Annotated in this window: 62 protein-coding genes (2 of these 62 only partly in view); 39 read left to right on the top strand and 23 right to left on the bottom strand. The window is 58.3% G+C overall.

What is annotated here, in order from left to right; all coding sequences use genetic code 11:
• Positions 1-699: the 5' portion of a tyrosine-type recombinase/integrase gene (locus ACR0AZ_RS16930; RefSeq protein ID WP_480667921.1), read on the bottom strand. It extends 357 nt beyond the left edge of the window; the window shows 699 of its 1,056 coding nt (coding positions 1-699); the start codon lies at positions 697-699; its stop codon lies off the left edge, out of view.
• A 206-nt stretch (positions 700-905) separates the two neighbouring features.
• Between ACR0AZ_RS16930 and ACR0AZ_RS16925 the strand changes: the two genes are divergently transcribed.
• The 13 genes from ACR0AZ_RS16925 to ACR0AZ_RS16865 all read left to right on the top strand — a co-directional run bounded on the left by ACR0AZ_RS16925 (position 906) and on the right by ACR0AZ_RS16865 (position 13,171).
• Positions 906-1,832 (top strand): hypothetical protein, encoded by a 927-nt coding sequence (locus ACR0AZ_RS16925; RefSeq protein ID WP_480667920.1) that lies wholly within the window; start codon positions 906-908, stop codon positions 1,830-1,832.
• 84 nt (positions 1,833-1,916) lie between these two features.
• Positions 1,917-2,873, top strand: a complete 957-nt coding sequence (locus tag ACR0AZ_RS16920; RefSeq protein WP_480472963.1) for an AAA family ATPase — start codon at positions 1,917-1,919, stop codon at positions 2,871-2,873.
• Entirely contained in the window at positions 2,870-3,775 is a 906-nt protein-coding gene (locus ACR0AZ_RS16915) for a DUF58 domain-containing protein (RefSeq protein ID WP_480667919.1), read from the top strand. Before ACR0AZ_RS16920 ends, ACR0AZ_RS16915 begins: the two co-directional genes overlap by 4 nt.
• Positions 3,772-4,134 carry a hypothetical protein gene (locus ACR0AZ_RS16910; protein WP_480472967.1) on the top strand — a complete coding sequence of 121 codons (363 nt, stop codon included), beginning with the start codon at positions 3,772-3,774 and terminating at the stop codon, positions 4,132-4,134. Before ACR0AZ_RS16915 ends, ACR0AZ_RS16910 begins: the two co-directional genes overlap by 4 nt.
• Positions 4,127-5,089: a VWA domain-containing protein gene (locus ACR0AZ_RS16905; protein WP_480472969.1), complete on the top strand. Its 963-nt coding sequence runs from the start codon at positions 4,127-4,129 to the stop codon at positions 5,087-5,089. The genes ACR0AZ_RS16910 and ACR0AZ_RS16905 overlap by 8 nt, the downstream gene beginning before the upstream one ends.
• Positions 5,086-5,985, top strand: a complete 900-nt coding sequence (locus ACR0AZ_RS16900; protein ID WP_480667918.1) for a VWA domain-containing protein — start codon at positions 5,086-5,088, stop codon at positions 5,983-5,985. Before ACR0AZ_RS16905 ends, ACR0AZ_RS16900 begins: the two co-directional genes overlap by 4 nt.
• The gene (locus ACR0AZ_RS16895; RefSeq protein ID WP_480472973.1) at positions 5,982-6,656 is read left to right on the top strand and encodes a hypothetical protein; all 675 of its coding nucleotides are present in this window, start codon (positions 5,982-5,984) and stop codon (positions 6,654-6,656) included. The genes ACR0AZ_RS16900 and ACR0AZ_RS16895 overlap by 4 nt, the downstream gene beginning before the upstream one ends.
• Complete coding sequence (locus ACR0AZ_RS16890; protein WP_480667917.1) at positions 6,653-7,834, top strand: hypothetical protein; 1,182 nt, start codon at positions 6,653-6,655, stop codon at positions 7,832-7,834. Before ACR0AZ_RS16895 ends, ACR0AZ_RS16890 begins: the two co-directional genes overlap by 4 nt.
• Positions 7,835-7,942: 108 nt before the next feature.
• Entirely contained in the window at positions 7,943-8,662 is a 720-nt protein-coding gene (locus ACR0AZ_RS16885; RefSeq protein WP_480667916.1) for a response regulator, read from the top strand.
• 18 nt (positions 8,663-8,680) lie between these two features.
• Positions 8,681-9,829, top strand: a complete 1,149-nt coding sequence (locus tag ACR0AZ_RS16880) for an FIST N-terminal domain-containing protein (protein WP_480473324.1) — start codon at positions 8,681-8,683, stop codon at positions 9,827-9,829.
• Between the two features lie 2 nt (positions 9,830-9,831).
• The gene (locus ACR0AZ_RS16875; RefSeq protein WP_480667915.1) at positions 9,832-12,087 is read left to right on the top strand and encodes an ATP-binding response regulator; all 2,256 of its coding nucleotides are present in this window, start codon (positions 9,832-9,834) and stop codon (positions 12,085-12,087) included.
• A gap of 47 nt (positions 12,088-12,134) precedes the next feature.
• Complete coding sequence (locus ACR0AZ_RS16870; RefSeq protein ID WP_480472985.1) at positions 12,135-12,809, top strand: hypothetical protein; 675 nt, start codon at positions 12,135-12,137, stop codon at positions 12,807-12,809.
• Positions 12,806-13,171, top strand: coding sequence for a hypothetical protein (locus tag ACR0AZ_RS16865; protein ID WP_480472987.1), 366 nt, complete (start codon positions 12,806-12,808; stop codon positions 13,169-13,171). The genes ACR0AZ_RS16870 and ACR0AZ_RS16865 overlap by 4 nt, the downstream gene beginning before the upstream one ends.
• Positions 13,172-13,189: 18 nt before the next feature.
• Here ACR0AZ_RS16865 and ACR0AZ_RS16860 read toward each other — a convergent pair whose 3' ends face one another.
• On the bottom strand, positions 13,190-14,002 hold the full coding sequence (locus ACR0AZ_RS16860; RefSeq protein WP_480472989.1) for a quinoprotein dehydrogenase-associated SoxYZ-like carrier: 813 nt from the start codon (positions 14,000-14,002) through the stop codon (positions 13,190-13,192).
• 122 nt (positions 14,003-14,124) lie between these two features.
• On the opposite strand from ACR0AZ_RS16860, the gene ACR0AZ_RS16855 reads away from it, so the two are divergent.
• Positions 14,125-15,156 (top strand): quinoprotein relay system zinc metallohydrolase 2, encoded by a 1,032-nt coding sequence (locus ACR0AZ_RS16855; protein WP_480667914.1) that lies wholly within the window; start codon positions 14,125-14,127, stop codon positions 15,154-15,156.
• A 6-nt stretch (positions 15,157-15,162) separates the two neighbouring features.
• On the opposite strand, the gene ACR0AZ_RS16850 is transcribed toward ACR0AZ_RS16855, so the two are convergent.
• A complete protein-coding gene (locus ACR0AZ_RS16850; protein WP_480472993.1) occupies positions 15,163-15,771 on the bottom strand; it encodes a hypothetical protein in 609 nt (202 codons plus the stop codon).
• Positions 15,772-15,935: 164 nt separating this feature from the next.
• Between ACR0AZ_RS16850 and ACR0AZ_RS16845 the strand changes: the two genes are divergently transcribed.
• The 7 genes from ACR0AZ_RS16845 (at position 15,936) to ACR0AZ_RS16815 (ending at position 22,181) form a co-directional block, all read left to right on the top strand.
• Positions 15,936-17,048 (top strand): S-(hydroxymethyl)glutathione dehydrogenase/class III alcohol dehydrogenase, encoded by a 1,113-nt coding sequence (locus ACR0AZ_RS16845; protein ID WP_480472995.1) that lies wholly within the window; start codon positions 15,936-15,938, stop codon positions 17,046-17,048.
• A 1-nt stretch (position 17,049) separates the two neighbouring features.
• Entirely contained in the window at positions 17,050-17,883 is an 834-nt protein-coding gene (fghA, locus tag ACR0AZ_RS16840) for an S-formylglutathione hydrolase (RefSeq protein ID WP_480472997.1), read from the top strand.
• A 55-nt stretch (positions 17,884-17,938) separates the two neighbouring features.
• Positions 17,939-18,295: a c-type cytochrome gene (locus ACR0AZ_RS16835; RefSeq protein ID WP_480472999.1), complete on the top strand. Its 357-nt coding sequence runs from the start codon at positions 17,939-17,941 to the stop codon at positions 18,293-18,295.
• Between the two features lie 133 nt (positions 18,296-18,428).
• Complete coding sequence (gene xoxF5 / locus ACR0AZ_RS16830; RefSeq protein WP_480473001.1) at positions 18,429-20,231, top strand: lanthanide-dependent methanol dehydrogenase XoxF5; 1,803 nt, start codon at positions 18,429-18,431, stop codon at positions 20,229-20,231.
• Positions 20,232-20,300: 69 nt separating this feature from the next.
• A complete protein-coding gene (locus ACR0AZ_RS16825) occupies positions 20,301-20,804 on the top strand; it encodes a c-type cytochrome, methanol metabolism-related (protein ID WP_480473003.1) in 504 nt (167 codons plus the stop codon).
• Positions 20,788-21,630 (top strand): substrate-binding domain-containing protein, encoded by an 843-nt coding sequence (locus ACR0AZ_RS16820; RefSeq protein ID WP_480473005.1) that lies wholly within the window; start codon positions 20,788-20,790, stop codon positions 21,628-21,630. Before ACR0AZ_RS16825 ends, ACR0AZ_RS16820 begins: the two co-directional genes overlap by 17 nt.
• A complete protein-coding gene (locus ACR0AZ_RS16815) occupies positions 21,627-22,181 on the top strand; it encodes a PQQ-dependent catabolism-associated CXXCW motif protein (protein ID WP_480473007.1) in 555 nt (184 codons plus the stop codon). The genes ACR0AZ_RS16820 and ACR0AZ_RS16815 overlap by 4 nt, the downstream gene beginning before the upstream one ends.
• A gap of 1 nt (position 22,182) precedes the next feature.
• Here the strand turns inward: ACR0AZ_RS16815 and ACR0AZ_RS16810 are convergent, their stop codons facing one another.
• Genes ACR0AZ_RS16810 through ACR0AZ_RS16800 form a run of 3 tightly spaced genes read right to left on the bottom strand, consistent with a single transcriptional unit; the run spans position 22,183 to position 24,468 of the window.
• Positions 22,183-23,001 carry a quinoprotein dehydrogenase-associated SoxYZ-like carrier gene (locus ACR0AZ_RS16810; protein ID WP_480473009.1) on the bottom strand — a complete coding sequence of 273 codons (819 nt, stop codon included), beginning with the start codon at positions 22,999-23,001 and terminating at the stop codon, positions 22,183-22,185.
• Complete coding sequence (locus tag ACR0AZ_RS16805; protein WP_480473011.1) at positions 22,998-23,963, bottom strand: YncE family protein; 966 nt, start codon at positions 23,961-23,963, stop codon at positions 22,998-23,000. The genes ACR0AZ_RS16810 and ACR0AZ_RS16805 overlap by 4 nt, the downstream gene beginning before the upstream one ends.
• Entirely contained in the window at positions 23,929-24,468 is a 540-nt protein-coding gene (locus ACR0AZ_RS16800; protein WP_480473013.1) for an SRPBCC family protein, read from the bottom strand. The genes ACR0AZ_RS16805 and ACR0AZ_RS16800 overlap by 35 nt, the downstream gene beginning before the upstream one ends.
• A gap of 307 nt (positions 24,469-24,775) precedes the next feature.
• On the opposite strand from ACR0AZ_RS16800, the gene ACR0AZ_RS16795 reads away from it, so the two are divergent.
• From ACR0AZ_RS16795 to ACR0AZ_RS16765, 7 genes are read left to right on the top strand one after another with little or no spacing between them, the layout of a single operon-like run.
• Positions 24,776-25,957: an ABC transporter substrate-binding protein gene (locus tag ACR0AZ_RS16795; protein ID WP_480667945.1), complete on the top strand. Its 1,182-nt coding sequence runs from the start codon at positions 24,776-24,778 to the stop codon at positions 25,955-25,957.
• Positions 25,958-25,969: 12 nt separating this feature from the next.
• Complete coding sequence (locus ACR0AZ_RS16790) at positions 25,970-26,941, top strand: YVTN family beta-propeller repeat protein (protein ID WP_480667913.1); 972 nt, start codon at positions 25,970-25,972, stop codon at positions 26,939-26,941.
• A 19-nt stretch (positions 26,942-26,960) separates the two neighbouring features.
• Positions 26,961-27,398 carry a cupredoxin domain-containing protein gene (locus ACR0AZ_RS16785; RefSeq protein WP_480667912.1) on the top strand — a complete coding sequence of 146 codons (438 nt, stop codon included), beginning with the start codon at positions 26,961-26,963 and terminating at the stop codon, positions 27,396-27,398.
• A 14-nt stretch (positions 27,399-27,412) separates the two neighbouring features.
• The gene (locus ACR0AZ_RS16780) at positions 27,413-27,661 is read left to right on the top strand and encodes a PepSY domain-containing protein (RefSeq protein ID WP_480473021.1); all 249 of its coding nucleotides are present in this window, start codon (positions 27,413-27,415) and stop codon (positions 27,659-27,661) included.
• Positions 27,662-27,673: 12 nt separating this feature from the next.
• Positions 27,674-28,639, top strand: coding sequence for an ABC transporter substrate-binding protein (locus ACR0AZ_RS16775; RefSeq protein WP_480667911.1), 966 nt, complete (start codon positions 27,674-27,676; stop codon positions 28,637-28,639).
• Between the two features lie 6 nt (positions 28,640-28,645).
• Entirely contained in the window at positions 28,646-29,395 is a 750-nt protein-coding gene (locus tag ACR0AZ_RS16770) for an ABC transporter permease (RefSeq protein ID WP_480667910.1), read from the top strand.
• Positions 29,392-29,988 carry an ABC transporter ATP-binding protein gene (locus ACR0AZ_RS16765; protein ID WP_480473027.1) on the top strand — a complete coding sequence of 199 codons (597 nt, stop codon included), beginning with the start codon at positions 29,392-29,394 and terminating at the stop codon, positions 29,986-29,988. Before ACR0AZ_RS16770 ends, ACR0AZ_RS16765 begins: the two co-directional genes overlap by 4 nt.
• Positions 29,989-29,992: 4 nt before the next feature.
• On the opposite strand, the gene pqqE is transcribed toward ACR0AZ_RS16765, so the two are convergent.
• The 9 genes from pqqE to ACR0AZ_RS16720 all read right to left on the bottom strand — a co-directional run bounded on the left by pqqE (position 29,993) and on the right by ACR0AZ_RS16720 (position 37,070).
• On the bottom strand, positions 29,993-31,102 hold the full coding sequence (pqqE, locus tag ACR0AZ_RS16760; protein ID WP_480667909.1) for a pyrroloquinoline quinone biosynthesis protein PqqE: 1,110 nt from the start codon (positions 31,100-31,102) through the stop codon (positions 29,993-29,995).
• Complete coding sequence (gene pqqD / locus ACR0AZ_RS16755; protein ID WP_480473031.1) at positions 31,102-31,374, bottom strand: pyrroloquinoline quinone biosynthesis peptide chaperone PqqD; 273 nt, start codon at positions 31,372-31,374, stop codon at positions 31,102-31,104. Before pqqD ends, pqqE begins: the two co-directional genes overlap by 1 nt.
• A complete protein-coding gene (gene pqqC / locus ACR0AZ_RS16750) occupies positions 31,374-32,123 on the bottom strand; it encodes a pyrroloquinoline-quinone synthase PqqC (protein ID WP_480473033.1) in 750 nt (249 codons plus the stop codon). Before pqqC ends, pqqD begins: the two co-directional genes overlap by 1 nt.
• Positions 32,120-33,016 (bottom strand): pyrroloquinoline quinone biosynthesis protein PqqB, encoded by an 897-nt coding sequence (gene pqqB / locus ACR0AZ_RS16745; RefSeq protein ID WP_480473035.1) that lies wholly within the window; start codon positions 33,014-33,016, stop codon positions 32,120-32,122. The genes pqqC and pqqB overlap by 4 nt, the downstream gene beginning before the upstream one ends.
• A 24-nt stretch (positions 33,017-33,040) precedes the next feature.
• Entirely contained in the window at positions 33,041-33,142 is a 102-nt protein-coding gene (gene pqqA, locus ACR0AZ_RS16740) for a pyrroloquinoline quinone precursor peptide PqqA (RefSeq protein ID WP_480473037.1), read from the bottom strand.
• Between the two features lie 102 nt (positions 33,143-33,244).
• Positions 33,245-33,928 (bottom strand): response regulator transcription factor, encoded by a 684-nt coding sequence (locus ACR0AZ_RS16735; RefSeq protein WP_480473039.1) that lies wholly within the window; start codon positions 33,926-33,928, stop codon positions 33,245-33,247.
• Between the two features lie 9 nt (positions 33,929-33,937).
• Entirely contained in the window at positions 33,938-35,539 is a 1,602-nt protein-coding gene (locus ACR0AZ_RS16730; RefSeq protein ID WP_480667908.1) for a sensor histidine kinase, read from the bottom strand.
• Positions 35,536-36,327 (bottom strand): ABC transporter permease, encoded by a 792-nt coding sequence (locus ACR0AZ_RS16725; RefSeq protein ID WP_480667907.1) that lies wholly within the window; start codon positions 36,325-36,327, stop codon positions 35,536-35,538. The genes ACR0AZ_RS16730 and ACR0AZ_RS16725 overlap by 4 nt, the downstream gene beginning before the upstream one ends.
• On the bottom strand, positions 36,324-37,070 hold the full coding sequence (locus ACR0AZ_RS16720; RefSeq protein ID WP_480473045.1) for an ABC transporter ATP-binding protein: 747 nt from the start codon (positions 37,068-37,070) through the stop codon (positions 36,324-36,326). Before ACR0AZ_RS16720 ends, ACR0AZ_RS16725 begins: the two co-directional genes overlap by 4 nt.
• Positions 37,071-37,251: 181 nt before the next feature.
• Here ACR0AZ_RS16720 and ACR0AZ_RS16715 point away from each other — a divergent pair, with 181 nt between their 5' ends.
• The 4 genes from ACR0AZ_RS16715 (at position 37,252) to ACR0AZ_RS16700 (ending at position 39,729) form a co-directional block, all read left to right on the top strand.
• A complete protein-coding gene (locus ACR0AZ_RS16715) occupies positions 37,252-37,689 on the top strand; it encodes a thiosulfate oxidation carrier protein SoxY (protein WP_480473047.1) in 438 nt (145 codons plus the stop codon).
• 15 nt (positions 37,690-37,704) lie between these two features.
• Entirely contained in the window at positions 37,705-38,034 is a 330-nt protein-coding gene (soxZ, locus tag ACR0AZ_RS16710; RefSeq protein ID WP_480473049.1) for a thiosulfate oxidation carrier complex protein SoxZ, read from the top strand.
• Between the two features lie 78 nt (positions 38,035-38,112).
• Positions 38,113-38,436, top strand: coding sequence for a c-type cytochrome (locus ACR0AZ_RS16705; protein ID WP_480473051.1), 324 nt, complete (start codon positions 38,113-38,115; stop codon positions 38,434-38,436).
• Positions 38,437-38,460: 24 nt separating this feature from the next.
• Entirely contained in the window at positions 38,461-39,729 is a 1,269-nt protein-coding gene (locus ACR0AZ_RS16700) for an FCSD flavin-binding domain-containing protein (RefSeq protein ID WP_480473053.1), read from the top strand.
• Between the two features lie 62 nt (positions 39,730-39,791).
• Here the strand turns inward: ACR0AZ_RS16700 and ACR0AZ_RS16695 are convergent, their stop codons facing one another.
• A complete protein-coding gene (locus tag ACR0AZ_RS16695) occupies positions 39,792-39,953 on the bottom strand; it encodes a hypothetical protein (RefSeq protein WP_480473349.1) in 162 nt (53 codons plus the stop codon).
• Between the two features lie 196 nt (positions 39,954-40,149).
• On the opposite strand from ACR0AZ_RS16695, the gene ACR0AZ_RS16690 reads away from it, so the two are divergent.
• Entirely contained in the window at positions 40,150-40,830 is a 681-nt protein-coding gene (locus ACR0AZ_RS16690) for an IS6 family transposase (RefSeq protein ID WP_480667906.1), read from the top strand.
• Between the two features lie 363 nt (positions 40,831-41,193).
• Here ACR0AZ_RS16690 and ACR0AZ_RS16685 read toward each other — a convergent pair whose 3' ends face one another.
• The gene (locus ACR0AZ_RS16685; RefSeq protein WP_480473055.1) at positions 41,194-42,162 is read right to left on the bottom strand and encodes a DMT family transporter; all 969 of its coding nucleotides are present in this window, start codon (positions 42,160-42,162) and stop codon (positions 41,194-41,196) included.
• A gap of 9 nt (positions 42,163-42,171) precedes the next feature.
• Positions 42,172-42,786, bottom strand: a complete 615-nt coding sequence (locus tag ACR0AZ_RS16680; RefSeq protein ID WP_480473057.1) for a nitroreductase family protein — start codon at positions 42,784-42,786, stop codon at positions 42,172-42,174.
• Positions 42,787-42,942: 156 nt separating this feature from the next.
• Here ACR0AZ_RS16680 and ACR0AZ_RS16675 point away from each other — a divergent pair, with 156 nt between their 5' ends.
• Positions 42,943-43,824, top strand: a complete 882-nt coding sequence (locus ACR0AZ_RS16675) for a LysR family transcriptional regulator (RefSeq protein ID WP_480473059.1) — start codon at positions 42,943-42,945, stop codon at positions 43,822-43,824.
• A gap of 162 nt (positions 43,825-43,986) precedes the next feature.
• On the opposite strand, the gene ACR0AZ_RS16670 is transcribed toward ACR0AZ_RS16675, so the two are convergent.
• On the bottom strand, positions 43,987-44,610 hold the full coding sequence (locus ACR0AZ_RS16670) for a LysE family translocator (protein ID WP_480473061.1): 624 nt from the start codon (positions 44,608-44,610) through the stop codon (positions 43,987-43,989).
• A gap of 106 nt (positions 44,611-44,716) precedes the next feature.
• Complete coding sequence (locus ACR0AZ_RS16665) at positions 44,717-45,295, bottom strand: TetR/AcrR family transcriptional regulator (RefSeq protein ID WP_480667944.1); 579 nt, start codon at positions 45,293-45,295, stop codon at positions 44,717-44,719.
• A gap of 173 nt (positions 45,296-45,468) precedes the next feature.
• On the opposite strand from ACR0AZ_RS16665, the gene ACR0AZ_RS16660 reads away from it, so the two are divergent.
• Together ACR0AZ_RS16660 and ACR0AZ_RS16655 are read left to right on the top strand one after the other, a co-directional pair.
• Positions 45,469-45,942, top strand: coding sequence for a hypothetical protein (locus tag ACR0AZ_RS16660; protein ID WP_480667905.1), 474 nt, complete (start codon positions 45,469-45,471; stop codon positions 45,940-45,942).
• Positions 45,943-46,098: 156 nt separating this feature from the next.
• The gene (locus ACR0AZ_RS16655) at positions 46,099-46,908 is read left to right on the top strand and encodes an SDR family oxidoreductase (protein WP_480667904.1); all 810 of its coding nucleotides are present in this window, start codon (positions 46,099-46,101) and stop codon (positions 46,906-46,908) included.
• 225 nt (positions 46,909-47,133) lie between these two features.
• On the opposite strand, the gene ACR0AZ_RS16650 is transcribed toward ACR0AZ_RS16655, so the two are convergent.
• Positions 47,134-47,748 carry a LysE family translocator gene (locus ACR0AZ_RS16650; protein ID WP_480473069.1) on the bottom strand — a complete coding sequence of 205 codons (615 nt, stop codon included), beginning with the start codon at positions 47,746-47,748 and terminating at the stop codon, positions 47,134-47,136.
• A gap of 301 nt (positions 47,749-48,049) precedes the next feature.
• On the opposite strand from ACR0AZ_RS16650, the gene ACR0AZ_RS16645 reads away from it, so the two are divergent.
• The gene (locus ACR0AZ_RS16645; protein ID WP_480473071.1) at positions 48,050-48,829 is read left to right on the top strand and encodes a VOC family protein; all 780 of its coding nucleotides are present in this window, start codon (positions 48,050-48,052) and stop codon (positions 48,827-48,829) included.
• Positions 48,830-49,560: 731 nt separating this feature from the next.
• Here the strand turns inward: ACR0AZ_RS16645 and ACR0AZ_RS16640 are convergent.
• Together ACR0AZ_RS16640 and ACR0AZ_RS16635 are read right to left on the bottom strand one after the other, a co-directional pair.
• Positions 49,561-50,652 (bottom strand): aminomethyl transferase family protein, encoded by a 1,092-nt coding sequence (locus ACR0AZ_RS16640; RefSeq protein WP_480473073.1) that lies wholly within the window; start codon positions 50,650-50,652, stop codon positions 49,561-49,563.
• 12 nt (positions 50,653-50,664) lie between these two features.
• Positions 50,665-52,185, bottom strand: a complete 1,521-nt coding sequence (locus ACR0AZ_RS16635) for a trimethylamine methyltransferase family protein (RefSeq protein ID WP_480667943.1) — start codon at positions 52,183-52,185, stop codon at positions 50,665-50,667.
• Positions 52,186-52,334: 149 nt separating this feature from the next.
• On the opposite strand from ACR0AZ_RS16635, the gene ACR0AZ_RS16630 reads away from it, so the two are divergent.
• Together ACR0AZ_RS16630 and ACR0AZ_RS16625 are read left to right on the top strand one after the other, a co-directional pair.
• Positions 52,335-53,207: a LysR substrate-binding domain-containing protein gene (locus ACR0AZ_RS16630; RefSeq protein ID WP_480473077.1), complete on the top strand. Its 873-nt coding sequence runs from the start codon at positions 52,335-52,337 to the stop codon at positions 53,205-53,207.
• A gap of 72 nt (positions 53,208-53,279) precedes the next feature.
• Positions 53,280-53,629 carry the 5' portion of a dihydrofolate reductase family protein gene (locus ACR0AZ_RS16625; protein ID WP_480667903.1) on the top strand. Its footprint extends 190 nt past the window's final position, so 350 of the gene's 540 nt are visible here — the first part of the coding sequence; the start codon lies at positions 53,280-53,282; its stop codon lies beyond the right edge, outside the window.

The following is a 53,629-nucleotide window of genomic DNA, read 5'->3' as shown; positions in this document are numbered from 1 at the left end:
CGGCGTTTCACCTTTGGCTGTGGTCTTGGTCTCCAGCAGTGAAATCCAAACCAGGCTTTTCTCGTCGAACTCCTTCAGCGAGACGTCTTCAAACATCAACCCGGTGATCTCCGAGCGCCGTCTACCACCAGAAGCCCAACCCAGCATCAAGATGGCGCGGTCACGGCAATCGCGGCGAGAACCCCGGCAGGTCGCCAGCAGCTGTTCAAGAATGTCGCGGGTGATGGGGTGTTGCGACTTCGGAGCCGGGGGGCGAGCCGCAGCGCGCCGCGCCTTGGCCCGGGCCTGTTTCACCTGCGGTGCGTCGAAAGGCGAAGCGAGGTTTTTCATCCGATGAAAAGCCAGCCAGGAGGCGATGCGCCGGTCCAGCGTCGAGGAGGCAGGGCAGGCGAGAGACTTGCGCAGCCCTTGGGCAATCAGCGCTTCTGCGGTTTCACGCGCCACATCCGTTTCTGGTGCGTCATTCAGATCGCGGGCGTGATCGAGAATGAAGGCGAGGGCGGTGGCCTCAGATTCCGGCCAGTCCAGCGTCGCTGCGAACCGCGCGGACTTCCAGGCGGTGACATAAAGCAGATCCCGTTCATATGCCCGCAGCGTGTTTTCCGGTGTGCCGCGCACATAAAGATCAGTGAGCGCCTCCTGATCTGTGTCCGACAGGGCAGGGGCGGCGGCGGGGAGGTATGGGGCAGGGAGCTTCATGTACCCATTTTGCGTCAATTTGGGTCAGATTTCAAATAACATGATAAGGGATACTTATCGGATATAATTTTCCTCCGGAAATCTCCGAAAGGTAAAATGCAAAACTAACACTTTATGCGCACTGTGGGCGCACCGGCTCGAATACCTGGCACACTTGGATATATGCAGAACTCCGGCTACGCTGAATGAAAATTCAGAGGTACAGCGTGCAGCGATTCATCCTTCAGATAGCAGCGATCCTGATTTTCGCCGGGGAGCTTCATGCCGAGAAGCAGGATTACCTTGAGCTTGCCCGGCGCGGCTGGGGATACGAGCTTCGCGCCACGATGCTGGGTCGCGACATGGCCATTCCGGTACATATCAATGGGCGGGACCTTGCCGGAGCCTCGTTGTGCGTGGTCGGGGAACGGCCGCATCCGCAGACGCTGGCGGTACTGAACACCTTTCGGGACCTGCTGAAGCACAGCTATGGCCATCCCACGCCGATGCGTTATGCGGGGCGGTCCGCCAGCAATTGCGGCACCGGGCGGACTGTGGTTCTGCGCTTGTACTCGGGATATCCTCCGGAACGGGAACTGTCTTCGGATCTGGACTGGCTGAGCGAGACCCATCAACTTGGCCTGCCTGCCGGGCGCAGATATCTGGTGACATCTCCGGCGATGGCGCAAACCTTCTTTGGCCATCGCGGTCAGGGGACACATATCGTGGTCAGGCAACCGGCGCACGGCCGGCCCGACCTGTTGGAGACCGCGTTCCACAAGTCGATCCTGCTGGAAGAGCTTTTCCAGTCTTACACGTTCGGAATGGACATTCTGCTGAGCGACAGGACAGCCGGGTTTTTGTCGAAGCTGCAGGAAACGCCGGTGAACCTGCACCGGTTTCCATGGAACTCGCACGCTTTCATGCGGGCATTGCTGAATTCCAACCCCGGCGGGCTATGCGCCTTTGATGTGTTCATGCTGCACGCGGTAGCTCAGTCGCCGGTGGATCAGACCATAGATCCGGGGTTCATCGAATATATCGACGACGAATATGATCGCCTTTGGGCGCAAACCGACAAAACGTTGACGGACCCGCAGTTTGCGTCTCTGTTCGACGAGGGCTGCACCCGCGCCGTTCAGGTTTCCAGGTAATACCATCGGGTGTATTTTGCGGGGCAGGGGACTCCGGTTAGCCTGTATTTGGGTCCAGTACCATCGGAACCCAGGGGAGGTCATATGGACACACGGCCTGAAAACCCGCCGCGCGCGATTGCGGGGGTATCGGGGTATCTGTCGCAAGGGCTTGTCGGGCACGCGCATCTGGTCGAAAGCCTGCTAATTGCGCTGCTCGAAGGGGGCCACCTGTTGGTCGAGGGCGCACCCGGTCTGGCCAAGACCCGCGCTGTCAAATGGTTGGCGAACGCTGTCGAAGGCAGCTTTGCCCGCATACAATGCACACCCGACCTGATGCCATCCGACGTGACCGGGACGCCGGTCTATCAGCCGCAGGAGGGCCGGTTCGAATTTGTTCCCGGGCCGGTTTTTCACACTCTGGTGCTGGTCGATGAGATCAACCGGGCCCCGCCCAAGGTCCAGTCCGCTTTGCTGGAGTCGATGGCAGAACATCAGGTGACCGTCGGGAATGAAACCCACGCTTTGCCCGATCCGTTTCTGGTCATAGCCACCCAGAACCCGATCGAACATGATGGGACTTTTCCCTTGCCCGAGGCGCAGTTGGACAGGTTCCTGCTGCATGTGGTCCTGTCGCTTCCGGATGTGGAGACCGAGCGGCAGATACTTGATCTGGTCATCTCCGAAACGCAGGACGGCCCGCCCGGCGTGCAGCGCATGACGCTTGAGGAATTGCGGGCCGCACGGGCCGAGGCGCGCGCGGTGCACGTGGCCCCGGAATTGCGCGACTACATCGTGCGCCTTGTATCCGCAACACGCCAGGGGCCACTGGCCGAACACATAGAACATGCGGTCTCGCCGCGCGGCTCGCTGGCGCTGGCGTCGGCGGCACGGGCGCGCGCCTATCTGCGCGGCCGTGACTTTGCCTTGCCCGAGGACGTGACGGCAGTGGCCCCTGACGCGCTGGCCCATCGGATGGTTCTGACCTGGCGCGCGGTTGCGGATGGTCGCAAGCCGCGCGGATTGGTTGCGGATATTCTGAACACGGTCGAACCGTTGTGACCGCCGTTCTGTCTCATGCCGGTGTGACTTTGACCTCGGACGCATTGATCGCATTGCGGCGCGTGGCTTTGACGACCCAGGCCGATCCGCCTGTGGTTGCCTTGCCCGGAGGGTTCCTGACGCGAAAGCGCGGGCAGGGCGTTGAGGTGGCAGATGCGCGGGAATACGTGGCCGGTGACGACATCCGCCATCTGGACCGGGGCACAACCGCGCGCACCGGGCGGCTGCATGTGCGCCAGTTTCAGGAAGAACGCGACCGGGTCTCACTGCTGGTGGCCGATTTTCGGGCGCCGATGTTCTGGGGGTTACGGCGGGCCTTTCTATCTGTTGCCGCCGCCGAGGCGCTGGTTCTGATCGGCTGGCACCTGATTGAAAGCGGCGGGCGCGTTGGTCTGTTGGCCATTACGGCCGGGGCGCCGGTCATCATTCCGCCGCGCGGCAGAACGCGCGGCATGCTGGATGTGATCGGCGGACTGGTGCAGGCCCATGGGCGCAGCCTGACATCGCTACAAAGCGCTCGGGATGACGCGCGATCACTGGAACAGGCGCTGGAAGGTGTGGAACGCCTGACCCGATCCGGGTCAGAGGTCATTATCGCCTCGGGCTTTGATACGCCGGATGCCGCTTTGGCGGATCGGCTGGACCGGATCGCCCATCGGCGCAGCCTGCGGCTTATTCTGATCACCGAAAGCAAGACCCATGACATGCCGCGCGGCTGGTATCCCATGCGCCTGCCCGACGGGCGACAGAAACGCGTCTATCTGACCGGAACCGAAACCGGGGGTGATCTGCTGTATCAGAACATCGGCACCCATCAGGCGCTTGTTCTGAACGCAAGCGATCCGGTGGAAGAGACCGGTCAACGCATTGCGCTTGCGTTTTCGGAAAGGATTGCCGCATGAGCGAAACGGTGATGTCCGACAGCACAATGCTGGCCAGCCTGCGGGACATACGTTTGCCTGCGGAAGCCGCAGGTGGCGTTTGGGCGGACTATGCGGTGGTCATGGGCCTGTCGGCCCTTACTGCCATCTGCGTCGTATTTGTGTTGCGGGTGTTAAGCACCCGGCGGCCCGCGACCCGGGTGGGCCGCGAGGTTGAAGACGTCACAGGCTGGTCGGAAGACCGGCTCAGGGTGGCGCTGCTGCACCAGCTTCGCGAGCAGAACCCCCAACGATATTCGGAACTCTCAGAGGGTCTCTATCGCCCGGACGGCGGGCCAAGTCTAGCAACCTTGAAGGATGAGGTGGCGCGCTGTGTTTGAGCTTGCCGATCCTTGGGTGTTGCTTCTACTGCCTGCCCCGTTGCTGATCGCGCGTGTTCTCAACTCGCGGCCCATGCTGGATCGCGGCTTCCCGGTTCCCGAACGTATCGGCGCGATGCTTGATGCTGCAAACGCAGGCGATGATCCCGGCAGGCACAGGTTCGCAGATCAGGCGGTATTGTGGGCCATCTGGGTCCTGCTGGTTTTTGGGCTATCCGGCCCGCGTGAACTGACACCGGTGAGCGCGCTGAAAGTCTCGGGCCGTGATCTTGCGATTGTTCTGGATCTGTCCGGATCAATGGTGCGGGACGATTTTTTTTTGGATGACCGTCAGATCACACGGCTTGAGGCGGTCACGACTGTGGGTGCCGATTTCGCCAGACGTCGGGCAGGGGACCGGGTCGCGCTGATTGTCTTTGGGTCCGAGGCGTATTTCGCCACCCCGTTCACCTTCGATACCGAAGCTGTGGCCAACCGGATCGAAGCAGCCAGCATTGGCATTTCGGGGCGGGCGACGAACATCTCGGACGGTCTTGGACTGGCGTTGAAACGGCTGGCAGACAGTCAGGCGGCATCTCGGGTCGTCATTCTGCTGTCGGACGGCGTGAACAATGCCGGTGCCACCAATCCGCGCGGTGTCGCGGAACTGGCCGCCGGGATGGGGGTGCGTGTCCACACCATTGCCTTGGGGCCGAAAGATCTGGAAAGCGCTGCAGTAGGTGAGCGGGGCGTTGTCGACGCGGCAACCTTGCGCGCCATTGCGCAGGTGTCGGGCGGAGAAAGCTTTCGCGTCAAAACCACCGATGATCTGATTGAGGTCACACAGGCGCTGGATCGACTGGAAGCCACCGACAGCGCGGGCCTGACCGCCGAGGTCTATCGAGACTACTGGACCTGGCCCGCCGCGCTGGCCGCAGCCTTGGCGCTTTTGGCAGCGTGGAGGCAGTCGGGATGACGGAAACGGATTTCAGTCTGCTCAGACCATATTGGATGCTCGCTGTTCCGGTTGTCGCGGGCCTGGCCTGGTGGGTGCTGTCAAGCGCCCGTGGATTTGGCACGTGGGACAAGGTCGCTGACGCCGCGTTGATGCAGGCGATGGCGGTTATTGGCCGGATCGAAGGGGCGTCCATGCCCCTGACGCGGATGGCGCAGCTTTCGGTTGCCGGGCTCTGCGTGATTGCCCTGACCAGCCCGGCGGTCGAACGGCGCGGCGCCGAGACCTATCGAAACCTGGACGGGGTTTTGTTTCTGGTCGATGCGTCGGCAAGTGTGTCAGGCAACGCCGGCTGGCCGCAAATGCTGACCATGGGGCGATTTGGCGTCAGTGCGCTGGAGTCACGGCCCGGCGGGATCATCGTTTTTGCCGGCGACGCCTATGTCGCGACCGACATGACAACCGATCACCGGCAATTGGGCCAGACCTTTTCTCTGATTGATGCCGATACCGTGCCGGACAAAGGCTCGCGTCCCGAACGCGCGCTGGCATTGGCTGCGCAACGGATGGATGAGGCCGGTATTCTGGCCGGTGATGTGGTTCTGTTCACCGATGGCGAAGGTCTGGGGTTGGCTTCGCTGCAGGCCGCCGCAGCGCTGGCTGATCGCGGTGTCAGAGTGTCCGTGGTTTCGCTAGAGGAGCCCTCTGCGCAGATTCAGACCCATGCCAGCGTCGGCAGCGGCGCGGTTTTCACATTGGATCAGACCGATGATCTGGGGGGGTGGTTGTCGGAAGACGCTGCGACACGGCTCGAGAACTCGGATTTCCCCGTGCTCTTCTGGCACGATCTGGGGCGGTATCTGCTGTTCCTCGCGCTGTTCCCGATGCTGCTGCTGTTCTGGAGGGAACGGGCATGAAGTGGCTCGCGGTCTTCAGTGCGGCCCTTATTGCCTTTGCGATTGCACTGGGTGGCGCGGCCCCGTTTGGCCGGGTCGCCTTGGCGCTTGGGATGAATACGGTTGCCGCCCGGCTGTTTGAAGACCCGGATTGGCAGGGTGTGGCCTTGTACCGGGCGGGCGAATTCGATGCGGCGGCGCAGGCCTTTGAGGATGCGGGGTCGTTGTATAACCTCGGGAATGCTCAGGTTCATGGCGGTCGCATTGCCGCCGCGCTGGAGGCTTATGATCAGGCGATTGTGACGGGCGATGCGGATGCGCAGGCCAATTTCGATGTTGTCGCCGCCTTTTATGCAGGTCTGCAGATCGACCCCGAAGCGCTTGGCCTGTTTCCCGAGCGAAAAACCGGGCCTCAGGCGGACAGCTTCATAGCGCGCGGTGATGCGCGTGCGGCAGGCACCGGCAGCGAGGTCACCAATTCCAACACGATGCTCGGGCTGGCGGAACTGGACAGTCGCGGGCGACTTGGGGTGCGGCGTATCTTTGACGACAAGTTCATGGTGGCGGATGAACGGTGGCTCAACCAATTGTCCGACGTCCCGGGGGAATTTATGGCCGCCCGGATCGCGCAGGAACACAAACGCCGCGGAAAACTGGGGCTTTCACCGCCGGAACCGGAGGACCCGCAATGAAGTGGTTGGTTCTTGTCTGGCTGTTTTTCCCTTTTCCGGCCCTGGCGCAATCGAAAACCGTGTTGCCATCGGAACTGTCGATTGAGGTGACGGTCGAGGACAGCAGCGTTGTGCCGTTCACACGCGAAATGATCCTGATTACCATTCGTGGAGTGTATCGGCGTCATATTACGCGGGAAAAGCTGATACAGCCGGATTTCGATGGTTTCAGCTGGGCGCAGCTTGGACCGGATCACTGGACCGAGGAACGGATCAACGGGCGAAACTTCAAGGTTTTCACCCGGCGCATGGCGGTCTACCCGGTCAGGTCCGGTGAACTGACCATTGGCCGGTTCACCCATAGTCTGACGCTGACGGATGAAAGTGACGACTGGTTCGAACATGACATCCAGTCCGAACCGCTGACCATCGAGGTCGCCGAAGCGCCGGTCGTGGCGGACTGGTGGTTTCCTGCGCGTAACCTGCAAATCTCGGACCAATGGTCGAACGCACCGGATCAGCTGTCGCCGGGTGAGGGCGTTCTGCGTGTGATCCGGATTGAGGCGCTGGGGGCGACGCCCGAGATGGTCCCCCCTATGCCCGACCTGCGCTCGCCTTCCGCCATGATCTTTGCCCATCCGGAAAAACGGCTGGTGGAACTGACACCGGAAGGTCCGGTGACCTATGCCTTCTGGCGCTGGACCATTCGGCCCGGCAACGACACGTCGGGCATCGTGGAACCCCTGCAACTCAGTTACTTTGACACCGTCGCGCGCAAGGCGCGCGAAGTCACAATCTCGGCGCAGCGTGTGGCCTATGGTGTCGTCGCAAACAGTGGAAACGCGGAGGCACCCCCTCCTGCTCCCACCGCCGCCCGGTTGCCAGGTTGGCCGGCGCTTGTTCTGGCTTTAATCGTGTTCGCAGCCGCTGTGGGGGTGGGCATGTCTGGTCACAAGCTGACCGGTTTACAGGCGTTGCAGCGCTTTGCGGCCTTTGATCCTCTGGCGCGGGATCTCAGGGCCTGTGCCAGAAACGGAAGTGCCCATGGTGTGCGTCAGGCTGCGGCTTCAATCCTGCGACGCGATGGGCCGTCACCGGCGCGGGTTGCGCAGTTGCAGGACTTTGACCATTGCTGTTTTGATCCAAAATCTCCTGCGCCCGATTTGCAGGGGTTTGCCGGGAAGTTCCTGCGCAATTGACTGTGATGAACAGCAAGGTTCTGTTTATTGGTGCATTTTTTCCAGTATCATTCTGAAACAGTTGAACTGATCCGGATTTGCTGTACCTTTCCCAGCGGAGGAGAGATAATGCATACGGTGGGGTACCCCAAAGCGGTGGACCAGGTGTCCAACGTTTTAATTGTGGATGATCATCCGCTTTTTAGTGATGCGCTGGCTGCAGCATTGCAGCTGAGTTTCGACGACTGCAGTATCAAAAAAGCAAGCACGCTGAAACAGACGTTCGAGGTGCTCGGCGGCGGCTTCAAAGCCGACCTGATCATGTTCGACCTGAAGCTGCCGGATGTGACTGGAATTTCGGGGTTCCAGCAGTTGCGCGCCCGGTGGCCCTCGGCCCCGGTTCTGGTGATCTCGGCGCTTGCGTCGGGCGAACTTGTCCGGTCTCTGCTGGACTATGGAGCCATGGGGTTTCTGCCCAAAGACACCTCGGCGCAGACGCTGAAATTCGCCATTCAGGAAGTTGCCGCGGGTCGCAGATACATTCCGGCAGAGTACAACCTTGCGGAAGAACCGAAATCGCCGGAAAGCTCGGTGTATCAGTCAAGCCCCGAACTTTCGACGCTGACGCCGCAACAGGTGCGCATTCTCAAGCTCATCTGCGTTGGCAAATCGAACAAGCAGATCGCATATGAACTGTCGCTGGCCGAAGCCACCGTCAAGGCGCATATCACGGCATTGCTGCGCCGTCTGGGTGTCCGTAACCGCACGCAGGCCGCTGTTCTGGTCGACTCTGTCATGGCCCGGCAAACACGGCATCAGCCGGAGGTAAAATCGTTTCTGCAATACTGAGGATCTCAAATGCGGGACATGAAGCTGGGACCAAACTTCATCGCGATTGGCCGGTCGCTTGCCTCGGATCCACATGCCGCCGTTGAAGAGGCATGTGCGGAAATCGACAGCCAGAAATCCTGCTTTGTGCTGGCTTTTATTCCAAACGGGTTGGACCCGTTCGAGGTGTCGCGCAGCCTGAACCGAAAACTGTCCGGCGTGCCGGTTTTTGGGTGCACCACCGCCGGGCAGATAACCGAGCTTGGGTATGAATCCAACGCCCTGCTTCTGCTGTCCTTTCCAAAATCGAACTTCCGCTGCTCGTCCATTCTGTTCGAAGAACTCAGACCGCTGAACTCCACGGAAATCGCCGCTGTTGCGCAACGCCAGGCCGAGCGTTTCCGGCACACTGCAGGCTGGAACAGGCTGGCGCTGGTGTTTTCAGACGGGCTGTCAAAACAGGAGGACCTGCTGGTCTCGACGCTTGAGGCCGTTATGGATGGCCTGCCGATTTTTGGCGGATCGGCGGGCGACGGTCTGCAATATGAAGAAACGTTTGTTCTGCACAGCGGCAGGGCTTACAGCAATGCCGCTGTCCTGCTGCTGATTGAAACCAACCTTAGTTTCCAGGGCATTGGGTTTGATCACTTTCTGCCTATAGGGTCTGAGATTATCATAACCGATGCCGACCCGGACGAACGCGTGGTTTATGAAATAAACGGCGCACCTGCGGCGCAGGAATATGCTCGGCTGGTCGGGTGTGCGGCGTCGAATCTGTCACCGCTGGTTTTCGCCGAAAACCCGCTCTTGCTGCGGCAGGACCTGAACTATTATGTCCGCGCCATACGCGAGGCGACGGATGCGCAGGCCCTGTCATTTCTGGCGGCCATTGACGATGGCCTTATCATGACACTGGGACGCGGCAAAGAGATCATCAAGACGCTGGAAGCTGGGTTGGACATTCGCGACAACGCGGGAAACGCACCGGATTTCATCCTTGGGTTCGATTGCGTCCTGCGCAAACTGGAAATCGAACAAAAACAACTGGGCAAACAGGTCTCGGACGTGTTGCAAACCCGTCGGGTGGTTGGATTCAACACCTATGGGGAGCAACAGTCCGGTGTACATATGAACCAAACCTTCGTGGGTGTGGCCTTTTTCAAACCCGAGAAACGTGAACTGAGCTGACCATGCTGAACCCCGACGATCCGCTGGAACTTCAGGTCGTCAAGCAGGCGAAAATCATCGATGCGCTGATGCGCCGCGCCAATCGCCAGAAGGATGTGGGCCCATCTGCATTCCGCGCCTTTCAGTCCGCGATCGAGCTTCAGCAACGTGTGGTCGAGCAAAGCCGGGATCTGGAACGCGCAACCACCGAACTGGAAAGCGCCCGGTACGAGCGTGAACAGACGCGAAAAACGCTGGTCAAAGCCCTGTCTTCGATGGAAGAAGGGTTTGCCCTGTTCACCGATGGTGAGTTGAACCTGTGTAACGAGCTGTTTCAGGCCGTGTTTCTGGATGTGTCCGAACTTGTCAGACCGGGACTTCGCCTAAGGCGGTTCTTTTCGCTGGTGAAGGACAGCGAGCAGTTTGTTTCCTCGGACCGGGGCGTGTCGAACATGATGGATACGCTGGAGCGAGATTCTCATTCCGGCATGGTATCCAGTGAGGTGATCGAACTGCGTGGGGACCGCTGGTACAAGCTGAGCGCGCAATATACCTCACCCGAGAATGTGGTCATTCTGCTGACCGATATCACGTCGGTTGTGCGCCGAAATCGCGACGAAAAAGAAACCCTCATCGACCGGCAGGAGGATTATCTTCAGGCGGTTTTTCAGAACATGAGTTCGGGCGTATGCACATTTTCGGCCAACGGCGACATCATGATGCACAACGCGCGTTTTCGGGACCTTCTGAATGTGCCAAGCTCGCTGCTGCAGGGCAATGTGCCGGTGCAGACACTTTTGGATTTGTTGCGCGCGCGCGGGCTGATCAGAGCCGATGATCAACTGAAGATCGCAAGGTGGCAGCTTGAGCTGAACAGCCGGGGCTGGCTGCGCAAACGCGTGCGCGACGGGGCGGACCGGGTTCTGGACATTCAGGCCAACCAGTTGCCGGATGGCGGGTTCCTGGTTGAACTCAAGGACGTGACGCTTGAGGCGCGCGCCACAGAGATGCTGGAAAACCGCGTCATGGAACGCACCGCCGAACTGACCCGCGCCAATGAAAAACTAACCCGCGAATATGAAGAAAAGGCCAATGTAGAAGAGGCGCTGCGGATCGCCAAAGAACGCGCCGAGGCTGCGGTGTCGTCCAAGACCCGTTTTCTGGCGGCCGCCAGCCATGACCTTCTGCAGCCAATCAATGCCGCCAAGCTGATGATTTCGACCCTGACCGAAATTTCACGCAACACCGAGCTTTACGAGATGGTCGAGCGTCTGGACGGTGCCTTTGGATCAGCCGAGCAGCTGCTGCATTCGCTACTCGATATCTCGCGGCTTGAAACGGCCGATCCGGACACGGTGTCGCCAACCAACGTCAGTCTGGCGTCGGTCATTGCCGGTATTCAGGGCGATCAGTCGCTGGTGGCCGAGAACAAGAACATCCGGCTGGACGTGGTGACTTGTTCGGGCTTTGTGTATTCCGACCCGGTCTATCTGTTGCGGTCGATCCAGAATCTGGTCGTAAATGCCATTCAGTACACCGAACCTGGCGGCAGGGTTTTGGTGGGGTGCCGCAACCGCGGTGACAAAATCGTGCTGCAGGTGTGGGACACCGGGATAGGCATCGCGCGAAAGGATCAGGCGCGCGTGTTCGAGGAATTCGCCCGGGCGGACAACGTGCCTTTGGGCTCGGGCATGGGTCTGGGTCTGTCCGTGGTCGACCGGGCCTGCCGCCTGTTGGGGCACAAATTATCCCTGCGGTCCAAGCCGGGCGTCGGTTCGGTGTTCAGCATCGAAATGGACCGGGTCGAGGCGGAGCGCGGTGCAAGCGAGCCCCTTGATTTGCTGCCAAACTCCGGGGACGTGCCGCTGGATTACATCGCGCTTGTCATCGAGAATGATCGCGATGTTCTTTTTGGCACAACCCAGTGGCTGGAACAGAATGGTGCCAGCGTCCTGCCCGCCGGATCTCCGCAAGAAGCCATTCAGTTTGTCACCGATATCGGGATGCCGCCCGACATCATACTGGCGGATTATCAGCTTGATGACGGCGAAACCGGCGTGGACGCGATCCGTCAGATCCGCGAAATGAGCCAAACGCGCGTTCCCGCCATTCTGATCACCGCAGATCGCAGCGAAGCCGTGCGCAAAGCCGGTCTGCGGCATGAGATCTCGGTGATGACGAAACCGGTGAAACTGTCGCGATTGCGGCCATTGATTATATGGAAAATCCAGCGCAGCGCGGTGACCCAGGCGCTGGACACCGACAAAAGTCGGCAATGACACGACAGCTGAAGGCCATACTCTCAACTGTGGGAGGAGATTGACTCATGAGGATGATTTTATTCGGGCTGGCGATGGTCGGCCTAAGTTTCAATCCGGCCCATGCGGCACCTGTTGAGGCGGAGCAGGCCTATGATCTTCTGTTTCAGGGGGGTGTTCTGGATACGATCGGCCGGGACAAAGAGCTTGTTTACCAGCGCACTGTGACAAACCGGCTGAAACCCGAAGCCGCCGAGCGCGATACCGGGGACATCGCGCTTAGTTTCACCGAGGACGGAACAGAGATGGCTCAGCTGGAGTTCCGTCAGGACGAAAAGCACCGTGCGATGGGGGTTTTTCCGGCCAGTGTCGGCAACCCAATGATCATGGTGTTCTATGAAAGCACCATCCGGGACATGGCGGAATCCGCCGGTGGCAGCCCGTTCTACATTCGCAACCGGGTCAAGGACGCCTTGGTGCAACCGGCCGAAATGGTTGAAGGCGAGGCTGTTGTCGACGGCAAAACCGTGCCCGTCCAGACCATTCGAATGCGCCCCTTTGCACAGGACCCGAACAGGGATCGGATGCAAGGGTTTGGGGATCTGGTCCTTAGCGTCACTGTTTCGGAGGAAGTGCCGGGGTGGTATCTGCGACTTGTAGCCGAGACCGAACCCGCAGACGGCAGCAACACGGTTTACCGGTCGGAAATGCAGTTCGAAGGGGTGCAGGAGGGGCGGCAATGATCACAACAGTGCGGCCAGCAGCTTTTGCCGCTGCGCTCTGCGCCGCGATCCCATCCGTATCCGGGGCGCAAAGCGTTGCGGAGCGGTTGAACGACTATCCCACCGCTGCGCGGGCCGATTATGTGTTCGCCTGTATGGTCACGAATGGTCAGTCCCGCGAAATGCTGGACCGGTGTTCGTGTTCGATTGATCTGATTGCGTCGATTTTGCCCTATGAGAGATACGAACAGGCCGAAACGGTCCTGTCGATGCGCCGGGTTGGCGGCGAGCGCATGGCGTTTTTCAAAAGCGCGGTTATGGCAGAAACGATGGTGGCCGACCTGCGCCGGGCACAGGCTGAAGCCGAAGTGGTCTGTTTCTGAACCCGGCCCGCCCGCTGATTAACTAGACGTAGATTTCGGCAGGTCGGCTTGGAAACTGTTGCCTTCAGTATCGGTTGCCTTGACCGTCAGCGTGGTTGTTCCGTTGTCGTTATACGCAAAGCGGAAGGCCGGGTTTTCCGAAATGGAAATGCCGCCTTCCATGGTGAACAGCAACTCGTCGCCCTGCCAGACCTCCAGATGATCAATGAAATGCGCCGGGATAAACAGCTGGGTGATCTGATCGCGTTGCAGACCGGAATAGTTCGGATGCCGGATCATGATCTGGGCTTCGCGGCGCGGGGTCGAGATTTGGGCCTGTTCCCCAAAGCTGCGCAGCTTCATCTTGCCCATCGACGCCAGCGCCACCTCGGGGTCGCGGCTGGCCGGAGCGGAACATCCACCAGATGCTTTTACAAAGCGGCCCGACATATGCAGACCCTCTTGCGTCTCGGCAATCACGCGGATGTTCGAATACTGGTCAACGCGCACCCGCATTTCGAAATCCAGCTCCCCCATGGCCGGGGAAAAGGTGAAAACTCCGGCAATCGGGGCTGGGTTTTCATCAATCACGACGGTCGCGGATTTGATTTGCGCGTTTGGATCGAGCTGTTTCAACAGGATTGGAACCGTGGCCGCATCATGGGCGCGGTAGGGCGCGTTCACGGACAGAAACGTGTCGGCACTGCCAAGCTCGGCATCACCGACAACATCGTAGCGCAAATCCTGCCAGGTCTCGCTTTGGACCAGCGGATTCTTGGCGGATTGTTCGGCCCAAACAGGCAGCGACAGTGCAAGCGAAAGGACCATTGATGGTCCGATAAGTCTGGCCATGTTGTCTCCTCCGGCAACCGGTGTCGCAAAATATGCCATAAAACCCCAATAAAATATACGCCGACAAAAGGCTGTGTGGCTTCCACGGCGAGTTGTGCGAAAGTTCCGGGCGGAGGATTGCAATGTTTGAAGCTGTTTTCATTTTGTGTCTGGAAGCGTCAGACGGGCTGTGCCGAAATCAGCTTCTGCCGGGATACGAAGCCTCATCTCAGGAGGCGTGCGAGCAAATGCTGGCCGCGGACCCTCCATTTGACGATCCCGAACAGAATGCGGACGCCTTTTGCCAACCCGTTGGCATTTCGCTGGAATTTGACGAGATTGCGCCCGGTCTGTTTGTCCATCGCGGTCGGATCGAAGAACCGAATGCCGACAATCTTGGGGACGTGTCCAATATCGGATTTGTCATCGGTGAGGACAGTGTCGCTGTGGTGGACACCGGCACCGCCCCCTGGATGGGAGAGGCCATCTGGCGCGCCATTCGGCAGCGAACGGACAAACCCGTCAGTCACGTAATTTTGACCCATATGCACCCGGATCACGTCCTTGGAACCGCGCCTTTGGCGCGATCCGGCGCGCAAGTGGTGGCCCATGCCGGGTTGGAAAGGGCGCTGTTGGACAGGCAAACCAACTATGTCGAAAGCCTGAGCACCTTGATCGGCCCTACGCAATACATCGGTGCCGATCCGATAGTGGTCGAAATGCCAGTCAGCGGGGACGGCGAGATTGATCTGGGGAAACGCAAACTGGCCCTGCGCGGCTGGCCGTCTGCGCATACCAACAACGATCTGACGGTGTTGGATCAAGGGTCGGGCATTCTGTTCACCGGTGATCTGGTTTTCCACATGCACACGCCAGCGCTGGATGGGCGGCTGGTCGGGTGGCGGCGTGTGTTGAATGAGTTGTCAGATATGGAAGTCACCCGGATCGTGCCGGGGCATGGCGGTCCGGTGCTGGCATGGCCCGAGGGTGGGGAAGCTATGCAGCGGTATCTGGACGTGCTGGAAACCGACACGCGGGCCGCGATTGACAGCGGCCAGCGGCTAGGCGAAGCGGTGGAAACCATTGCGCAGGGTGAGGCCGGAAAATGGGAGTTGTTCGAGGCCTATAACCCCCGCAATGCAACCGTCGCCTTTACCGAGCTTGAATGGGAATAATCCCGCTCAGCCCTGATCCGACTCGAGTTGCTGCAACATCTGGGAAATGGCGAACAGGCGGCGTTCGATGATCTGCGGGGTTTCGCACAGATAGGTGATCGAGCGCTGGCGGTCGGAATAGATCAACTGATCCCAGTCCAACTGCTCTTCCAGCGCATCGACCCTGTCATAGTCCGGGGGATCGGCGGTCAAGGCCTGATCCATATCGGCGCGGGCCAGATCGATCTTGTTTGCCAGATCGATCTGTTTAAGCGAGAACTCTCCGATGCCACCGATGATACGGGCACGCCGCTTGGACAGCGTGTCAAACACCCGCTGAAAGACCCGGCCCAGCACATCCGTATCGCCGTTGTGGCGCGCGGCGAAGGCTGCGACGCTGGGCTGCAGCTCTTCCAACTCGATGCGCCGCAAGGCCAGAAGGCCTGCCAGTTCGTCGATCTCGGGCTGAAGGTCGGTTGCCGCGTCATCAATCTGATGCGGCCACATCAGGCCCAGTGACAGGTTTTCGACCTTGCGTTGAATGCAGGGCCAGGTCGGGTCGGAAAAGTCCGCCGCAAAACCGGGGCCCGCCACACCGATCAAGGCCAGGGCCGCCATGGTCTGCTTGTTCAACATCGCAGGTCTCCTTCCCCCGGACACTATGCCCGAAGCCTGCGCGCTGAGTCTACCAAACCCAATACACACCATTGTCTTAATTGTTTGAGTGACATGCCAGCCGTCATACTCGAACCAAGCACCCGGTGTCTGAATGATTCCGGTGCAAGGGAGGACAGACACATATGAGAACGCGCGCGGCAGTTGCTTTGGCGGCAGGTCAGCCTTTGGAAATCATGGAGGTTGAGCTTGCTGGCCCCAAGGCGGGCGAAGTTCTGATCGAGGTCAAGGCAACGGGGCTTTGCCACACCGATGAATTCACCCGGTCCGGTGACGATCCCGAGGGTATCTTTCCGGCCATCCTCGGCCACGAGGGCGCGGGCGTTGTTCTGGAGGTGGGCGAAGGCGTCACCAGCCTGGAAGTCGGCGATCACGTGATCCCGCTTTACACGCCCGAATGCCGTGAATGCGAGTATTGCCTGAACCCCAAAACAAACCTCTGCCAGAAAGTGCGGGCCACGCAGGGGGCGGGCTTGCTGCCGGATTGCACCACCCGATTCAGCATGCTGGATGGAACGCCGATCCATCACTACATGGGCTGCTCGACCTTTGCCAATCATACGGTGGTGCCCGAGATTGCACTGGCCAAGGTCCGCAAGGACGCCCCGTTCGACAAGATTTGTTATATCGGCTGCGGCGTCACCACCGGCATCGGCGCGGTGATCAACACCGCCAAGGTCGAGATCGGGTCTCGCGGCGTTGTGTTCGGCCTGGGCGGTATAGGACTGAACGTGATCCAGGGTCTGCGCATGGCGGGTGCGGATCAGATCGTTGGTGTCGATCTGAATGACGGCAAGGCTGAAATGGCAACGCATTTCGGCATGACCGACTTCGTGAACCCGTCGAAAGTCAGCGGCGATCTGGTGGCGCATCTGGTCGACCTGACCGGCGGCGGCGCGGATTACACCTTTGACGCAACGGGCAATGTGGGCGTGATGCGGACCGCGCTGGAATGCGCGCACAAAGGGTGGGGCGAAAGCATCATCATCGGCGTGGCCCCTGCGGGTGCAGAAATCTCGACCCGCCCGTTCCAGCTGGTCACGGGCCGGTCGTGGCGCGGAACGGCGTTTGGCGGTGCAAAGGGCCGCACCGATGTGCCCAAAATCGTCGACTGGTACATGGACGGAAAGATCGAGATCGACCCGATGATCACCCACAAGCTTAAGCTTGAAGAGATCAATCACGGGTTCGATCTGATGCACGAAGGCAAATCGATCCGGGCGGTAGTGGAGTACTGACATGGATCTCAAGGTCATCTCACAAAACCGCAGTTTCGGAGGGGAGCAGACAGTCTATTCCCACCAGTCCGAAACCTGCGATTGTGAGATGACCTTTGCAGTTTATCTGCCACCTCAATCGAGGACCGGTCCGGTCCCGGTTTTGTGGTATCTGTCCGGACTGACCTGCACCCATGAAAACGCGATGACCAAAGGCGGGTTTCAGGAGGCGGCGGCGGACTATGGTGTCGCTGTGGTGTTTCCCGATACGTCTCCGCGTGGCGACAACGTCGCGGATGATGACGCCTATGATCTGGGGCAGGGGGCAGGGTTTTATGTCAACGCCACCCGCGATCCGTGGCGGTCGCATTTCAGGATGTATGATTACATCGTAGACGAGTTGCGCGACATTGTGGTCAAGAACTTCCCGGTTCAGGATCGTCATGGGATAACAGGCCATTCCATGGGGGGCCACGGCGCGATTACGATCGCGATACGGAACGCCGACAAATTCGGATCTCTTTCAGCATTTGCGCCGATTGCGCACCCGACGCGCTCGGATTGGGGGCGAAAACAGCTCAGCAGCTATCTGGGTGACGACGAGAACACCTGGGTCGAGCATGACGCGACATTGCTTCTTGAGGAGCACGGCTGGAAAGGCGATCTGCTGATTGATCAGGGCGCGGATGATCAGTTTCTCGACCTGCTCAAACCCGAAGCTCTGGCCAACATGATGGCCAAGCGGCGCCAGCCCGGACAGATCAGAATTCAGCAGGGGTATGACCACTCGTACTTCTTCGTGAACAGCTTTGCGCGGGACCATGTGGAATGGCACGCCGAGCGGCTCAGCCAATGAAAACAGCAAGGAAAGATCAGTAGTGTTCAGAACAGTGATATCAGCGGCCTGCCTCATGATTGTGCCGATTGTTGCAAGCGCCGAAGGCGACCCGGATGCAGGGGCCAAGGTGTTCCGCAAGTGCAAGGCCTGCCATGCGGTCGGCGAGGGGGCGGAAAACAAGGTCGGTCCGGCGCTGAACGGCATTGTTGGCCGACAGGCCGCCACGGTCGCGGATTTCGGCTATTCCCCCGCCCTGATCGAACTGTCCGAGGGCGGTCTGGTCTGGTCGCCCGAGGAGCTGGACGCGTTCCTGACCAAGCCGCGTGACTATGCCAAGGGCATCAAGATGACATTTGCCGGTCTGCGCAAGGAAGAGGACCGGGTCAACATCATCGCCTATCTTGCGACCTTCCCCGACGAAGGATCGTAGGACGCGAAATCGCTCGCCCCCCGAACTTGGCCAGAGAAGAGGCCGCCCGGGTGAGCAAACTACGGCACCGTAGTCCAACCTGGGTGAGGTGTTTCATTGCAGCGGTATCGCTGCACATAAGGGAGGAGATTTAATGAAAAAGTTATCGCTTTGGACCTCCGGGATTGCCATTGCCATGGCCAGCACGGCTTATGCCAATGACGACCTGATTGCCCAGATGGATAACCCGAAACAATGGGCGATCCAGACGGGTGACTACAAGAACCAGCGCTATTCGGAACTGGATCAGATTACTGCGGACAATGTTGGTGATCTGCAGGTTGCGTGGACATTCTCGACCGGCGTTCTGCGCGGGCACGAAGGTTCCCCGCTGGTTATCGGCGATATGATGTATGTCCACACGCCGTTCCCCAATATCGTTTACGCGCTGGATCTGGCCAACGAGGGCAAGATCGTCTGGAAGTACGAGCCCAAGCAGGACCCGGACGTCATTCCGGTGATGTGCTGTGACACCGTGAACCGCGGTGTGGCTTATGCGGACGGTAAGATCTTCCTGCATCAGGCGGACACCAAGGTTGTGGCGCTGGACGCCAAATCCGGTGACGTGGTCTGGGAAGTGCAAAACGGCGACCCGGCGATTGGTGAAACCAACACGGCCACTGTGCTGCCGGTCAAGGACAAGGTCATTGTCGGCATTTCGGGTGGCGAGTTCGGTGTGCGCGGGTCGGTTACGGCCTATGACATGAACACGGGCGAGCAAGTCTGGCGCGCCTATTCCATGGGACCGGATTCCGACATTCTGGCCGATCCGGAAAAGACCACCCATCTGGGTAAACCGGTCGGCGCGGACTCGGGCACCAATACCTGGGAAGGCGATCAGTGGAAGATCGGTGGCGGCACCACTTGGGGCTGGTACTCGGTCGATCTGGACGAGAACCTGATGTACTACGGCACCGGGAACCCGTCGACATGGAACCCGGCGCAGCGCCCGGGCGACAACCGCTGGTCGATGACCATCATGGCCCGCGATATCGACACCGGTATGGCACGCTGGTTCTACCAGATGACACCGCATGACGAATGGGATTATGACGGCATCAATGAAATGATCCTGACGGAGCAGGAAATTGATGGTACCGAGCGCAAGTTGTTGACCCATTTCGACCGCAACGGTCTTGGATACACGATGGACCGTATCACGGGTGAACTGCTGGTGGCCGAAAAGTTCGACCCGGTTGTAAACTGGACAACGGGCGTCGACATGGACCCCAACAGCGAAACCTATGGTCGTCCGGCTGTGGTTGCCCAGTATTCAACGGAACAGAACGGTGAGGACGTAAACTCGACCGGTATCTGCCCGGCGGCTCTGGGCACCAAAGACCAACAGCCTGCAGCCTATTCGCCGAAGACCCAGCTGATGTACGTGCCGACCAACCACGTCTGCATGGACTATGAGCCGTTCCGTGTGTCCTACACCGCTGGTCAGCCATATGTGGGTGCGACTCTGGCGATGTATCCGGCACCGGATAGCCATGGTGGCATGGGTAACTTCATCGCGTGGGACAACACCGACGGAAGCATCAAGTGGTCTCTGCCCGAGCAGTTCTCGGTCTGGTCCGGTGCTCTGGCAACTGCGGGTGACGTCGTGTTCTACGGCACGCTTGAAGGGTATCTGAAGGCTGTTCATGCTGAAACAGGTGAAGAACTTTACAAGTTCAAGACACCCTCTGGCATCATCGGCAATGTGATGACCTATGAGCAAGGTGGCAAGCAGTACATCGGCATCTTGTCGGGTGTTGGTGGCTGGGCCGGTATCGGTCTGGCGGCTGGTCTGACCAACCCGAATGACGGTCTGGGTGCCGTGGGTGGCTATGCCGCGCTCAGCGACTATACCGCGCTGGGTGGCCAGCTGACGGTGTTCGCCCTGCCGAACTAAGCCAAGGATCCGACCGGCGCGGCCCAAACGGACCGCGCCGGTTTTCACCTGCAAAGAAACGAGCTTTCCATGAACCACTCTGTACGTCTTCTGGCATCTGTTCTTTTGTCCTGCCTTCCCGTGACTGCGATTGCCGACAATCTGGCGGTCTCGTATTCCGAGGATGGGCGGTACTACACCGAAGACGATATCCCGACGTTCAACATCGCCGAAGACGGAACGGTGGACTGGATGACATTCTCGGGCTTTCGGCGCTATCACGCGGAATGCCATGTCTGTCACGGCCCGGATGGTGAGGGATCAACCTATGCGCCCGCTTTGAAAGAGTCGGCGCTGGATATGGATTATTACGACTTTGTCGACATCGTTACCAACGGTCGCCAAGTGGTGAACGCTGCCGAAAATTCGGTGATGCCGGGATTTGGCGACAACCCGAATGTGATGTGCTTTCTGGATGACATTTATGTATACCTGAAAGCGCATGGATCGGGCGCGATCCCGCGTGGTCGCCCGCCGAAGAAAGAGGCGAAATCCGACGTGATCCGCGAGGATGAAGATGCGTGTATGGGTTAAGGCCTGTCTTGCTGTGACGGGGCTTGTTATCTGGCTTGGTCAGGCTCTGCCCGCGCTGGCGCAAACGTCTGATCTAGTCTCCAAGACAGCCTTTCGCGTTTGTGCAGATCCTGCCAACTTTCCCATGTCGTCCGAGGATGGATCGGGATTTGAGAACCAGCTTGCCGAGTTGATTGCCGCCAAACTGGAGCTTCCCGTGCAATATGTCTGGTTCCCTCAAGCGACGGGTTTCATTCGCAACACGCTGACCGCCAAGCGCTGTGATGTCGTGATCGGATATGCGCAGGGTCACGAGTTGGTGCAGAACACCAATCACTACTATACCTCGGCCTATGCGCTGATCGTGCCCAATGACAGTGACCTGGCCCAGGTCGATACGCTGGCCGATCCGGCGCTTCAGGGGCGGAAGATCGGCGTCGTGGCCGGCACCCCGCCGGCGGCCCATATGGCGCGTAATGGCCTGATCGGAAAAGCCAAGCCCTACAACCTTTTTGTTGACCGCCGTGTGGAAAGCCCCGCCATCGATATGCTGGACGACCTGCAATCCAGCGAGATCGACGCCGCGATCCTGTGGGGTCCTTTGGGCGGTCCTCTGGTCAAAGTGGATTATCCAGACTTAAAGGTGATCCCTCTGGTCAAGGAAGACCTGCCGCCGCGTTTGTTCTACCGCATCACCATGGGCGTCCGCCAGGGCGAGAAAGTGTGGCAGCGGCAGCTGAATTCACTGATCCGGCGCAATCAGGATGAGATCAACGCGGTTCTGGCCGAAGCAGGTGTTCCGCTGGTTAACGATCTGGGAACCGAGGTGCTGGAGCTGTCGCAATGATCCGCGCCCTTGTGGCGTTTGTGGTATGCGCAAGCGCTGCGGCGGCCCAAACCGTTCCTGAGCCACCCGACTATCGCACGGATCATTACCGGGCACCGGTGCCGGACTGGATCACCGGCGGCATCACCATAGGTCCGGAAGAGGCGCACGCGCTGTGGCAGGACAAGAGCGCGGCTTTCATTGACGTGCTCCCCCAGGCCCCCAAGCCCGCCAATCTGCCCAAGGGCACGATCTGGCGCGACAAGCCGCGCAACAGCATTCCCGGCGCGGTCTGGCTGCCCAATGTGGGCTACGGTGCCATTGCCGACGTCACGGCGGATTATTTTCGCAGCGGGCTGGAAACGGCCACGTCAGGGAACGCTGAACAGGCCGTTGTTTTCTTCTGCCTTGAAGATTGCTGGATGAGCTGGAACGCCGCCCGCCGTGCCATCGAGTGGGGATATACCAACGTCTATTGGTTCCCCGAAGGCACCGACGGCTGGGCGCTTTGGGACTACCCGATGGAACGGGTCAAACCGGCCCCCGGTCAGCCCGTTACCGGAGACGGTTAAGCTAGAAGCCCGCCAGTTTCTTGTGCAGATGGCTTACCGTGCCGTCGGTATCCGTCATGGTCACATCAACCGCTTGCGCACGGCTGGGAACTGAGATTCCGACCCTTGGATTCTCGGACAGGGAAATCGAGCCGGTCATTTGAATGTAACCTGCGCCGTCGAGGTCGATATCCACGGTTTCCACATAGCGCATCGGGATGAACAGAAGCGAAATCTGATCCATCTGCATCCCGGAATGCGACGGGTGGTCGATGTTAAGATCCATCTTGTTTGCGCGACCCGTACCGAGTTGGGACAACCGGGTCAGTGTGTTCAACGCCGGAACGCGACCGACCAGTTCGGCCTCCATCGTTCCCAGGTTTTCAAGGGCCAGTTTCGGGTCGGTTCCCGGTGGCGCGGCGCATGCACCGAGGCCCGAGGTTTTGACATAGGTCTCCGAAACCCAAAGGCGTCCGTCCGTCATTTCCGCGATCACATGCATGGGCGTGGGCCCGTTCACCCGCACGGTCACATCGAAATAGAAGCTGGGCAGCGGTTCCTCTAGTTCGAACACGGCAGACACCGGCATCGGGTTTTCATCCAGCACCAACGTCACTTTTGCGACTTCGGTTCCCTGTGGCGCAACCACCTGCGCGGCCAGTTCCGCCCGCGCATCGTCAGGGGTCCGATAGGGGGCATCAATGGCGATCAACGCGTCCCCGTTCTGCATGGGGCGATCACCGTAAAGCAAGGCGCGCACGTTTTCCCAGGCTTCGCTAGCCGCCATGACCGGGGCCGCTGACACCCAGATCAAAGCTGCCACTAGGTGAGAAGTCTTCATTGCATTCCTCCTCCCAGAAACCTGCCGAAGGCGCGCGGGCCGTCACAGGTTTCCAAAGTTTCTACCACAGTCAAAGTCTCGGGGTCCACGATGCTGACTGTGTTGTCGAACCAGTTTGCAACAACCAAAAGGTCCTGTTCTGCGGTCGCGTCGATGCCTTCGGGGTATTCCCCAACGTCGATCAGGGCTTGCGGTTCGAGGGTCTCAAGCGAAATCACGCTGAGTGTATTTGCATATTGGTTTGTCACAAATACCCGTCCTTGGGCGAAAGCAATGCCGTAAGGGCGTTCGCCGACCGGAACGGTTGCGGTGACGGCAGCAGCATCAAGGTCGACAACGCTGACATCATTGCTTCCGACATTGCCGACAAACAGCCGCCCGTCCGGCGCAAAGCGCAGTCCAAAAGGGCGTGTGCCAACCGGAATGTGGTGCAGGGATTGCAGGGTTTCGGCGTCAAATACCGAGACCTGATTGGCATCCTTGTCCGCCGACGCCACAAATCGCCCATCATCTGATACCGCAATGCCCGCCGGTGCCAGCCCTGTTGGCAGGTGGGCCTGAACCGACAAGGTTTTGCTGTCCAAAACCCAAATGCGGGCATTGTACCAATCGGTGACAAACACCCGCCCGCGCTTTGGGTCCAATGCGATCCCGATCGGGCCACCATCCAGCGTGATCTGAGCAATCGTTTCCCCTGTCTCCGCCGAAATTCGCCGCACGTGTTTGCTGTCGGGGGAGACTGTGAACACAACTCCGTCCCCGCCGACCGCCACACCGGCGGGTTTGCCGGGCAGGGGCCAACGGGCGGTTTCGCGCAGGTCCGTAAGCTCGATCCGGCTGAGTTCTGCGCCATTCTGACAGGTGACAAAGGCCGTTTCGGCCGAAACGGGAGCAGCAAGCAGGGACATCAGCAGGATCAGCCCGCGATCAGCTCGCCGCACCGAAGCGCTCGACCAGTGCATCCAAACCTGCCTGATACACACCGGTCACAGCGGCAATCGCGGCCTCGTCGTTCAGTTCAGGCGGGGGATCATTGTTCGGATAGCCGCGATAAAACGCACCGCGCCATTCGACAATCGACCCGCCCCCATCGCGCGGTTTAACTGTCAGGTGCGACGAGTAGTTGGTGACCGGCAAAACCTCGACCGCAACCTCGGTGATCCGGTAGGAATAGCTCATCTTCTCGTTGCTGAACTTATACAGGACCTCGGCAATGGTCGGCCCGCCCTCTTGCCCAAGGGTCAGCAGGCGGGTGGCGTCGATTGCATTGCCGCCATTTCCTTCGGTCGAGAACACCGCCGGGTGCCAGGACATATCGTCGAAATTGCCGATGGCGGCCCAGACCTCGTCCGGCGGGGCTGCAACTTCGGTGGTCAGGGCTACTTTTTGCCGGGTCGGGCCGTGGGCCCGGACAACGGCCGGAACCACAGCGGCGGCGGTTGCCGCAAGAAAGGTTCGTCGCTTCATTCGGTATCCTCCCTAGCTGCGCTGATGGCTGGCCCAGGCGGGTTGCACAGTCAGCGCGGATCGGCACACAACCAGACCTGCTCTGCCCTTCCCGAATACCGGTCGTTTTGACGAGCGCGGCGGGAAACAGAAGCAAGTTCAATCGCATACGTGCATTCTTATAAAATAAGAATCGAGGTTAATGATGAAGCTGATAGGCTTGAGATCACAACACGGCCAAAAGTATCGGTTCCGTTTTGCTGCGCATCGCGCTGAAGAATAAGAGCCTGCCAAAAAACCTGGCAGGGACCGGGAGGACATCTTGAACATGAACGTGCTGCCGCTTTTTGCGGCACTCTTTTGGTGTGTTTCTGCGATGGACGCAGTGGCGATTGATGTGAAAGCAGCGGTCCTGAGGATCGACTATCCCAGCCTGCTGCCGATCTCTCGCTACGATTTGAAACCCGATGATCTGGGCTTTGCCGGTGCATCGCTTGGGACCGAAGACAACAGCACCACAGGTGGCTTTCTGGGCCACACATACGAAACGACCACGGTGGCCGCTCTGCCCGAACAGGCCGACGAAGCGATGGATCAGATTCTGGCCGATGGGGCCAGGCTGATCATCCTTCTGGCCGATGCGCCGGATGTCCTGCGCCTGACGGACAAGGCGGCCGAGGCCGGTGCTCTTGTGTTCAACGCCTCGGCTCCGGATGTCGATCTGCGGGATGCGAACTGCCGTGGCAACCTGCTGCATATCGCGCCGTCGCGGGTGATGAAGGCGGATGCGGTTGCGCAGTTTGCGGTCTGGAAGAAATGGGGCGATTGGTTCTTGCTGGCGGGGTCAAACCCCAAGGATACGAAACTGGCGGATGCCTATCGCCGCGCCGCTACCAAGTTCGGCGCGAAGCTTGTCGAGGATCGCGTTTTTGAGGATACCGGCGGCTCTCGCCGCACGGATTCCGGGCATGTTCTGGTGCAACGGCAATTGCCTTTGGACACGCAGGACGTTCGGGAACACGACGTGGTGATCGTTGCGGATGAAAGCGATTATTTCGGGCGGTATCTGTCCTATCACCTCTGGACCCCGCGCCCGGTGATGGGGTCGGGCGGACTGCGCCCGGTGACGATCCATGGCGCGCACGAGGCCTGGGGTGCGACCCAATTCCAGACCCGTTTCGAAGACCTGACCGGGCGATATGTGCGGCCCGAGGATTACAATGTCTGGCTTGCCCTGCGCGTTATCGGCGAAGCGGTCACACGCGCCAATACCGCAGAACCGGATGGGGTGCGGGACTATGCCCTGTCGGATGAGTTCGAACTGGCAGCGTTCAAGGGCCAGAAGGTGACATTTCGCGACTGGAACGGGCAACTGCGCCAGCCGATCCTACTGTATGACGGCTCGATCACCGTCAGCGTCAGCCCGCAGGACGGGTTCCTGCATCAGACATCACCGCTCGACACGATGGGATTGGACCGCCCGGAATCCAACTGTCAGGCATTTGAGTAACCGGAGGACCTGATGAAACGATTATTGCTGACCGCTGCTCTTGCCGCCCTGACTGCAGGCCCCGGGCTGGCCGGTAAGGCCTTTGTGTCGAACGAGCGGGGCAACACCATCACCGTGGTCGATACCGAGACCTGGGAGGTGTTAACCGAGTTTCCCGGCGGCAACCGCCCGCGCGGCATCACCGTCAGCCCGGATGGCAAAAAGCTGTATGTCTGCGCCTCGGATGACAATATCATCCGGGTTTTTGATACGACGACCTACGAAGAACTGCCCAGCCTGCCCTCTGGCCCGGACCCGGAACTGTTCATCCTCGAACCGTCGGGCAAACGGCTCTACATCGCCAACGAGGACGACAATCTGGTGACGGTCACAGACACCGAAACCCGCACAATTCTGGCCGAGGTTCCGGTCGGGGTCGAGCCCGAAGGCATGGGGATGAGCCCGGATGCCAAATTCGTGGTCAACACGTCCGAGACCACCAATATGGCCCATTTCATTTCGACCGAGGACTATGCGATCAAGCACAACGTTCTGGTCGATCAGCGCCCGCGCTACGCGCAATACACGGCAGACGGGAAACGGCTGTTCGTGACCTCGGAAATCGGCGGCACGGTGTCGGTGATGGATATTGCCGAGGACGGCACCCCCACGGTTGTCGGCAAGATCGGGTTCGAAGTACCCGGCGTTCAGCCTGAATGGCTGCAACCGGTGGGGGCCAAGGTCACCTCGGATGGCACGCGCCTGTTCGTTGCGCTTGGACCGGCAAACCGGGTTGCGGTTGTGGATGCGCAAAGCCTTGAGGTGCTGGATTACATCCTGGTGGGACAGCGTGTCTGGCAATTGGATTTCACGCCGGATGAAAAATACCTGCTGACCACAAACGGCAATTCTAATGACATCACGATCATCGACGTGGCTGCAGAGAAAGCCATCAAATCGGTTCAGGTCGGTCAGCAGCCCTGGGGCGTGGTGACAATCGACTAAGGTTCTGGGAGGGACGGGAATGAATAAACTGGCAATCGCAGCGATGGTTGCAATATTGGGCGGGCCGGTGGCCGCAGCCCCGCTCTGCGACGACCTTGGGTTCGCCGGGCTCTTGGCCAAGTGCAATCGCGGCGACACCATCAAGCTGACGCTGGCCTCGGGCCAACCCTTGGGCGAGGATGTGGTGCTGCAATCCGGAGCCTATTACAAGCTTGAGATCACCGCGGACGGGTCGGCGGAACTGGCCATCGAGGGGCCTTCGTTCTTTCGGGCAATCTGGATGAACGAGATTGTCATCAACAAGATCGAAATCCGCCCCATGGCCGTGGACAGTATCGAGTTTGACAAGGCAGGCGTCGCCGAACTGTCCTTCATCGCCATCAAACCCGGCAGCCATGAAATACGCATTCCAGGCTCCACCGGAGAGTCGCAACGCATCACGGTCAGCATTCAATAACGAAAGGACAGAAGATGAAGAAACTTGGCATAGTGGTTTTCGCCGGTTTTCTAGCGACCCCGGCGTTGGCAGAAAAGTTGGATGCCGAAATCGTAAGCAAGATCGAAGCCTATCTGGCGTCGATTGAATGTCAGATGGACCCTGATGACATCGAGGTTGAGGATGACGGCTACGATCTGGATGATGTGATCTGCAAAGGCGGCAATCAGTTCGACATCAAGCTGGACAAGGACCTGAACGAGGTCAGCCGCAGGGCTGAGTGACGCGGGGGCGTGATGACAAAGCTGTTCGCGATCTGCGCTGCGCTGGTTCTGATGTCGGGGACGGCTTTGGCCGAAACCCTGCCGACCATTCGCGCCGCCGTCCTGAAGATCGGCACCGTGAATTGGGAGCTTGAGACCATCCGGCAAAATGGTCTGGACAGGAAGCACGGTTTCGTTCTCGACGTGCAGCCCTTTGCCGATAATGGTGCGACCCGTATCGCTGTGGAAGGAGACGAGGCCGATCTGGCAGTGGCAGATTGGATCTGGGTGGCTCGGCAACGGGCCGCTGGCAAGGATTATGTGTTCATCCCCTATTCCAAAGCCGTCGGCGGTGTGGTCGTGCCAGCCGACAGCCCGGCGCGAACTCTCAAGGACCTGTCCGGGGGCAAGATCGGAATTGCCGGTGGGCCGCTGGACAAATCCTGGCTGATCCTGCGCGCTTATGCGGCGCAGGAATACGGCATGGATCTGAAGGCCGACACCGAACAGGTCTTTGGTGCGCCGCCGCTGATCTTCAAATCCGCACTTGGCGACGACTATGCCGGAGCGATCAACTTCTGGCATTTCCTGGCCAAGATGAAAGCGTCTGGCATGCGGGAATTGATTTCCGTTGAAGACGCGGGTCAGGCGCTTGGTCTGGATACCGATACGCCTTTGCTGGGGTACTATCTGAAAGAAAGCTTCCTGGCAGATCATCCCGATCTGGCGCAAAGCCTGTTCTCGGCCAGCCGCGAGGCCAAGGATTTGCTCGCAACCTCTTCTGACGCGTGGGAGGCGATCAGGCCGCGTATGAACGCGAAATCGGATGCGCAATTCGAACAGCTCAGAACCGATTGGATAGCGGGCATTCCGAACCGGGACCCGGTGGACACTGAAGCGGCCAACAGGATGCTGGCGTTGATGGCCGAACTGGGCGGTGCTGAACTGGTGGGTGACGCCACAGCGGTACCGCAGGGCCTGTTTGCGGACGTGGACTAGCCGTCAATGCCGGACCCGCGCCTCGCACCGCTGCTGTCTATCGGGTGTCTGGTGCTGCTCTGGGTAGCCGCCGCCTTTCTGACCGCGGAACCGCAAATACTGCCACAACCCTGGGATCTGATCCCCCGGGTCCAACAGGAACTTGCCACCGGAGAGTTGCAGCGCAGTATCGGGGCGACCCTGCTGCGCGTGATCTGGGCCTTTGCGCTGGCCATGGTTTTGGGCGGTCTCATCGGCGTTTCCATGGGCCGGTCGCCCGCCGTCAACCGCTGGCTGGATCCATGGCTGGTGATTTTTCTGAACCTGCCTGCACTGGTTCTGATCGTGCTGTGTTACCTGTGGATCGGGCTGACCGAGGCCGCTGCGATCACGGCAGTGACGCTGAACAAAGTTCCCAATGTCGCAACCATCCTGCGCGAAGGGGGCCGGGCGCTGAACCCGGACCTCGACGCGATGGCGCAGGTCTACCGGGTGCCAAGGTGGACACGTCTGCGGCACGTGATCCTGCCGCAGCTTGCGCCCTTCATCGCCGCCGCCGCCCGGTCGGGCCTGTCGCTGATCTGGAAAATCGTGCTGGTGGTCGAGTTTCTGGGGCGCTCGTCCGGCGTCGGGTTCCAGATACATCTCTATTTTCAACTCTTCGATGTCGCGATGGTGTTGGTCTACGCGTTTTCCTTCATTGCGGTGATGTTGCTTGTGGAATGGCTGATCCTTCAACCATGGGAGCGCAGCGCCCGCAGGTGGAGAGCTGCATGATCCGCATCGACATCCGGCAGAAACGGTTTGGCGCAGACCCGGTTTTGGGACCCATAACGTTCGAGATCAACGCAGGTGAAACGGTCGCCCTCATCGGTCCGTCGGGCATTGGCAAGACGACGTTGCTGCGCCTAGTGGCCGGTATTGATCCGGATTTTGACGGGCGGATTGAACGCCCTGAGCAAACCGCAATCGTGTTTCAGGAACCCACCTTGCTGCCATGGCGCAGCGCATTGGACAATCTGAGAATCATCCATCCCGGCCTGTCCCGAACCGAGGCCGAGGCCGCGCTCGGTTCGGTTGCGTTGAGCGAAAAGGGTGACCTGTTTCCGGGTCAACTGTCGCTGGGACAGCAGCGGCGCCTGTCGCTAGCGCGGGCCTTTGTCGGCCAGCCGGAACTGTTGATCATGGATGAACCCTTTGTTTCGCTGGATGCCGAAACAGCCGACGCGATGCTGACGCTGACCGAACAACTGATGGCGCGGCACCGCCCGGCGACGCTGTTCGTCACCCATTCGGGGGCCGAGGCGGAACGGCTTGCAGATCGGGTCCTTAAGTTGAAAGCCACCCCACAAGGTGCAGTTTTGGCCTAGCGGGTCATTCAGTTGTTTTGGCCACCTCACCGGGTGCCACGCGATAGACGAACGGCGCGTCAATGCTGGCCGCGTGCTGGTTGGCCTGATCCTGCAATGCCCGGTGATGCGGAGATTTGACACAGACCGGGTCGGTTGTGCTGGCATCTCCGACCAGCGCCATGGCCTGACAGCGGCACCCCCCGAAGTCGATCGTCTTGCGATCGCAGCTTTGGCAGGGTTCCGGCATCCAGTCGGTGCCCCGATAGGCGTTGAACGCAGCGCTGTGATACCAGATGTCCGACAGCGGCTTATCCTGCACCCGGTCAAAAGACAGATGCGGGATGGATTGGGCCGCGTGGCAGGGCAGCACCTGCCCATCGGGTGTTACGTTCAGGCCGCTTGTTCCCCAGCCTCCCATGCAGCGTTTCGGGAAGTTCTCGTGATAGTCTGCGGGCACATAGTCGATCACAAGCGCCCCCTTCAGGGCATGTCTCGCCTCATCAACCTGCTGCGTGACCAACTGCGCCTGCTCCCGTGTCGGCATCAGCGCATCCCGGTTCTTCAGCGCCCAGCCGTGAAACTGAACCGTTGCAACTTCGATCCTGCGTGCGCCCATCTCCTGCGCCATCTCAAGCGCTCGGGGCAATTGGTGGGCGTTGTGGCGATGCAGGACAAAGTTCAATGTCAGGGGGAACCCTATGCTCCTGATCCATTCGACAGCTTTCATCTTGCGGTCGAACCCGCCACGATAGCCGCCCACGTTGTCCGCCATTGCCACATCGGTGCCTTGCAGAGACAGTTGGATATGGTCCAGCCCGGCGCGATCCAATTCGTTCAAGCGGCGTTCTGTCAGCCCGATGGCCGAGGTGATCAGGTTGGTGTAAAGCCCGGCGTCCCGTGCCGCAGTCACCAGTTCCACCAGATCGCGGCGCGACGCCGGTTCGCCGCCGGACAGGTGCAATTGCAACACCCCTAACGCGGCGGCTTCCTGAAACACGCGCGCCCAGGTGTCCGTGTCCATCTCGCTGTCCTGTTTGGCCATTTCGACGGGGTTCGAGCAATAGGGGCAGGACAGGGGACAGCGATGGGTCAGCTCGGCGAGCATGGCGATAGGGGGTGCGGTTTTGACCATTACCATACGTCCAGAAAACGCCGGGCGCGCAGGGCATCAAGAAAGCCCGAACTGTCCTCGGCGATCTGATCTACCGGGGCATTGTATTTTTCGGACAACGCAGTCGTGATCTGTTCGAAACTTCTCTGGCCATCCACCTCGTTCAGAATGGCATGTCCGATCTGATCCAGCGTCACGGCCCGTTCCGGGGCCAACAGCACCCAGTTATCCCGCACCTTGTCAAAATGCAGGCGTACGCCTCGGGGCAGGGTGGGGATGTCTGCGGCCTGCATCACGACGCCTGCCGCATCAGCAGCCCGGTGCCGGGCTGCCACGCACCGGGGGGGATACGTGCGGGTTCCACATACGCCCCCCAAAGAGCATCCAGTTGCGACCACAGTATATCCGTCTTGAAGATCAGCGCCTTGGCCGCCGCGTCCTGTTTTTCGGCCGTATCCGCGTTATCCAGAACCCAGGCCAGGCCAAATGCCACATCCTTGGGCGCTTCCTTCAGACGGTTCCTGAAATAGGACAGGGAACTGTCATCGGCAAAATCGTAGTGCTGCAGCAGACCTTCAATTCTGTTGGCGTGGATCTTGGGGGCAAACAGTTCGGTTAACGAGGCGGCAACGGCCTCGAGCAGAGTTTTCTCGCGGACATAGCGAACATAGGCATCCACGGCGAATTTCGTCGCAGGCAAGACACCCTCGCACGAGGCGACATAGTCGGGATCAAGACCCACGGCTTCGGCCAGACGCAACCAGCGCCTGATGCCGCCTTCGTTTTCTTCGGTGCCGTCATGATCCTCGATTCGGGACCGCCAGGCGCGCCGCAGTTTCGGGTCCTCGACGCGGGACATGAAAGCGGCATCCTTCATCGGGATCGAATGCTGATAGTAGTACCGGTTGATAACCCAGGCGCGCACCTCGTCCGGCGTGCAGTGCCCGCCGTGCAGACGGTCATGAAAGGGGTGCAGATCATGGTAGCGTTCCGCGCCGATCTGGCGCAGGCGGGCTTCGAAGTCTTCGCGGCTTTGGGTCATAGTGCGATCTCCATCCCGTCCTGTCCAATTGTCCAGCCTGCGGCCTCGGCCGCCGCTTTTTCCGCGCTGTCGGGGCGCAGAACGGGGTTGGTGTTGTTCATATGGACGAAAATTTTCCGCCCGATCTTCATATCGGCAAAGCCGGCAATGGACCCGTCGCTGCCATCCATCGACATGTGGCCCATACGTTTGCCGGTTTTCTGACCCAGACCCGCGCGCACCATTTCATCATCCTGCCAGAGGGTTCCGTCAAAAAACAGTAAATCCGCACCCTCAAGCGTGGCCCGCAGGTCCGGCGTCAATGCGGCACAGCCCGGAATGTAATAGGCGGTTTTGCCGCCCGCTTTCAGGGCTACGCCCACGGTTTGTTCGCCCACCAGATCGGTTTGCACATGCTCGCCTTCCAGGTACAAGGGCACCTTGCCGGGAACGGGGAACAGTGTGGCCTGCAGGCCAGCCACCATCTCGAATGGCTGGTTCAGAGAGATCGAAGTACGGTCCACGAGCGACGCGTTCAGCGCGTCGAAAATCGGGTTCTGCGCGATCACGTCCTGAATGCTCTGCGTCGCGAACAGATTGAAGGGCTGCATCTCGCGAAGTGTCAGCAGCCCGGCGACATGATCGATATCGCCGTTTGTGACCAGAACCGAATGAACGGGCAGCTCACGCAACCCTGTGGGAAAAAGAGGTTTCGTGTTGCTCAGTTGGAGTCTTATGTCCGGTGACGCGTTCAAGACGGCCCAGTTCTGACCGTCAGGAGACACAGCAAGCGACGACTGTGTTTGAGCAGGTATTTTTCCGGCTCTGGCGAGAACGCAGTTCTTACATCCACAATTCCATTGCGGCAGGCCGCCGCCAGCAGCGGCCCCAAGTATTATCGCGCGCAACGTCATCTAGTGTTGGCGCCGGGCCTGCAATCAGATTAGGCCGCCGCCGCGCTCATCGTCATGATCCGGGCCGTACATGTTGATTTCCATGCCGCACTCGATCTCGCGGATAATCGGTTTACTCCATGCCATGACGGGCTCCTCCTCTTGGAATGTCCTTTCAAGCAATCTGGCAGGTAATGGGGGGCAGAGCGAATCTTAATTTGTAAGAACAGGGTAGACTTTGATAGGTATTCACCTGTCGTCGGGCAGCGGCGCGCGACCCTGCAGGCAGAAGCCCTGATTGCGTAGTGTTTTGATTTCAAAACCGAAATCATCCGCACCAAGCTTTTTGCGCAGATATCCAATATAGACATCGACCACGTTTTCGTTACTGGACCCTTCCTGCGACCAGAGCGTGTCAAACAGCTCTCCCCGCGAGATGGGCGATCCCGCCTTGCTGTTGAGCAGGGCCAGCAGATCGAACTCGCGTTCCGTCAGGGCAACAGATGTGTCGCGGATGGTTATGGTCCTGTTCTGCGGCGATATCCGGGCCGGGTCGGGGTGTTGGGACTGCGCGCGATGTTCCTGCACCTGCAACCGCGCGACAAGCTCGCCGAAGCTGAACGGTTTGACAACATAGTCGTCCGCTCCGGCGTCAAGACCGGCGGCCCGGTGGTCGACATCGGACAGGGCCGACAGCATCAGAATAGGGATCGAGACCCCGATCTCGCGCGCGGACCTGACCAGTTCGATCCCGCTATCCTCGCCCAGCATGACATCGACAATCGCGCCAGAGTAAGCGCCGCTCTGCAATCGCTCCAACCCCTTGTCGGCGCGGTTTTCGAACTCGGCATCATAGCCGTGCAGCGACAGGCCCCGCACAAGGGCCGAGGCGATCTTGGGGTCGTCATCTATGATTAGTAGTTTGGACGCCATGCGGATATCCTATGCCTTTGCCCGGGGTAATCGAATGCAGACATTTGTACCGGGCGCGGAACCCATCGCCTGATCTTTCGGCACCGGGCTGGTCAGCGTGATCGTCCCCTCATGGGCCTCGACAACCCAGGCCGCGAGGGCAAGACCGACGCCAAAGCCCTGCCGATTGGCCGCCCCCCCCTGAACGAACCTCTCAAAGACCCGGCCTTGTGCCGCCTGCGGGATGCCGGGGCCGTTATCCGTCAGCGAAATCTCGACCACTGTATCGGATTGCGTGGAGTGCACGGAAATCACCCTTCCGGTCCGGGCGTGACGGATGGCATTGCGGATCAGGTTCAACAGCACTTGCCGCATCCAGTTTGGATCGCAGTTCAACACGCAGACCGGGGTTTCACCGGCATCCAGCCGCATGTTGGCGCTGTCGATTTCCGGTTGAATGTCCTGAACAACCGTTTGCATCAATTCCGGCAGGGCAACCCTGCGCGGGTCCAGCGCCAGTTCGCCGCTTTCCGACCGCGCCACCCGCAGCAGGTCATCAATGCTCTGGTTCAGTTTCGCCGCACTGCTTTCAATGGTTGCCAAGGCACCTGGTGCGCTTTCAGCGTCCTGCTGGCCGATCTGGGATTCCATCATGATCACGGTCAGCGGCGTGCGCAATTCGTGACTGATATCGGCAAAAAACCGACGGCGATTTTCATCTATTCTGGACAGGGTCTTGTTGGCCGCGCTCAGTTCTTCGGTGCGCCTTTCAATGGTTTCGTTCAGGCGGTCCCATTCGGCCTCGATCTCGGTCTGGCGGTGTTTCAAGGCGGCGGCCATCCGGTTTGTCTCACCATAAAGCTGGCCGATCTCGTCGTTGCGAGTGTCCGGCAAGGCCACCGAAAACTCGGCCTTGCCGACCTGCTCGGCAGCCGCGCGCAGTCGGTCCAAACGGGTGAACTGGGGGCGGATCAGGCCAAAATAGAACCAGATCGTACTGAGGATGGCAAAACCGGCAAACCCAAGCGCAATCCATGTCAGGGTCAGGCGGGTTTGTTCGATACCGGCGAGGATAGTGTTGCGAAACAGGACCTCGGTGTTCACGGCCTGGCTGAGCAGCGGATCGAACCCCGAGGCGAAGGAGTCGATATAGGCCCGCAGATGCGCCTGATCCGCATTGGGGTCGCTCAGACCTTCGAGCGTGTTGCTCAGCAGCGCCTCCATCCGCGCCAGGCCTAGCGATTGTGTGCCATAGCGGGATTGTTCATCCAGCCCCAGTTTCTCGACCGCGGCCACCGCATCTTCGACATCCCCGCGTAGCTGTTCAAAGGTTGCGCCAATCTGGCCCCGGATCGGCTGCAGCCGTTCAAGCCGGATTTCGGCGGGCTGACCGGTCTGAACGGCCTCGGTCGCGATCACCAGAAATGTGGCCGCGCGGGTCGACAATGCCGCGTACCGCGCCATGCGGGTTTCCGAGGCCAGCGCAGTGTCCAGCCGATTGGCGACCGTTTGCATCCCCAGATACAGAACTGCCGCCGTCAGCAGGGTTCCCGATCCCAAAACCACGGCGCCAATCCCCAGACGGGTTTTCAGCAACAGGCTGCGATGGGTGGTTTTGGCCGGTCCCGTCATAACTTCCGCTTCATCAAGCCGCGTGCGGGGTCATATCCCCAGACAGCGATCAGGCACAGAATGGCGGTCGATGTCAGCACCCAAAGCAATGCGCCCCAGTTGATCTGCAGGTAAAGCAGAAACCGGATCAGCTCGACCACGTGGGTGAACGGATTCAGCGCGCAGATATCGCGCAAAAGCGGTGAGCTTTCGGCCATTTTCCAAATCGGATAAAGCGCGGAGGACAGAAAGAACATCGGGAAGATGACAAAATTCATTACGCCGGCAAAGTTCTCTAGCTGTTTGATGAAACTGGACAGCACCAGCCCCAGCGCGCCCAGCATGAGCCCGCCCAGTATGAGGCCGGGCAAGACCGCAATGTAACCGGGCAGGGGCAGGACGATACCGAAAAGCGCGGCCAGCGCCAGAAAGGTATAGACCTGTAGAATTGAGATTGCCGTTGATCCCAGCAGGCGGCAGAACAACAGCCACCAGCGCGGGAAAGAACTGGTCAGCAACAGGCGCATCGACCCCATCTCGCGGTCATAAACAAGGCTGAGCGAGCTTTGCATGCCGTTGAACAGCAGAACCATCGCACACAGGCCGGGGACGATATAGGTCTCGTAGGTGATGTAGGTCTGATAGGGCGGGATTATCGAAAGCCCCAGTGCGGCGCGGAAGCCTGCGGCAAAGATCAGCAGCCACACCATGGGCCGGACCAGCGCGGCCAGAAAGCGTTCGCGCTGATGGATGAAGCGCAGAAATTCGCGCCCGATGATCGCGCGCGCGACGCCCCAGAACCCGCTCATGCCGGAACCTCGGTCTGCGACAGGAACCAGTCGGACAGGGTCGCTTGTCCGCGCAGGTTGCCCGTTTGCCCTGCGGCCAGAATGCGGCCGCGATGCAAGACCAGCAATTGGTCGTCGTCGCGTACCTCATCGGTCAGGTGGGTCGCCCAAAGAACACACAGACCCTGCGCCGCCAGATCGTGAACCTGATCGGTAATGGATTGCCGGGCCGCTGCGTCCAGGCCGACCGTTGGTTCATCCAGCAACAAGACGTCGGGATCATGCAGCAGGGCACGGGCCAGTTCCATCCGGCGGCGATGCCCGCCATTCAGGGCCCGGACCTTTTCATCGGCCCGCTCGCGCATGTTCAGACGGTCCAGCGCGGCGTCGATGCGTGCAGGCACCTCGGCTCGGGGCAATCCGTGAAGTGCCGCAAAATAGCTCATGTTCTGGCGCACCGTCAGGCTGAGGTCGAGGGTCGGTTGTTGAAACACCACACCCAGCCGCGCCAAAGCCTTGCGCGGCGCCCGGCGCAGGTTGTGGCCCGCTACGCTGATCTCGCCCTGAGGGGCGACCAGCAGGCGGGTCAGCAGCGAGACCAGCGTCGATTTTCCGGCCCCGTTCGGACCCAGAAGCGCGCAAAAAGTACCGGGCATCACATCAAAGGAGACTGCGTCCAGCGCAGTCTTTGCGCCGTAAAGAAAGCTCAGATCGTGGACGGCGAGGCCGGGGCTGGCCCCCTCTGGTGACTTTGCATGCGGCATCTAACCCTCGGTCCTGACTTTGTAATCTGAACAGCAGCTTGCATGTTCGCCGCGGTTTTCTCAACTGCACATGCGGGGGCAGAACCACGACTTAAGTATGCGAAGGCTCACGAACTTGTTATGTAGGGGCAGAGCGGCGTCAGGGCTAATATCTCTGACGTATCAGACAGAAAGGCCCGCCATGACCCTGACCCGGCGCGACGCGATGCAGGTAAGCCTTTGGGCTTTGCTGTGCCTTGCTGAACCGGTCAGGGCGCAACAGATGGTCGCTGTGCCGGCTTCTGCAACGCTGGAGGACCTTATCGCAGCTTTTGCAGGCGACGGGCCGATTGAGGACAACGGCGTGGTCCTGACCTTGCCCGCTGTCGCCGAAGACGGCTATCGGGTTTCCGTTTCCATCGACGCGCTCGGCGCGCAGGATGTTCTGCTGGTTGCACCCGGCAACCCGGTTCTGCCGGTGCTCAAGGCCACGTTCGGCCCTCTGGCGGGGTCCCAGACGATTTCAACCCGGATGCGTCTGGCCCAGACACAGGACGTTCTGGCCCTTGCGCGTATGCCGGATGGCGATGTGCACCGTGGCCATCAACCGGTCTCGGTCGTCGTTGGCGGTTGCGCCTGAGCGCGGGAGGGGACCATGGCGTCAGGTGTCAAAACCCGCATAAAACTGCCCAAAGCGGCCCGGGCGGGCGAGGTAATTACGATCAAGACACTGATCACCCACCGTATGGAATCCGGCCAACGTGTCGACCCGGATGGCGACCCCATTCCGCGTTCGATCATTCATCGGTTCCTGTGCACGTTCGAAGGCGAAACCGTTATCGACCTTGAGATCGGGCCCGGCATTTCGACAAACCCGTTCTTCGAGTTTCAGGCCCTAGTTCCCGGCCCGGGTGTGTTTACCTTCGCTTGGTATGACGACGATGGCGCGATCTACACCGACAACCGCGCAATCACGGTGGTTTAGAAATGCCGACGAAAGTGTCGGTTCTGATAAAGGCCTGAATTTGCAAGCGTTGGGTGTTGCTGGGGTTTTGGGATGGAGATGAAATACCTCAACCTGCTTATCTGCGGATCTGTTCTGCATTTGCCCGGTCTTGCTGTATTGGCCGAGGGCACAGTCGCGGCGGGGGAGGCCGATCTGGAATTGGGCGCGTATCTGTCGGCGGAATGCGTGACCTGCCATCAGAACACCGGGCAAACCGATGGAATTCCGAAGATTTCGGGGATGAACCCGAAGGACTTCGTGGCGGCCATGCTGGCCTACAAACAGGACGAACGCGAGCATCCCATCATGCAGATGATGGCCGGGCGGCTGAGCAACGACGAAATAGCGGCGCTGGCCGCGTATTTTGGAGCGATTGATTAACGACGCAGAGTGGGAGGGAGACCAATGACATTGGATCGGCGTAAATTTCTGGGCACTGGTGTCGCCGCCACGGGCGTATTGTCGGCCCCTGCCGTGCTGTCAGAGGGCAGCGGAAAGCCCCGCGTGGTTGTGATCGGCGGCGGGGCCGGCGGTGCAACTGCGGCGCGCTATATCGCCAAAGACAGCGAAGGTGCGATTTCGGTCACGCTGATCGAGCCTTCGAAGGTCTATTTCAGCTGTTTCTTTTCCAACCTTTATATCGGCGGCCTGAACGCGATCGACGATATCGGTCACACCTACGGGGCGCTTGCCGCCAATTACGGGATCAACGTGATCCATGACTGGGCCATCGGTGTGGATCGCGCCGAAAAAACAGTGGCGCTGGCCGGGCGCGCGGTTCTTCCCTACGACAAGCTGATCATCGCTCCGGGCATTGATTTTGTTGAAGGCGCAGTGGAAGGATGGGATGTTTCTGCGCAGAACAGGATGCCTCATGCTTATAAGGCGGGATCGCAGTCCGAGCTTTTGCGCGCGCAGATTGAAAACATGCCCCAAGGCGGCATTTACGCAATGGTCGCGCCGCCCAATCCCTACCGTTGTCCGCCCGGACCGTATGAGCGTATTTCGATGGTGGCCCATGTGCTGAAAACCATCAACCCCAGCGCCAAGATCGTTATTGCGGACCCAAAACCGAAATTCTCGAAAATGGCGTTGTTCGAAGAGGGCTGGGCCACGCATTATCCGGGCATGATCGACTGGATCGGAGAAGATTTCGGCGGCGGTAATGTCTCGGTCGATCCGGACCAGATGACACTGACGATTGATGGCGAAGAAATTGCCGTGAACGTCTGCAACGTCATCCCCGCGATGAAAGCAGGGCATATCGCCGAACTCGCAGGCGTGACCGAGGGCAGATGGGCCCCGGTGAACGCGGCTGATATGTCATCAAAGCTTGATCCGGATGTTTATGTTCTGGGCGATGCCAGCCAACAGGGCGACATGCCGAAATCCGGGTTTTCGGCAAATTCGCAGGCGAAGGTGTGCGCCAATGCGGCCCGCGGGGCTTTGACCGGCTCACGGGTTTTTCCGCCCCGCTACGCCAACACATGCTGGTCGCTGATCGCGGTCAATGACGGGGTCAAGGTAGGGGCGACCTATGAAGCGACCGAAGAGAAAATAGCACGCGTCGATGGCTTCATCAGTCAAACCGGAGAATCTGCCGAAACACGTCAGTTAACGTACGAGGAATCGGTTAACTGGTATGCTGCGATCTCAGAGGACATGTTTCACTAGCTGGCTTTGTCGCAGAATTTCGACCCCTTTCAATCGTGTAGGGATGCGATATTGGGGCGCAATCACAGGGCGGGGGTCTGGCGGAAGCGGTCCCCTTTCTGAATGACTTCGATCTTGTAGCCATCGGGATCGGTGGCGAAGAAGAACCGGGCGACAAGCGCTCCTCCGGGGGCGAAGTCGACAAGGTCGCAGACGTAATGTTCCTTTGATGGGTTCTGTCGCAAGGTTCTCGTGCAATATTTTGCGAAAATGAACTGTTTACACGATTGCTGTGGAGCTAAGCGGCCAGTTCTGCCAATTGGCGAAACGGACAGACTCCGGGCATGAACTGACGGCTCTGTTGCAAACTTTTGACTGTTGACGCCCATAAGTGCGTCGAGTGAATGGAAATCGAAATAATGAAGTCGAAAGTTTGTTTTTATGATCTCTTTCAAAGGCGCGCGGTATCCGAAAGATGTAATCCTCTTCGCTGTGTTCTTCTATGTCCGATACGGTGTGTCATATCGCGATCTAGAAGAGATCATGCATGAGCGAGGCGTTGCAGTGGATCACACGACGCTGAATCGCTGGGTGACGCGGTATGCAGGCGCAATCGCTGAAGCGGCGCGTCGTCGAAAGGGACCGTGCGACCGCTCCTGGAGAATGGACGAGACTTTCATCAAGGTGAAAGGCAATTGGGTCTATCTCTATCGGGCCGTCGACAAGCAAGGCAAGACGCTTGATTTTATGCTTTCCCAGCGTCGAAACAAACCCGCGGCCACCATGTTCTTCGCCCGAATGCTGGAGGTCAACGGCCTTCCGAAAAAGATTGTCATCGACAAAAGTGGAGCTAACACCGCTGGCCTCAAAGCCATCAACAAGATGCTGAAAGGTTTTGGTTGCCCGGTCCCAATTGAAATGGTCAGGCGGAAATACTTGAACAACATCGTGGAACAGGACCATCGTTTCATCAAAAGACGAACCCGCCCGATGCTCGGCTTCAAGTCTTTTGCTTCGGCATCAGCGACTCTGGCGGGCATCGAGGTTGCGCACATGATCCGTAAAGGTCAGTTCACGCCCGGACTCCGTCCGTTTCGTCAATTCGCAGAACTGGCTGCCTAACTTTGGTATAATCGCCAAGACAATTTGGCGCGTTCAGAACTTTGCAACAGAGCCCCAATCAGGGCTGTCGCAATTGCGATCCAGATCAAAACAGCTGGGTCGAACAGAGTATAGGGCTCGAAAGTTGCGACCTGAGGGCTATTGGGATCAACAAACCATCGGACATGCGCTTGTGCCGCCATCGGGGCCATCAGCAGGCCCAATAACCCAACAAAGCCAAATGTTGGGAAATTTGGTTTCTTCCGGTCAGGACAGGTCGGACACTGGTGGGCGGGCCGCTGGATCGTGGCAAAAAGACGATGTTGAACACTTGGCATTTCGCGATCCTTTCGTTTCCCAGGAAAGCAGTTGATTTCGATTGGCTTAACTCGGCGCGGCAGGCCGAATGTCCCGTCTCATATACCCGAACCATCGGGTGAAGTCCGACTGGAGGATGACTGTAGCTGCGATCGCCATCAATATACCAGGCCAGGTTGCCAGGGGTGGCAGGGTATTTCCCGCAAACAATCCGATCACAAGCACCAAAGTCGGATTGAGGAATGTGTAGGACATCACACGGGTTGGGCCGATTTGCGTTGTGCTCCACTGAAATAGGAAAAAAGTTACAATAGTGGTAAAGACGGACAAATAGGTGATACCTGCCAGTGTGCCGATCGGTATCTCTGCCCAGGACACACTGCCAAGACTGGGCAATGACACTAACAAAAGCCAGATCGATCCAGTGGCCAATATCCAGAAGGTCATCCGGGCCATAGGCTCGCCATTGTGCAGGACTTTGACTAGTGTGGTATATCCAGCGAGCGCAATTGTGCCTGCAAGAAACAGGAGATCTCCCGCTCCGGTTTCAAGTGCCATAAATGCGGAGAGATCACCCCGGAAAATCACCCAAATTGCGCCAATCGCGCCGAGGGGAAGCGCAATTCGTGCGCTTCGTGTTATCCGTTCTCGCAACAGGATCGTTGTGATGCCTGCGGTAATGACGGGACTTATCGAAAAGATTGCCGCCGTGTTCAGCGGTGTAGTCATTTTCAGAGATGCAAACATGCACCAAAAGAACGTGACCAGCAGAAGGCTGAGCAGACTGTAGCGCAATAGGTCGCGCAGGCTGGGACGGACGATGCCGAAGCGCCACGCCACCAGCGGAGCGAATAGCAGTGTCGCAAGGGCGAACCGCACAAAGGTCAGCACAACACTATCCAGACTGTCTGTGATGGCGGAAACTACCGGAAACGACGTGGCCACCAAGAACGTCGCTACCAGCATCAAGCCGTGGACATGCAGATCAGCTCTGACTACCGTTGGTTTAACTAATGCGTTTGGGTCGAATGACATAGCAACCTCCTATTCTGCTGCGAATGCGGTAAAGCTGGCGGGGTAGGGGCCAGGGTAGGAGATCTGCTCAAGCGGGTACCGGTTGCTCGGCACCTCGCGCACACGCAGATCGTGCGGAAGGCGACTGGTCTCGGCGGCACGGCCGATAGTGATCCCGACCTCAAGTCGAAACCGGTCTGGCAAACCCAAAACTGTGGTCGCGTGTTCAAAATCGAGGCCCGCCATGGCATGGGCGGCATATCCGAGAGCAGTTGCCTGAAGCGCGATTTGCATCCAGGCGGACCCAGCATCGAAGCTGTGGTATTTCGAGATCATCTCGGGCCGATTTTCTTCGGCGGGCATCACCTTGTCCGAGATCAGAAAGATCAGTGCCGACGCAGATCCGGCCCATTGCCGGTTTTCTGCGTCCAGCACCGACAGGAAATCCGTCCAATGTTTGTCGGTGCGATGGGCATACAGAAATCGCCAGGGCTGGACGTTGAATGCCGAGGGTGCCCAACGGCCTGCTTCAAGGATGGTCAGAAGATCGGCATTGGGCATGGGTTTTGCTTCATATGCGCGTGGGGACCAGCGATCCAGGAAGAGCGGTTCGATTGGATGGTGGGCGGTTCTGAATGTTTGCATTTCGGGACTCCTAGTCATCTACTCGGACGTTCTGTCCTGCCGTGGATGCGTGGCCAAAATCGCCTACGCAGCTTGATGCCCTATGAAATACAGTGATGCATGAAAGTAGAGAATACGGCTATCGATGAACTCTTACTTCACTTACAGTAAATAATCATGGACCGTATGACCGCCCTTACCGTGTTTCGAACCGTGGTCGAGCTTGGCAGTTTCGCAGCTGCGGCGCGCAAGCTGAACTTGTCCCCTGCTTCGATCAGTAAGAATGTCGTTGAGTTGGAGGGGCATCTTTCGGCGCGTCTGATCAATCGCACGACCCGACGCATGAGTCTGACCGAGGCCGGCACGCTGTATTTCGAGCGTGTCGTGCAAGTCCTGGATGATTTGAATGAGGCCGACGCAACACTTCAGGCCATTCAGGATACGCCATCGGGCGTTTTGCGTGTGAGCGCACCAGTTACGGTGACGCTGATCGGCCTGTCGGAAAAAATCCCGAAGTTTCTCAACCGATATCCCGAACTGACGCTGGACCTGAGGTTGGATGACCGGCGGGTCAACCTGGTTGAAGAAGGGTTTGATATTGCCCTGCGCGGGAGTGACGATCTTGAAGATTCGGGACTGATTGCGCGAAAGCTGATGATCATGGATCACGTCGTCTGCGCGGCACCATCTTACTTCGAACAGCACGGTCGTCTAACCCGGCCCGAGGATCTGGCGCTGCACAATTGCGTCCAGTTCACCTTGTCGGACCATGCCGTTCAATGGACTTTCATACAGGGCAGGCGAACTGTCAAAGTCCCCGTTCGGGGCCGCTACAAGGTGTCCTCCAGCCTTGCGGTCCGGGATGCTTTGCGTGCCGGGTTCGGTCTGAGTCTTGTTCCACGTATGTATGTCGCTGAAGATCTGGCCGCAGGAAGGCTGTGCACGGCTCTGGAAGACTGGACGCCGAACGAGACGGGCCTTTACGCTGTCTACCCGTCCCGACGCTACGTGATGTCGAAGGTTCGGGTGTTTCTCGATTTTCTTGTTGAAGAACTTTAGGGATAGATGCGCCCGCATCTGGACGGCCTTCTTTTGGTCGTATCCCAATGGTCTTCGTGATTGCAGCGAATGGCCGCAAAGCGGGCTACAGGCGTTATAGTTGGCGACAGATCGCACCTATCAGTTTTCTAACCGCGTCTCTAATAACCCATAGACTTATGGCTACTTCGACGCTGATGCGAGCGCCGCTCCTATTCCGACAAACGCGCCACCGGTGATCCTGTTGAACCACCGTCCGCTTCGGGCAAGCCAGGGCGCAATGCGCTGCGCAAATCCTGCCAGTAGAAGCTCATAGACAACCTCAACGAGTACGAACGTTCCGCCAAATACAGCGAGCTGTAGCAGGAAGGGCGATCCCGCGACCATGAACTGTGGAAGGAACGCAGCAAAGAACAAGAGGCCCTTTGGGTTAGAAACGGCGACGAGGAATCCCTGCTGGAACATCCTGTAGGTTCCAAGATCATTCGTTCTTGTCAAACTGGTCGCTGCACCAAAATCGGGGGGTGCGGAGCGCCAAACCCGAATACCAAGATAGACGAGATATGCGGCACCGATCCATTTTGCGACGAGAAAAGCGCGCTCCGATGCAGCGAGCAAGGTGCCAAAGCCAGCCAGAGAAATTGCGATCAGAAGGAAGAACCCAAGCGCTCCGCCCAAAACGGTGGAAACAGTCGGGCGGAAGCCATAGCAGGCCCCATGTGTCAGCGACAACAACCCATTTGGACCAGGGGTCAGGGACAATCCAACCGCAGCAGCCAAATAAACCAGCCATAGTTCGTACGTCATTTCATGCCTCCAAATCCGCCAAAGTGTCCTTGTTCTAACCAATCGACTCGCGCAACCGGTGTCCTTGGCGTTTGATTCACCAATACACGCTGGAATGTGCCTGAGTTCATTTTTCGTCCTCTCGCTTGAGCAAGCCCCGCAAAAAAATTCTTGCATGGTCTTGCTTGAATTTTTCCACATTCATGGGATCAATTTCGCTGAAAATCAGGCTCCAGATACCTGCAAATATTGCTGGCGCAATAATGGTTCGCGGATCCAAACCTGAAGCCTGTTGGCTGAGCACGCCACTCTCCACCCCGGCGCTGATCAGGCGGCGCAAGGTCGCTTCACCTTTTGAAAAAATCTCACGATGGTAGAAGGCAACAATGTCTGAGTGATTGTGACCTTCGGCCACCATGACCTTAAAAATGTAGCGCGCGTCACCCGCGACAAGCTGATCGTATAACCGGTCGATGACCTTCTCAAAGAGTTCCTCATAGGGCCCTTCAAACTCGACGATAGCCTGAGCCGCTTCGTCAAGTGCGCGTTCCATGGTGTCGCGCGCCACTGACTCAAAGATGTCCATCTTGGAATTGAAGTATAGATATACCGTTGTCCGGGAAATCCCGGCACGACGCGCAATTCCCTGAAAAGTGCTCCCCGCAAGACCCTTTTCACGAAGTTCTTCCAGTGCAGCCTGGCATATCTCACCGGGTCGGTGCTCTTTCCGACGACGGTGCTTGGTTTTTGCTGTGTGTTCCGAAATCTCAATTACCTCCTATTGCCAACTACAAGTTACTGACGTAAGTGTCATTAAAAATCTGAACAGCGTGTATTGTCGTCAATTTGGGCTAGCTGGAACTTCCAGGATGCCCGGAGTTGCAGCACGCAATCAGTGCAGCAGGGCATGGTGAGGTCTTTGGCTTTGTCATCCCTCTAGGTAGGAAACGAATTATGTCGGTTCTCAACATTCAACGCATGCTTGCGGGTGTTTTTCTGGGACTGGGTGGTTGGGCACTGATCTTCCACGGTACTGTCGAGCAGCTTGTTTTCAAACCAAATTACTTTGTGGGTAACGAAACGAGCCGACTATTGTTGGCGTGCTTTGGTGCACAAGCTGTTCTGGCAGGCACCATCATGGCCCTTGCGCGGTTTACGCCTACCACCTTCCTGGTATTTGGATTGGTGGGCTCGATCCCGTTCTTCATCTTCAACTATTATTTTGTCTTTGTAGTTGAGATGTTCACCCATTGGATGCTGCTCGACTTTGTTGGCAACGTGTCGATTTTTGCCTTGTGTATGTATGGATACTGGAAGTCGCTACAGGAGGTGCGCCGGTCCCACTCACACTGATCTGACCTAATGGTATCGGGGATTTCGACGAGCCACTTAGGAGACCAAATACCTATCGAGATGTGCTGAAAGCATGAGTGCAATCGAGTGCAGCATGACGATGAGCCTGGAATACTGGTAGTCTGGAGCAGGCGCGCCTGACCGGCCTAAGTACAAATGATCGGAAAAAACATGCCCAGATTGCACACTAAGACAGCCCTTGTGACAGGTGGTGCGCGCGGCATTGGAGCCGCAATTGCACGCGCTTTTTGTGACGAGGGAGCGAAGGTCATCCTGACTGACAAAGATGTCGATCTTGGTCGAAAGACAGCCAAAGAAATAGGCGCGGAGTTTGCAAAACTGGACGTGTCTTCCGAGATGGACTGGGAGGCTATCGAAGCACAATTTCCAGTTCTTGATGTACTTGTGAACAACGCGGGCATCACCGGATTTGAAGGATCCTCAGACGGACAACCTCCTGCACATGATCCCGAGAACGCAACACTTTCAGACTGGCGAGCGGTTCATGCGACCAACAGTGACGGGACATTTCTCGGATGCCGCTATGCTATTCGTGCCATGCGCCCAGCGAAAACCGGATCTATCATCAATATCTCTTCACGCTCTGGCATCATAGGTGTGCCTATGGCGGCAGCATATGCCGCTTCAAAGGCTGCTATCCGAAATCACACGAAATCGGTCGCACTGTATTGTGCAAGTCAGGGTCTTGCCATCCGCTGCAATTCTATCCATCCGGCGGCAATCATGACGCCAATGTGGGAGCCACTGTTAGGCGAAGGTGCAGACCGCGCAAAACGAGAGGCGGCAATCGTTGCGGATACTCCGATGCGGCGATTTGGAGAAGCGTCAGAAGTAGCTGCACTGGCTGTTATGCTTGCATCCGACGAAGCCCCTTACATGACCGGAGCTGAGCTTAACATTGATGGAGGTATCCTTGCAGGGTCTGTGGCCATTCCTGACGAGTGAAGGCAGGAAGGAGTTAGCGCAATCGAGCGGTAATCTGGACTTTTTTAGCACGGAGGCGCAGGTGGGCTTTGGTATTGCTGCGACGGATAGGCATGCTGGCAGCTAGACCAGTGTCCGGTTCGGATCACCAACAAGCGCTGACCAGCGAAGCAGAGAATGACACCTCTGAACCCATGCTAATCTCTAGACAAGGCAAAGCAACTGACTTCTGTTCCAAAGATTCGTTTACCGATCAACACGGGCCAAAGCGAGACCGATACCCGACCCAACAAAAAGAACACCAGTTAGCCTGTGACGCCATCGTCCGAGCTTAACTATTGCAGGTCGCGCCATCTGCGCAGAAGCGGCCCACACAAGATCACCGAGCATGATGATGGCTACATAGATCACGGCGGTAAAAAGCAAAGCAGAAGAACCTGATCCGATAGCCACAAACTGAGGCAGGAATGCCGCGTTGAATATTAAGGTCTTTGGATTGATCGTGGCGAGTAGGAGACCCTGCCAGAAGAGTGCTGTCAGCGGCTCACGGCTGGCACTTTGTTTATCCAGGTCCGCGACGCCCTGACACCATACGGTCACGCCGAGATAGACCAGATAAGCCACTCCGATCCATTTCAGCCAAAGAAATGCGAAAGCAGCAAACTCAAGGAGCGCGGCCAGTCCAAGGACGACGATTAAAAGCTGCAAAGCCACGCCAATAGTTGTGCCAAACACTGTCATTGCGCCGAAGCGAAATCCGTAAGCCAGTGTGTTTGCAACAATCAATGCTACGTTCGGCCCAGGAATAGCGACCAGGAGAGCGGTAGCTCCAACCAGTGCGAATATCAGACTCGGCTCCATCGAACATTCCTTGTTTGAGAGCAGCTTTAGCGGTCATTATCCAATGGCCAACTTCAACCCGAAAAGCTGGAACTGCAAAGCACGGAATATTAGGCTTGGATCGGGTCGCGAGCAACAAAGAACACAAAAAGCGGCGAAGGGCTGTTGAAGGTTAATCCCACAGAAAGCCAGGCCGCAGTGAATGGGGGCTTTCCATTAGTAGCATGGGTTTCAGAAACACGCGATCACGGCTGTTGACTTGGGTCAAATCGACCGCAGGCCAGTACTGTATTATTTGCGGGGATCATAGGAGCTCACCGCCATGACATGTAACCAGGTCGGCCGATTCGTTTGGCATGATCTCTTCACGGGCGACCGATCACGCTCAATGGACTTCTATCGAGACCTTGCCTCCTGGAGCTTTTTGACCGAGCACGCGATGGATTTTGCCTGGGGCGGCGGAGAGAAGGACTTTGTGCTCGCCTTAGCACAAGAAGAGGTTGGCGCAGGCATTGCCGAGACACCGCAACACTACGACGACGGGTGGATCGCCTATGTAGAGGTCGAAGATGTAGATCAATCCGCGTCGTCAGTTGAGAAACTCGGTGGAACCGTTGAGAGACCGCCATTCGAAGTGCCGGGCGTTGGTCGCAACTGTCTTTTGAGGGACCCTTTAGGAGCCTTGGTTGGTATCTGCCAGTCCCGACACTCCTATCCGGTGCAGGAGCGGCAATTTGGAATAGACGGGTATCTATCGAGTTCCGCAGATTTCCCTGGTGAATTCTATTCGGAGTTGTTCGGATGGGTTTCCGGGTACGACAGCGAACTACAACGAACAACCACCATTTCGCTACTGTCCGGCGATGAAATTGCCGAGCAGTTGCGCGGGTTGCCTCAGGAACAAGAAGATGCCTACTGGATTCCGAGCATCAAAGTTGAAGATGTCACCGCCGCCTGTCGTGACGTGGAACGATTGGGTGGAAAACTGGCCAAGATCGACACGAATGATCCGGATCACACACGCTGTCGGGTCTTTTACGATCCGAATGGTGCGCTATTCTTTCTTGTTAACGCATCACTCCGGACACGGAACGATCATTAAGAGCAAGGGCTGAAAGCTACCCTTGCTTGATCGATTCCTTAAAAAGGGAACCTATGGTGCGAAGGAGGCGGGTGTTCAGCCTCCGGTGGAAGGCCGACGTCCTTCCTCAGGTGAGCCGGCAGCTCGGCTTTTCTGAATAGAACAGGCTGTTCTGCGCTTGGTCGCCGGGCGAAGATAGCCGCTAGCCTTAGTAGGAGGCCACGCGACCGGTTGATTGGAATGTAAAGTGATAAGCTTGGCATTGTTCTCTCCATGAAATGTTGGAAAGCCGCCACATGAGGAAAACACAAAAAAAGGCCGCTCACGAGGCGGCCTTCAGATCGGAAACCTGTCAGACCGCTTTAACGGGCTACTGCGCCTGCCGCGCGAAGCATTGAGGTCTGACAATTCAGCATATCTGATCTCTCCTGTATCAGGGTTTCCGGTTCGTCCAGTTACCAGAGGAGCGGTCTTAATTCAACAACCCATACATGTATTGGTCGAATTCCGCCTGGTTGGGAGAACGTACTTTCGTTCGGAGTAAACCACGCATTGCTCTGTTTGCATCCAGTGGCGACGGCGGCGACATTTGTCATTCTTCAAATTCTGCGTTCGCAGCGAATGGCATGTGTTGATTGCAAGCGCCGCAGTTTGACTAAAAGTAATGGGTTGGTTTGCGCCGACGGACGACATTGGCACTAATTAGGAACGGCCCTCATGGGCCGGCTCTACAGCAACTAGCAACGATCCCTTTATTCGCGGGTGCGCAGTTTCTGTGGATCGTAGATAGGGCTTGCTGCGATGGTTGCTTTTGTGTTCAGGCCGTCGCCTGAGACTGCCAGTGTTGTTCCAACGGCCAGTCCTGGAACAACATGCGCAAGTGCAAGGGATTTTCCCATTCGGTGTGAATAGCAGGGGCTGTTGATCACGCCGACAGGTTCACCATCCAGTGACAGCGTTTCACCACCGGCCACAATGTCGGGGTGATTTATATCCAGGCACACATTGTTTACTTTTTCGGCCCCTTTTGCCGCCACGACGGCCGCTTTTCCGCGATAATCGGCCTTGGTTGTGCTGACGGTGAAGCCGAGGCCGACCTCCCATGGGGTATTCTCTGCGGTCATGTCATAGCCGTAAAACAACAGCCCGGCTTCGATACGTACTTTGTCCAGAGCAGTAAAGGAACATGGCATGACGCCCTCCTGCACGAGCTTGTCCCAGATACCCGTTATCACTGTCCCTTCCGCGAAAATCTCGTAGCCGCGTTCGCCGGAGTAACCCGTGCGCGAGATGCGGCAGGGATAACCAAATAGTTTCGCAGGCGCGTGTTCGAAATAAGCCAGTTCGGCCAGGTCGATATCCGTGTGGGCATTCAGGATCTCCAGAGAAGCAGGCCCCTGCACTGAAAGGTCATGCAGATCGTCGGTAAAGTCGATCTGAACGTCACGCCCTGCCGCCGAGGCTTCCAGCAGCGCCATGGTATCGCCGGAGCCGTGCACGATCATCCATTCGTTGCCACCATTGTTCGACACGATCGCATCGTCGGCGATCCCGCCGTCATCGTTCAGAACGCACAGGTAGACAGCATTGCCCGGTCCGACTTTGGTCAGATCGCGCGTGGTCAGATGATCCAGCACCACCTGGGCATCGAGGCCTCGAACGAACACTTTCTTCAGGGGAGACATGTCGAACATACCGGCCCGTTCTCGGACCGCATTGTGCTCATCATTGGGATTGGTGTTATAGGTCCAGGCCGTACCCATGCCGTTCCAGTCCTCCAACCCGGAGCCAAGCGCGGTGTGGCGCGATGCAAGGGCGGATGTGCGGCTAAGTTCTTCGGTCATGGGTCTTCCTTTCTAGTACCATTCGTCCGGCATCCGTGCTTTGCGTTCAGACACGAAGTCTTCAAGCGTTGCTTTTGTGCTGGGGTTCATGTCGGGCTGTTGATAGTCGTCCAACATCTGGCGCCACCGCGTCTTGGCGCGTTGGTCTGACGTGAGCGCGCCGTTCTCCGTCCAGGTCTCGAAAGGGCCGGCATCCGGGATTTGCGGTTCAAAATTCGCCGATCTGTAGTGGCGCAGCGTGTGGCTGGTGGAGAGGAAATTCTCGCCCGGGCCGGTTTCGAGATAGGCATCGCGGCCAAAGGCTTCATCGCCCGTGTCAAAACCCTGCAACAGTTTCAGCATCGCGCCGCAGTGATCTACGTCCATGATGAACTTCTCGTAGGACATGACCAATCCACCTTCGAGCCAGCCCGCCGCATGCCAGACTTGATGCGCGCCGGACAGAAGGGTGGACCACATGGCCCCCGTACTGTCCTGCATCGCTTGCCCGTCCGGAGCGTTGGACGCGGTGATTTGCCCGCCGCCCGAGCGCACCGGAACGCCAAGTCTATGCCCCAGTTGCGACAGCGCCATGGTGACCATGTTGGCTTCCGCCGACCCAAAGGTCAGCGCGCCCGTGCGCAGGTTCATGCTGGAATGAAACGACCCCATGACCACCGGGCACCCGGGCCGGACAAGCTGTGCCAGGGCGATGCCGACCATGGCTTCGGCGAGCGTTTGGGCTGCCACTGCCGCAGGAGAGAGCGGCCCCATGGCCCCAGCGAAAATCGCTGGAGAGACGCACGCGCATTGGTTTGCTTTGGCATAGATGCGGAGCGCGGAGGACATGGTGTCATCGAACACCAGCGGAGAGTTGACGTTGATATTGGCCTGCATCACGGCGTTGCGTTCCATAAAGTCGCGTCCAAAGACCAACCGCGCCATGTCGATGCTGTCTTGTGCGCGTTCTGGCGCAGTGACGGACCCCATAAAAGGTTTGGTCGTCAGGGTGAGGTGCGCCAGCAACATGTCCAAATGCCGCTTATTCACGGGCACATCCGTTGGTTCGACCACCGTGCCGCCGGAATGATGCAGGGCAGGGGAACTGTATGTGAGTTTTACAAAGTTGTGGAAGTCTTCGAGCGTCGCGTATCGCCTTCCATTGCTCAGATCGCTAACAAAGGGAGACCCGTAACCCGGCATCAGAACAATATTGTCGCCACCAAGGGTCACGGTTCCGGCCGGATCCCGGCTGTGCAATTTGAACTCCAACGGGGCCGTTGAGCAAAGTGCGCGCGCATGTCCGGGCTCAAACCTGACTCGCTCACCATCGACTTGGGCACCGGACGCGGCAAACAATTCGAGCGCCACATGATCGCCCCGGAATTCGACGCCTATCTTTGTAAGAATCCAATCCGCCTGGTCTTCGATCCTTGCCAAGGCCGCGTCATTTAGCAATTCGTATGCAGGTATCTTTCGCGTCGAGAACGGAGCGCCTGGAGAAATCGTGTCACCACATGAGGGTCGATCACGACGGAAGCGGCTGCGGCGCACTGCCGGTTTCGAGATGTCCGTGGTGGTGTTCAAAGCACCCAAACGCGAAACTCCGTTTCATTTGTTCCCTGAAATGATTGGCGTTTTTTGCCCAGTTGGAAATCGAAATTTTCTGGCCATCGCGTTCAAAAATTTTGTACTAGTTTGGTATGCGCCGACACTTTCGCCATCATGACCTGCTTAGGTTGTTCGCCGAGATTGCCCGGCATTCCAGTTTCTCAGACGCTGCCGCAGCGCTGAACATGACCAAGGGTGCGATTAGCTATCAGATCAAGACGCTTGAAGCTGATCTGGGGATGGCCCTGTTCCGCCGCACTACACGCGGCGTTACTTTGACGGATGAAGGGGTGAAGCTTCTGGCGGCTTGCCAGACCCGTTATCAGGAAATCGAAGCTGATATTCTGGAGATTAAGGGGCGCGTATCGCGATCCCTGATTGTTGGAGTGTCGACCTATTTCGCGGCGCGGTGGCTGTCCCCACGTCTGATGACCTTTATGCAACGCCACCCGGATGTGCAGCTGCGCATTCAGCCGATGATCGAATTCTCTGATCACGAGATGCCGGATGTTGATCTGGCGATCAGATGGGGAAACGGCGAGTTCAGTCACGGCAGTGTGACGCCCTTCATGCCGATGCCGCCCTATCCCGTAGGAAACGCCTCCACAGCCCAAATGGTTGAGGAATTGGGAATGGACGAGGCCATATCAAGACTCACCTTGCTCAGAGATCGCGATGACAGCAACGCCTGGTCCGATTGGCTGACCGCCGCACATCTGCCCCAGCAATCGCGGCAGGATGTGTTGATCGTTCCTGACCCCAATGTCCGGGTGCAAGCCGTCATCGACGGGCAGGGGATTGCCTTGATGGATGACCTTGTGTCGGCTGATTTGGAGGCCCAACGGCTATTCCGGTTGTCCGAAATTGAGCTGCCCAACTACGGGTACTTTCTGGTTAAGCCGAACGGTACCGTTGCAACGGAGGCCGTGGCTGCATTCTCGGCCTGGCTGAGAGTCCAATCCTGACCACATTCGACTTGAACGTCACTGACTCTATATTTGTACACCAGATAAATTAAGTCTCGCGGAGAAACCGATATGACAACCGGACACATCATGATGGCCATGAGCCTCGACGGTTTCGTTGCAAGAAAAGACCATTCGCTCGATTGGCTGAACAAGCAGCGCGCTGAAAACGAAGACCACGGGTTCATCAAGTTTATGAACAGCGTGGATACTCTTGTTATGGGGACCGGATCACTGCGAACTGTCCTTGGATTTGATGAATGGCCATATGAGAAACCTGTCGTGGTACTCAGCCGGTCCATGACGAAACAGGACATACCTGAGCATCTACACGACAAAATTGAGTTCTCCACTGCTAGCCCCGAAGAGTTATGGGGGATATTTCACCAGCGCGGTTACAAACGCGTATATGTCGATGGCGG

The sequence above is a fragment of the Ruegeria sp. BE3 genome, assembly GCF_056538865.1.
This window is presented reverse-complemented; position numbering and strand designations above follow the sequence as displayed.

Excerpts from the sequence above, each read along its gene's own strand:
- ACR0AZ_RS16920 (WP_480472963.1), top strand. The coding sequence starts at position 1,917 with ATGGACACACGGCCTGAAAACCCGCCGCGCGCGATTGCGGGGGTATCG.
- ACR0AZ_RS16910 (WP_480472967.1), top strand. The coding sequence starts at position 3,772 with ATGAGCGAAACGGTGATGTCCGACAGCACAATGCTGGCCAGCCTGCGG.
- ACR0AZ_RS16900 (WP_480667918.1), top strand. The coding sequence starts at position 5,086 with ATGACGGAAACGGATTTCAGTCTGCTCAGACCATATTGGATGCTCGCT.
- ACR0AZ_RS16895 (WP_480472973.1), top strand. The coding sequence starts at position 5,982 with ATGAAGTGGCTCGCGGTCTTCAGTGCGGCCCTTATTGCCTTTGCGATT.
- ACR0AZ_RS16890 (WP_480667917.1), top strand. The coding sequence starts at position 6,653 with ATGAAGTGGTTGGTTCTTGTCTGGCTGTTTTTCCCTTTTCCGGCCCTG.
- ACR0AZ_RS16885 (WP_480667916.1), top strand. The coding sequence starts at position 7,943 with ATGCATACGGTGGGGTACCCCAAAGCGGTGGACCAGGTGTCCAACGTT.
- ACR0AZ_RS16880 (WP_480473324.1), top strand. The coding sequence starts at position 8,681 with ATGAAGCTGGGACCAAACTTCATCGCGATTGGCCGGTCGCTTGCCTCG.
- ACR0AZ_RS16875 (WP_480667915.1), top strand. The coding sequence starts at position 9,832 with ATGCTGAACCCCGACGATCCGCTGGAACTTCAGGTCGTCAAGCAGGCG.
- ACR0AZ_RS16870 (WP_480472985.1), top strand. The coding sequence starts at position 12,135 with ATGAGGATGATTTTATTCGGGCTGGCGATGGTCGGCCTAAGTTTCAAT.
- ACR0AZ_RS16865 (WP_480472987.1), top strand. The coding sequence starts at position 12,806 with ATGATCACAACAGTGCGGCCAGCAGCTTTTGCCGCTGCGCTCTGCGCC.
- ACR0AZ_RS16860 (WP_480472989.1), bottom strand. The coding sequence starts at position 14,002 with ATGGCCAGACTTATCGGACCATCAATGGTCCTTTCGCTTGCACTGTCG.
- ACR0AZ_RS16855 (WP_480667914.1), top strand. The coding sequence starts at position 14,125 with ATGTTTGAAGCTGTTTTCATTTTGTGTCTGGAAGCGTCAGACGGGCTG.
- ACR0AZ_RS16850 (WP_480472993.1), bottom strand. The coding sequence starts at position 15,771 with ATGTTGAACAAGCAGACCATGGCGGCCCTGGCCTTGATCGGTGTGGCG.
- ACR0AZ_RS16845 (WP_480472995.1), top strand. The coding sequence starts at position 15,936 with ATGAGAACGCGCGCGGCAGTTGCTTTGGCGGCAGGTCAGCCTTTGGAA.
- fghA (WP_480472997.1), top strand. The coding sequence starts at position 17,050 with ATGGATCTCAAGGTCATCTCACAAAACCGCAGTTTCGGAGGGGAGCAG.
- ACR0AZ_RS16835 (WP_480472999.1), top strand. The coding sequence starts at position 17,939 with ATGATTGTGCCGATTGTTGCAAGCGCCGAAGGCGACCCGGATGCAGGG.
- xoxF5 (WP_480473001.1), top strand. The coding sequence starts at position 18,429 with ATGAAAAAGTTATCGCTTTGGACCTCCGGGATTGCCATTGCCATGGCC.
- ACR0AZ_RS16825 (WP_480473003.1), top strand. The coding sequence starts at position 20,301 with ATGAACCACTCTGTACGTCTTCTGGCATCTGTTCTTTTGTCCTGCCTT.
- ACR0AZ_RS16820 (WP_480473005.1), top strand. The coding sequence starts at position 20,788 with ATGCGTGTATGGGTTAAGGCCTGTCTTGCTGTGACGGGGCTTGTTATC.
- ACR0AZ_RS16815 (WP_480473007.1), top strand. The coding sequence starts at position 21,627 with ATGATCCGCGCCCTTGTGGCGTTTGTGGTATGCGCAAGCGCTGCGGCG.
- ACR0AZ_RS16810 (WP_480473009.1), bottom strand. The coding sequence starts at position 23,001 with ATGAAGACTTCTCACCTAGTGGCAGCTTTGATCTGGGTGTCAGCGGCC.
- ACR0AZ_RS16805 (WP_480473011.1), bottom strand. The coding sequence starts at position 23,963 with ATGCACTGGTCGAGCGCTTCGGTGCGGCGAGCTGATCGCGGGCTGATC.
- ACR0AZ_RS16800 (WP_480473013.1), bottom strand. The coding sequence starts at position 24,468 with ATGAAGCGACGAACCTTTCTTGCGGCAACCGCCGCCGCTGTGGTTCCG.
- ACR0AZ_RS16795 (WP_480667945.1), top strand. The coding sequence starts at position 24,776 with ATGAACGTGCTGCCGCTTTTTGCGGCACTCTTTTGGTGTGTTTCTGCG.
- ACR0AZ_RS16790 (WP_480667913.1), top strand. The coding sequence starts at position 25,970 with ATGAAACGATTATTGCTGACCGCTGCTCTTGCCGCCCTGACTGCAGGC.
- ACR0AZ_RS16785 (WP_480667912.1), top strand. The coding sequence starts at position 26,961 with ATGAATAAACTGGCAATCGCAGCGATGGTTGCAATATTGGGCGGGCCG.
- ACR0AZ_RS16780 (WP_480473021.1), top strand. The coding sequence starts at position 27,413 with ATGAAGAAACTTGGCATAGTGGTTTTCGCCGGTTTTCTAGCGACCCCG.
- ACR0AZ_RS16775 (WP_480667911.1), top strand. The coding sequence starts at position 27,674 with ATGACAAAGCTGTTCGCGATCTGCGCTGCGCTGGTTCTGATGTCGGGG.
- ACR0AZ_RS16770 (WP_480667910.1), top strand. The coding sequence starts at position 28,646 with ATGCCGGACCCGCGCCTCGCACCGCTGCTGTCTATCGGGTGTCTGGTG.
- ACR0AZ_RS16765 (WP_480473027.1), top strand. The coding sequence starts at position 29,392 with ATGATCCGCATCGACATCCGGCAGAAACGGTTTGGCGCAGACCCGGTT.
- pqqE (WP_480667909.1), bottom strand. The coding sequence starts at position 31,102 with ATGGTCAAAACCGCACCCCCTATCGCCATGCTCGCCGAGCTGACCCAT.
- pqqD (WP_480473031.1), bottom strand. The coding sequence starts at position 31,374 with ATGCAGGCCGCAGACATCCCCACCCTGCCCCGAGGCGTACGCCTGCAT.
- pqqC (WP_480473033.1), bottom strand. The coding sequence starts at position 32,123 with ATGACCCAAAGCCGCGAAGACTTCGAAGCCCGCCTGCGCCAGATCGGC.
- pqqB (WP_480473035.1), bottom strand. The coding sequence starts at position 33,016 with ATGACGTTGCGCGCGATAATACTTGGGGCCGCTGCTGGCGGCGGCCTG.
- pqqA (WP_480473037.1), bottom strand. The coding sequence starts at position 33,142 with ATGGCATGGAGTAAACCGATTATCCGCGAGATCGAGTGCGGCATGGAA.
- ACR0AZ_RS16735 (WP_480473039.1), bottom strand. The coding sequence starts at position 33,928 with ATGGCGTCCAAACTACTAATCATAGATGACGACCCCAAGATCGCCTCG.
- ACR0AZ_RS16730 (WP_480667908.1), bottom strand. The coding sequence starts at position 35,539 with ATGACGGGACCGGCCAAAACCACCCATCGCAGCCTGTTGCTGAAAACC.
- ACR0AZ_RS16725 (WP_480667907.1), bottom strand. The coding sequence starts at position 36,327 with ATGAGCGGGTTCTGGGGCGTCGCGCGCGCGATCATCGGGCGCGAATTT.
- ACR0AZ_RS16720 (WP_480473045.1), bottom strand. The coding sequence starts at position 37,070 with ATGCCGCATGCAAAGTCACCAGAGGGGGCCAGCCCCGGCCTCGCCGTC.
- ACR0AZ_RS16715 (WP_480473047.1), top strand. The coding sequence starts at position 37,252 with ATGACCCTGACCCGGCGCGACGCGATGCAGGTAAGCCTTTGGGCTTTG.
- soxZ (WP_480473049.1), top strand. The coding sequence starts at position 37,705 with ATGGCGTCAGGTGTCAAAACCCGCATAAAACTGCCCAAAGCGGCCCGG.
- ACR0AZ_RS16705 (WP_480473051.1), top strand. The coding sequence starts at position 38,113 with ATGAAATACCTCAACCTGCTTATCTGCGGATCTGTTCTGCATTTGCCC.
- ACR0AZ_RS16700 (WP_480473053.1), top strand. The coding sequence starts at position 38,461 with ATGACATTGGATCGGCGTAAATTTCTGGGCACTGGTGTCGCCGCCACG.
- ACR0AZ_RS16690 (WP_480667906.1), top strand. The coding sequence starts at position 40,150 with ATGATCTCTTTCAAAGGCGCGCGGTATCCGAAAGATGTAATCCTCTTC.
- ACR0AZ_RS16685 (WP_480473055.1), bottom strand. The coding sequence starts at position 42,162 with ATGTCATTCGACCCAAACGCATTAGTTAAACCAACGGTAGTCAGAGCT.
- ACR0AZ_RS16680 (WP_480473057.1), bottom strand. The coding sequence starts at position 42,786 with ATGCAAACATTCAGAACCGCCCACCATCCAATCGAACCGCTCTTCCTG.
- ACR0AZ_RS16675 (WP_480473059.1), top strand. The coding sequence starts at position 42,943 with ATGGACCGTATGACCGCCCTTACCGTGTTTCGAACCGTGGTCGAGCTT.
- ACR0AZ_RS16670 (WP_480473061.1), bottom strand. The coding sequence starts at position 44,610 with ATGACGTACGAACTATGGCTGGTTTATTTGGCTGCTGCGGTTGGATTG.
- ACR0AZ_RS16655 (WP_480667904.1), top strand. The coding sequence starts at position 46,099 with ATGATCGGAAAAAACATGCCCAGATTGCACACTAAGACAGCCCTTGTG.
- ACR0AZ_RS16650 (WP_480473069.1), bottom strand. The coding sequence starts at position 47,748 with ATGGAGCCGAGTCTGATATTCGCACTGGTTGGAGCTACCGCTCTCCTG.
- ACR0AZ_RS16645 (WP_480473071.1), top strand. The coding sequence starts at position 48,050 with ATGACATGTAACCAGGTCGGCCGATTCGTTTGGCATGATCTCTTCACG.
- ACR0AZ_RS16640 (WP_480473073.1), bottom strand. The coding sequence starts at position 50,652 with ATGACCGAAGAACTTAGCCGCACATCCGCCCTTGCATCGCGCCACACC.
- ACR0AZ_RS16630 (WP_480473077.1), top strand. The coding sequence starts at position 52,335 with ATGCGCCGACACTTTCGCCATCATGACCTGCTTAGGTTGTTCGCCGAG.